Source organism: Pseudomonas helmanticensis (genome assembly GCF_900182985.1).
Lineage (GTDB): Bacteria > Pseudomonadota > Gammaproteobacteria > Pseudomonadales > Pseudomonadaceae > Aquipseudomonas > Aquipseudomonas helmanticensis.
In genome coordinates, this window is sequence record NZ_FXUY01000001.1 from 4,126,912 (window position 1) to 4,184,582 (window position 57,671).

Consider the following 57,671-nt stretch of genomic DNA (forward strand, 5'->3'; position numbering starts at 1 on the left):
AAGGCAGGGGTCGTGGGTTCGAATCCCGCCTGGTGCACCATTGATTTAAACGAGAAAGCCCCGGACTGTGATGGTCCGGGGCTTTTTTGTGGGCGATGAACAGACTGCGCAACGACGCTACTCCGTCGTCCAGTCAAACTCATCGTAATCATCGTCGTCCTCTTCTTCCTCAATCTCCTCAAAAACCTCGTCTTCATCAACGACATCTTCTTCCGGCTGATTCAGCAGAAACTCCTTGCGTGCTTCAGTAATCGCGCGCCGTATCTCTTCGCCCTTCTCGGGGCAATTGAGGAGTTGGGCGATGCGGTCAATTTTCGATGCCACGTTGTCCTCCAGTGGATTGGCAATGCCCCGATATTGCGCGCTTTTGCGGGGCAATGCCAAATGGCGGGAGGAGACGCCGGTCATTTTTTCTGCAACTGTTCGAGTCGGGCGTCGAGATCGGCGTCCGGATAGCGTTTGTGCAGGTTGTTGAACAGGCTGTCGGCCGCTTGTGACTGGCCGGATTCGCGCAGGCGCAGAACTTCACGCAGTTGTGCATCGAGACCATTGACCGGGGCGGCAGCGCGTTTGCCGAGTTTGGCTTCATCGGCGCTGATCGCCTGACTTTGCATTGGCGCAGCCATTTCCGCCATTGGCGCGGGAGCGGGCATGCCGCCAGCGGGGGCGCTCAATGCCTCGGGCGCCTGTTTGCGGGCCAGTGGCGCTGCCGGTTTGGCTGCCGGAGCGAAGTCGAATTGTGGTTGCGGCTCAGGCGCGCGCTGCACCAGCGACAACATCAGGGCGACGCCGACGAGACTGGCGAACGCAACTTGCCAGCGCGGTTTGCGGCAGGCGTCGAGCCAGCGTTGCCACAGGCTTGGCTTCGGCGCCGGGATCTCGCGGCGGGCAGCATTGAGAATGAATGCATCGAGGTGCGCTGGCGGTTCAGCGTTGTGCTGTTCGCGCACATGTTTTATCACCGAGTCATCGGGTGTCTGGCGGGCGTCAGTCATGTCAGTACCTCCTCGGCCAGCAGCCGACGCAGTTTTTGCTGGGCGTAGCGCAAGCGGCTTTTCACGGTTTCCAGCGGTGTTTCGGTGAGGCTGGCGATTTGCGCCAGGTCGAGGTCGCCGTGGGCACGCAGCAGGAACACTTCGCGCTGGTCGGCGGGCAGGGTTTGCAGGGCGCTTTCCAGGCGCTGGCTGTCGCGGCTAAGGCTGAGCAGTTGTTCGGGATCGTTCGTGTCATCGCTGACGGCGTGCGCCTGTTCGTCAAAGCTGTCGTGCAGCGGTTGCCGAGCGCCGTGTTTGCGCCAGTGATCGATCAGACGATTGCGTGCAATCTGGAACAACCATGTACGAAAGGTCGCCCGGCCCTGTGGCTGACTGGTGCTGCGGATCAGGCTCAGCCAAGTGTCCTGAAACACTTCGTCGGCCAACTCCGGTTTGCCACTCAAACCGAGCAGAAACCGATACAGGCCCTGGCGGTGGCGCGCGTACAAGATCTCGAACGCCGCGCCGTCGCCCTCGCGATAACGCGCCAGCAGCGCTTCATCGCTGCTGGCGGTTGAGCTGTCTGCCGAAGCAAACAGCTGGCTGATGAACCCCTTCAGACGACTCACTTATTCAATCCGTCGTGGAGTGGCCGGCGCATTCGCTGCGGTCGAGGTGCGCAGGCTCTGCGCCAGTTCCACCAGTTGCACGAACTCGTTGCGCAGGCCGAAGCGATCGTCACCACGCGCGCCACGGGCCAGCGCCTCAGTGTCTTTCAGGCTGAAGTCGCCGGTGTAGCGGCCATCCTTGAGTTGCTGGGAAAACGCGGCGACCGCAGCGGCAAAGCGCAGGTCTTCACTGGCGGGGGCGACCTGATTGGTAATCGGCCGTTCGATCAGCCGACTTTTCCCACCTTCGGGCTGTTGATAACGTACACGCAGCATCGCCAATTCTGCGTTTTTCGCGGAAGTAACCGGCGGCGATTGACCGTAACGCAGCGGCTCCAGCCAGCCCTGCTCACCCGCCGGGACAATTTCATACAGCGCGGTCACTGTGTGTCCTGCGCCGATTTCACCGGCATCGACTTTGTCATTGCTGAAATCCTCACGCTTCAATGCACGGTTTTCGTAGCCGAGCAGACGATATTCGCTGACCTGCGCCGGGTTGAACTCCACCTGCAACTTGACGTTCTTCGCTACCACGGCGAGGGTCGAGCCGAGTTGATCGACCAGCACCTTGCGTGCCTCGCGCAGGTTATCGATATAGGCGTAGTTGCCATCGCCAGCGTCGGCCAGTTGCTCCATCAAGTGTTCATTGTAGTTATCCACACCAAAACCCAAGGTGGTCAGGGATATCCCGCTTTTGCGTTTATCCACAGCCATTTGCTTGAGGCTGTCGAAGTCGCTGACGCCGAAATTGAAGTCGCCATCGGTGGCCAGAAGAATGCGGTTGATGCCGTTGGGGATGAAGGCTTGTTGCGCCATCTGGTAGGCCATTTCGATGCCCGAAGCGCCAGCGGTCGAACCACCTGCAGTCAATTGCTCGATAGCCGTACGAATTTTCGCTTTTTCCCGTCCGGAAGTAGGTTCAAGCACCACTCTGGATTCGCCGGCGTAGACGACCAACGACACGCGATCCTGATCGCGCAATTGATCGACCAGCAGTTTCAAGGTGCTTTTGACCAGCGGCAGGCCCTCGCGACGATCCATGGAACCCGATACGTCGACCAGAAACACCAGATTGGCCGGTGCCAGTTCCGCCACGGCGCGGTCGGAGGCCTTGATGCCGATACGCAGCAACCGCGTGTGCGGGTTCCATGGCGAGGCAGCCAGCTCGGTGGTCACGCCAAAGGGCGAGCCATCGCTGGGCAACGCGTAGTCGTAGGGGAAGTAATTGACCATTTCCTCCAGTCGCACCGCGCCTTCCGGTGGCAGACGTCCTTGATTGAGCAGACGGCGAACATTGGCGTACGCGCCCGTATCGACGTCAGCGCTGAAGGTTGAAACCGGCGTTTCGGCGACGCTGTGGATCGGGTTGTCAGGCAGCATCTGATATTGCTCGCGCTGCTCGTCACGATAGCCCTGTGGATAACTGTCCGCGCTGGGCATCGCGGCAAAACTGGCCAGCGGCGCCGGATGCGCCATGCGCTTGGCCATCGTTCCGCCCGCCATGACCGCTTCCTGTTGAACCACAGCTTGAGGCTGCACAGGCGCTGGCACAGCGGCGGAATCAGGATTGGAAGAGACGCCGCAACCACCGACGGCCAACAACATACCGACCACGACGGGACGCAAAAGAAGATGAGACATGGGGGCTGACCTCGGGATGAAATTGATCATTCATCCAGTGAGACGGGCAGCCCTTTCAGTTCGGGTTAAACGCCGCTAAAAAATTTTCAGCGGTGATAACGCCGCACCGCACTGCTGTTGCGCAGCACATGGCCTTTGATTTTTTCCATCAGTTCAGCGCGGGTCAAGCCGGCCGGCAAGGCGTCCGGAGCAAGATCGAGGGCGTAGATCTGGATGATGTAGTGGTGCGCACTGTCGCCCACTGGCGGGCACGGCCCCATGTAATGCGTGTTGCCCTTGCTGTTGGTGCCGCCGACACCCTCGAAAGCGGACTTGGCACCGACACCGGCCGGAATCTGGCGGGTCGTGGCTTTGATGCCGTAGTGAATCCAGTGATCGACGCCCAGGCCTTTCTGGCCGTCCGGATCGTGCATGACGATCGCGTAGCTCTGGGTCGCGGTGGGGCCAGCGTTCCAGCTCAGCGCCGGCGACTGGTTCTTGCCGCCACAGCCGGCCGCATCGCTGGCCGCTGCTGCGGTGAACAGGCGGTTATCGGAAACACCCGGGATGCTCAGGGTGAAACGCTCCTGGGCCTGCGCCGGAAACTGCACGCAAAGGGCGACGACAACGGCCGCCAGCCATGGGTTGAGAGAGGTCAATCGGGTCATTCCGGGAGCACCTTGTGCAGTTGGGCCTTCGTCGGCCTGCAAACTATAGCTGTACCGTTCGTGCCGTGGCAGTGGCAAATGGCTGAACCTCGCACTACCGCGCAAACTCACAAGAGAAATGCCTGCGAGGAAGCCGGATATGGCCCTGCACCGTGTCGCCCGTATCGCCGATGTCCCACAAGACCGTGGCCTGCCCGTGGAAATCGGCGACTGCAAGATCGTCCTGCTGCGCGCCGGAGATCAACTGCGTGCCTTTCAGGGCGAATGCCCACATGCCGGCGCGCCGTTGGCTGACGGCGCGTTGTGTCACGGACGCCTGATCTGCCCGTGGCATAAAGCCGCATTCCGCGCTGAAGACGGCGCGTTGTGCGAGCCGCCAGCCCTCGACAGCCTTAAACGTTATCCGCTGGAAACACGCGGCGACGAGGTGTGGGTGGATGACCAACCGTTAGCGGATCCGCACACTCCGCCGGCAGACGATTCCCGTACGTTCGTGATTGTCGGCGCAGGGGCGGCAGGCACGGCGTGCGCGGCGGCGCTACGGGAAAAGGGCTTTGGTGGCCGAATCCTGATGATCGACCGTGAAACCGACGCCGGTTACGACCGAACGGTGCTGAGCAAATTCGTCCTCGCCGGAGAAATGCCAGCCGAGGAAATTCCACCCCTGCGCGATGAAGCTTTCTATAAAGAGCAGCGCATTGAACGGCTGCACAGCGAAATCACTTCACTCGACGCTCAGGTCAAGACCCTGCACCTCGCCGATGGCCAAATCCTCAATTACGACGCAGCGGTGCTGGCGACTGGCGGCGCACCCAATCGATTGGAGTTGCCCGGCGCAGACCTGCCGCAGGTGTTCGTCTTGCGTTCAAAAGCCCAGGCTGAACAGATCATGAACACGGCCCAGCCGGATCAGCGCGCGGTGATCATCGGCGACAGCTTCATCGCCCTTGAGTGTGCCTCGGCCCTGCGCCAGCACGGTCTGGACGTTACGGTGCTGGCGCGCCATGCGATTCCCTTCGCCGCGCAATTCGGCGAAACCGTGGGCAAAGCGATTCGCACACTGCATGAAGAAAATGGCGTGAAGTTCATCAACGAGCACCAAGCCACGGAAATCATCGGCGACGGCAAGGTCGAGGCGGTGCTGCTGGACAATGGTTTGCGCCTTTCTGCGGATCTGGTGCTGGCAGGCATTGGCGTCCACCCCGCCACCGAGCCTTTTGCGTCATTGCCCAAGGAAAAAGATCAGTCGCTGCGCGTCGACGCCGGCATGCGCATCACCGCGGGGCTTTGGGCCATTGGCGACATCGCCACCTTCCCGCTGAACGGCCAGCCGCAGCGCATCGAACACTGGCGCCTGGCCCAGCAACACGCACGAATCGCTGCTGCCAACATGCTCGGTGGCGACGAACACTATCTTGATGTGCCGTACTTCTGGACCTGGCACTTCGGCAAGAATTACGACTACCTCGGCCACGCTGAGCATTGGGATGAAGTCGAGTTTCTGGGCGAGCCGGAGCACCCACCGTTTATTGGTCTGTTCGGCCGAAAGGGTGTTCTAGTCGCTGCAGTCGCCTGCGAAAAGGAACGCGCCATGGCCCTGCTGGCCGAACGCATGAAGCAACCCCTGCCCATGGAAGAAGCCTGGACCCTGATCCGCGACTGATAAAAACCCCTGTAGGAGCTGTTGATCGTTCCCACGCTCCTGCGTGGGAATGCAGCCCGTGACGCTCCGCGTCACTGGACGCGGAGCGTCCCAAGAGGCATTCCCACGCAGAGCGTGGGAACGATCAATCAGGGGTTTCGCCATCAGGAGAGACGGTTCACCGGTTCGCGGTTATCGTCGTCTTCGGCATGCAGGAAGATCACCCGTGGATGCTCCAGCGGTGCCAATGGCGGCGGCAATTCTTCCTGCTGCACCGGCCAGAAATGCGTCACCACATGACTGATATCGCCTTCCTGATCGTTGTGAATGGTCATCACCCCGGGCGTGCGCAGTTTCTGCAAACGGTCGTCACACAGTTTGAAGCTCTTGCTCAGCCCCTCATCATCGATCACCGGCGACGGCAACCGGCGCTGGGCGAAGCTGCGGCTCTTACGCTGCTGATAACGCGCCCAACCGATCAGAATCACCGCGTTGACCAGCGCCACCCACAGATATATCTGCAAAGTACCGAGTGCATCGAACGCCGAATTATCGATGCGCGCCCCGCCCGCATGGGGTTCGATCAATGGCCACAGACCACGGATCAGCAAGAACAACAGGCCCACCCACGCCACCACCGTAAGCACCACGTCGACCACGACGAGGAAAGGCCGCTGGCGAGTCCGGATGATTTTCATTTGATGACCTCCTCTTCGTCGTCGCCGATCGGCTTGATGCCCCGATCAGGACTGACCCAGCGCGCACGTTTCTGATGTTGGCCGAACAACACTTTCGGGAAGCTGACCAGCGTGGTCAGCAAACTGACAAACCAGAATGCAATCGGGTACCAGACCACCCAGAACATGGTCTTGCCCAACCCCGGCTCGTAGCGACGGTCGATGATGATGCTGACGGCGAATTGCACGAGGCAGACAAACGCCAGTAACAGCCCGGTGAACGCCGGCGGCATCAGGTGATGCACGGCGATGGCCTCGGGCAGCACCACGAATTTGCCGACGCCCCAGAAAATCACCGACAACAGGAAGGTAAACGCCCAACCGGTCGACAGGCAGTATTCGAACAGCAGCGGCCACAGGTAACGATGGCGGTACTGCCAGATGCCACGGATGTTCTTGAACAGCACTTCGGCGCCACCCTGGGCCCAGCGCAAACGCTGCTTCCACAGGCCGCCGAGGGTTTCCGGCATGAGGATCCAGCACAGCGCGCGCGGCTCGTAAAAGATGCTCCAGTGATCGAGTTGCAGCTTCCAGCTGATGTCGATGTCTTCGGTGATCATGTCCGGGCTCCAGTAACCGACCCGGTTCAGCGCCGAACGGCGGAACGCGACGATGACACCGGAGACGGTGAAGATCCGTCCAAACACGCGCTGCGTACGTTTGATCAACCCGATGATCGACGAGAACTCACCGACCTGAACCCGTCCGACCAAAGTCGAACGCGTGCGAATCCGTGGGTTGCCGGTCACCGCGCCAAGACGTGCGTTATCCAGCATCGGCGCGACCAGATAGGCCGCCGTGTTCGGCGCCAGCAACGCGTCGCCGTCGATGCACACCAGGTATTCACTGCGCGCGGCGATGGCGCCCATGCGCAGGGCGACCGCTTTGCCTTGGTTTTCCGCCAGATGCAGCACGCGCAGTCGCGGATCTTCCTTGGCCAAGGCATCCAGCACTTGCGCGGTGTTGTCCTTGGAGCCGTCGTTGATCGCGATGACTTCGATGTTCGGATAATGCTGGGCCAGTGCCGCATGGATGGTATCGGCGGCGTTGTCACCTTCGTTGTAGCAAGGGATCAGGATCGAGATCAGCGGTTCGCCTTCCAGCGGTGGCGGCAAGGTGTCGTCCTTCCACGGCCAGTGCCGCTCCCAGTGCAGCCAGAAATACAGGCCACCGGCAATCCACAGCCCGGACATGAACAACGGGTAGAAGAACACGAAGTCCATCAGGAACTGCCCGGTGACCAGAAAGATCAGGCCCAGCGGCACGCCGAGGACGAGCGCCAGAACAAGCAGGGCTAACAGTCTATCCAGCATGTTATGGATTCCATTTATTGGAGAGCGCAGGCCTTACGGTTTTCAGGTCCGGCAGGTTGTCGAGGAAGTTGTCCGGGTAGTAACCGAAACTGGTCGCGCCCTGACGCTTCAGACGGCCCATCCAGTCCGCCAGATGCGCACCGTCGATGTCGGCCTGATCCTTTTTCGTCCAGTCGCGCGCCTGCAACTCGAACACCGTGCGATCCAGCGCTCCAGGGCGTTTCTTGACCGTGGCCACCAAGGCTTCGAGCCACGGGCCAGACTCAGCCTGGGTCTGCTTCTCCATCAAGGGCATGGCCATCGGCGCCGTCCAGTCGTAAGTTACGAGGAAGTCGTCGAGGTTCTGCGCGAACCACGCTTCGCTCTCGGGATTGAGCATTGGCTCGGCGAAAATGTTGCGCGCGGTCAGCACCTGCGGGCCACGAATCGCGCGGACTTTGGCGGTCAACTCGTTGGTGAAATCGATGAGGTATTTGCTTTTGAAACGCGTCCAGCGCTGCATCGCTGCCGGATCATCGCGCAGGGCGGCAATCGAGCCGGGCAGACCGTGGGCGGCGTAGGCTTTCAAGGCTTCCGGACTGGCGTCCTCGAAATCCGACAGCACGGCGTCGTCGTGGTAGAGAATGCCGTCGACCGAAGTCAGGCGCGCGACGTCTTCGTAGATTTCACCGATGATTCGCCGCACCTCCGGATCGAACGGCGACAGACGTTTGTACTGGTCCGGATCGACCGACGTGGTGCCGGTTTTCGGATCCCAGCGCGTCACCCGTGGCAGTTTCGAATCGAGGCCGAAACTCAGCACCGGCATCCACGCAAACACTTTGACGTGGGCACGAGTGCGCAGCTGCCAGGCAACGCGGTCGAAGATGTCGGCGCGCACCGGCAAGTGGCGATTGGGGAAGTACAGCGAATGCACCAGACCGTCGCCCTTCGGGTCAGCGAAGGCTTGCAGGAACACCGTGTTGGCGCCCATGTCAGCCATGCGCTGCACCAGCTTGCCGAGGTTGATGTCCTGTTGCGCCGGATCCGGGTCGTAGACGTTGTCCAGATCGACGTGGACCACGCGCATGACGAAATCCGACTGCGCGCCGACGATGCTGTTGGCAAAATGTTCGCCGTCAGGGTCGGAAGCGACGAGGAAGCGTGGGCTGCTCATCAGGTTGTCGAGGGCGTCGAGGCCGTCGTCGAGCGTCAGGGCCATTTCGTAGCCCTCCTCGCCCACCACGGTCAACGAAGTGCCGTCTGCCGTGCCGTACGGCCAGACCCACACGCGTGGTTTCTTGCCGGTGACCTTGCGGATTTTTTCCGAGATGTTGTTCACGTCGGTACGAATCCGCGCCTGGAAGTCGGCCTCGGATTCATAGCGTTTGGTCACTGGATCGTAGCGCCGGGTCGCCGCTGCCGGCTGCATGTTGCCCTGCGGGTTGGCCAGAATCCCTTTGTGGTTGGCGTCGGTGTGCGCGGCAATTTCCACCAGGCCCGATTGCGAGATTTCGCGCACCTGATCCCAGTTCAGGAAGTCGGAACGCGCACGCGGCGCACCGGCGAAATCCACCGGTTGATTGAGCGGCGTGTCGATCCAGCTGCCAACCGGCGCCAGCAATGCGTGCCAGTTATACGCACGCAGCACCGGCAGCACGCGGGTGTAGAAGCTCGAATAGCCGTCGTCGAAGCTAAGCAGAATCGCCTTCGCCGGCAGCTCCGGGCCGCCCTTGCGCGCCGCCATGATCTGGTCGACCGTGACCGGCTTGTAGCCGTTCTCGCGCAGCCAGGCGAGTTGCTCGATCATGCGCTCGGTGCGCACCGCCACCACGGCCTGATCGGGGTCGCGGTCTTCGATATCGTGATAGGCAATGCCAAGCACGTGATTTTTCGGCCACGGTTTTTCACTGGCCGCCAGCGGACGTTCGGATGGCGGCGCGAAGGCCGGGGCTTGCTGGGCGCAGGCGCTGACCAGCAGCACTCCCAGCAGAAGGATGAAACGCGAAATCAAAGGCATCTTCAAACTCTTCTAGAAGCGGTAAGTGAGGTCGACGAGCAGACGCAGATCGGTCTCCCGATCACCGTCGTAGGGCCGGTTGATCACACTGAACAAGCCGCCCACCTCGAACACGTCGTTCCAGGCATAGCGTTGCCCGTAGCCAAGCAGGGCCATGCCGCCCGTGCCGTGATCACGCTGGCTGTACGTCCCCGCGCCAGCCTGGAATTGCTGACTCCAGGAGGTTTCGTATCGGTGGTAGAGCACGTGATTGACGTTGACCAGCGGCATCACGCTGAAGTCGGACTTGGGGTTGAAGTACGGCACGTCATCGGATTTGGAGTTGTGGCTGGTACCGACTTCCAGACCGGCATCGACCTGCACGTTCGGCGCGCTATAGACGCCCTCGCGACCGGTGAGCAAGGCTTCGACGCGGTTGTTGCCGTCGCTGAAGTGCGACGGGCTGACGGCCAGCTTCCACTCGCGGCTTTCGTTGGCGCGCCAGCGGATGAAGCCGCTGCCGCCGTTGGCCTTGATGTCGCTGTTGAGTGCGCGCAACGGCGTCTCGGCCGAGAGGTATTCGAGGCTGCCGCCGTATTGCCAGTTGTCATTGATGTCGCGGGCGATCGCCAGTCGCGCGCCCTGTTTGTCGCCGTAGCCATAGTCGTGATTGGAGACTTCGGCTTCGAGGGTCATGTCGCGGGTCCGCCGCTCCAGGCCGACGCGCTGGAAGCGATGGTTGCCGGTGCCTTCGGCAAAGTCGCCGGTGGCATAACCGACGCCGGCAAAGACGCGCCAGTCTTCATTGATCGGCGGGCTGTAGAGCGTGCTCTGAATACCGAAATCGCGGCTACCGCTGACGGCGCCCGCACCACTGCTGCCGCCACCATTGGCCTTGCCGCCGTAGGCTTCGACGCGCAGTTCGGACATGTCATGGACTTCGCGCTCGCGCGCCAGACGCTGGACCTGACGGTTGTCCGGATAACGCGCGACGACGTCGTCGGTCAGCGCATCCATTTGCCGCCATTCCTGCAATTCCATTGCGGTGTGCGCCTGGCCGATTTCCAGGCCCATGTCGCGCGGCACCATGCTCTCGGTTTCCTTGAGCTGGATTTCTGCGCGGCGCGGCCATTGGCGGGCGAGGTACAGATCGGCCTGGGCCAGACGCAAGCCGACGTTGCCCGGCGCCTGGTCGACCAGGGTCTGCAAGCGTTCCTCGCCATGCGGCAGGTCGGAACCGTAGGTGCCGGCCTGCGCCGCCAGTTGCTGGGCGTCCATCCATTCATCGTTGGGGTTGCCGATCGGCAAGCCCTTGAGTTCGATGCGCGGGCGCTGCGACTTGGCGGCGTCTTCCGCCACTTTACGTGCCTCGTCGGCGCGATCGCTTTCCAGCAACGCGTAATACAGCGCCGTGGTGTCTTCGAGGCGGTCGCCGGCATCGGCGTCCGGAGCGGACAGCACCTGGCGATAGAGATCGGCGGCGATTTCCGGCTCGCGTTGATCCAGATAAGACGCCGCCACCCAGCGCAACGCGTAGGTCGGAATCTTCACGCCTTCGGCTTGCAGCTTCTGGTATTCGCTGATGACGTCGGCGGTGCGTGCACGGGCCTTGAGCGCGCCCATGCGATCAATGCGCCAGCGCACCACGTCGTCGTGCGCCGTGGCGTCCGGTGTCCAGGTGGCGAGCAGTTTGTCGTAGTCGGCGAGCGCCCGGTCGGCGATGACGTAGCGTTCACTCTCACTGCGCGTGGCGTATTCGGCGAGGCGTACGCGCTCGGCGGCGAGATCGCCTTCGAGGCGGCGCAAGGTCACCGGATCGATCAGTCCCGGCCGTTGACTGGCCAAGCGCAGTGCCGGTTCCGGCAGACGCGCCTTTTGCAGGGCGACCACGTATTCGCGCGCGACCTCCGGTTTGCTGCCGGCGCGTTTGAAGGCTTGGTCGTATTCGAAAAGCGCGTCGTATTGCTTGCCGGCGCGGGTCAGGGCGTAGCCCAGCGCGAGGCGGCGCGAAGGATCATCAGACTTTGCCGCCACCAGCGCTTTGGCGCGAGTCACCGCTTCGTCAGGTTTACCGGCGTCAGCCTGAGTCAGGGCAAGGCCCAGTTGCAGATCAGCGTTATCCGGTTCCAGCGCCAAGGCCTTGTTGTAAACCTGAGTTGCCTGATCCCAGCGCTTGAGATTGCGGTAGGCGCGGGCGGTGGCGGTCAGTGCCTGCACCGGCAAGACACGGTCACGGCCCTGGGTTTCATAGACCTGCACCACTTCGGCGTCGAGCCCGGCCCAACTGGCGATTTGCAGGTGATCGCTGATCTGCCCGGTGGTCGACTGACCCGGCGGCACCTGACGCAGCACCGTCAGCGCAGGCGTGGTTTGCCCGGCACGGGCATCACGCACCATCTGATCATAGGGTGTGTCGGCAAACGCCAATGCCGGCCAAAGCAACTGGCTGCACAGCGCGACACGGAACAACGGGCGTAGACCACGATGTAATACGGGAACATCAATACGCGGCATTCGTCAGCATCCTTACATGGCCAGCCGGGTCGCAATGCCCTCCTTGCCCATTCGTAACGGTGGCCGAAACTGACAGCACTCGGCCAAGCTTAGTCAGGCAGTCTTGCACGCAAGCGTAGACCAGAATTCAGAACACAATATTTGTTCAGAATCGAAGCGGCTGCCCGGCCGCGACACCGAAAACCCGAACGCCAGACAGCAAAACGCCCGGCGTCCGTGCGATACGGAGAGCGGGCGTTGCTATTTAGAGCGCAGAATTACTGCACTTGCGTGACGCCTGCGAACTTGCTCATCAGGAAGCCGACGAACTGTTCAACGGTCATCTTCTGGCCGTTGAATTCGACCTGATTGGCGGCGTAATGCAACTTGGTCACGACGTTGGTGCCGTCAACGACCGCCAACTGCGAACCGACCGCCATGCCGGCGAACATGTCAGCCGCTTCCTTGGACTGATCAACAATGGCTTTGGCGTCAGTCTGACCGTCCAGTTGCGCCTGCACGCTGAGCAGATCGACCAGCATCGGCTTGGACACCTGAATGTTCAGATCGAGCAGCGCGACCAATTGTTTGCCCAGTTGATCCGGTGGCAGATCCATCGATTGCGGCTTGGTCAGGTCAATCACCAGATTGGCGCGGCTCTCACCGTTGGCGGTGTTGAACGAGAGGTTTTCCAGGGCAATCTGCGGGCCAGCCGCGAGGAGTTTTTGCAGGTCGGCTTTGACTTGCGCATTTTCCGCGTCGGTCAGGTTCAGCTCTGGCGCTGGCAGACCTTGAGCAGCGGCCTCGGCAGCGGCTTTTTCGTACGGCTGCAACTTGGTCTGGTAGATCTGCATCAGCGACATCGTCGACGGGATGTCGAGGTTCTTCAGGCTCATGGCCATGCTCGCCGAACCGATTTTCTTGTCGTTGAGGCTGACTTCACCAATCTTGTAGTCAGCACGACCGGAGGCGTTGCTGCCACTTTCTTCGGTGAGGTTCTTCATTTCGAAGTTGTTCACGCCGAGCACCGACTGCTTGGGGCCGAAGGTGGTTTTGCTGCTGGTCAGCTCCAGGGTGTTTTCGCCGGTGTAGTAGCCGTAGCTGCTTTTCGCGAGGTTGCTGGCCAGGGTCAGACCATTCAACTCGACCTGCACCGGTGCCTGATCTTCAGCGACGGTGACCAGTTTCAGGTTGTCCATGTAACCGTCAGCCTTGACCTTCTGCGCCTGAGCGCTGGCGGAAATGTTCATGGTCAGGCCGGAGAACTTCAGGCTCGACTGCTCATCCAGCGCGCTTTCGAATGGCACGAGGTCGAGGGTACTGGTGGTGGATTCGTCGTAGCCGATATTGGTCACGCCTTTGAGCGGCGCAGCGCCCTTGGTCGCGGCGAACCACTTCTCGGTGGCGGCATTCTTTTCCAGCTCGTAGTTGCTGGTGGCCATGACTGGCAGCCATTTCAGCGAAAACAGACGCGAGAACGGCAGCGGACCGTGTTCGATGTGGTCGACGAAGAGCAATTCGACCGGCTTGTCGCCGAACATCTCGCCTTCACCCTTGAGGCGATAGTGCGCGGTGCTGGTGAAGGTGTGGCGATCCAGCGACACCAGTTCCAGCGACGCGGTGCCGTTGGAGCCGGCCATGGCGGTCTGCAGCTCTTTATTGGCGTTGCTGACGGCGTTGTTCAACACGCCTTCGATCTTGGTCCCGGTGTACCAGGCCCCGCCAGCGCTGATGGCACCGATGGCAACAACAATTCCGAGAAGCACGCCTGCTGATTTATTCATGAATGACCTGATCGATTTCCGTGGCTGTGAGTGTGGTCGTCTTCCCTGAACCCGTGACCGGGTCGCGGCTCGACTCCGCTGAATTCAGCGGTGGAGATTAGCACCGGGCGCGCAAGGTGGCCCAATGTTTAAAGGTTAAAGAGTGTCTATGGACACTCGGGAAAGCAAAAAGATCGCAGCCTGCGGCAGCTCCTACAGGGAAACACGTTCCAATGTAGGAGCTGCCGCAGGCTGCGATCTTTTGCTGTTCAGGAATACTGAACCTCGATCTCATCCAGCTGATGATCAAAGCTTTTAAGCCGCGCCGTCCAGGTGTACACCAGCACTTCAAAATCCCGATCGATCACCGCCCCGCCCGGCCCGTCGGCGCGCGGGTCGCAGAAATCCAGCTGATAACGCTCACGGGCCATGGCCGTGGCGACATCCGACAATTCACGAGCGTTGTTGAGCCAGTGCCAGCCCTCGCCATCGATTTGCTTATCGAGCTCCAGGCACTGTTTTTTCAGCGCTTCGAGGCTTTTTTCCAGCGGCGTGCCGGTGAGCTCGCCCATGACTTCGGCGAACGTACGCCCCGGTTGCCAGTAGCTGCCCCAGAAATACCGGTCGAACACGGTTTCGACCCGGCGTAGGGCGACTTTGGTATCCCAGATCAGCACCAGGGTCTTGCCCTGTTCAAGCTGCCGTTTCTTGACCCGCTGCACCTGCACCGACGCCCACGCCACCACAACAATTGCCATGACCGCGATCAACGCCGTGGCGCTGTCGAGAAAAATCATGGCCTTGTCGATCTGGTGGGCCAGCATGATGCCGTAGAAATAGGTGGCCGATAGCAGTAGCAGCGCTGCGAGGGCGCACCAGAAGCCGAGAGCGTAAGGGTTTTTCATTATTGGTTTCCCCTAGACCAGCGCTAGCAATGTGCGCTGGAAGGGTGCTTTGCACGGGGCGCCCTTCCAACACTTCAAAGCATAGCAACGGCCTCAGGGTTTGCTGGGGCTTGGAGCGTGCGTTCGTCCGCTTTCCCAACCGCCACCGAGGGCGAGGAACAAATCGATCTGGCTCATCGCGACTTGAGTGTTGGCGGCGGCCAGTTGCGCGGTGACATCGGTGTAGGTGCGGGTCGCTTGCAGATCAGCCAGGAACGACTCGCGGCCGGCCTGAAAGAAGCGGTGGGTCTGGTCGGCGGCCAGTTTCGCCGACTGTTCGGCGTCGGCCAGCGCATCGCGGCGTTGCAGCAGCGCGCTGTACTGAGCGAGGCCAGTCTGGGTTTCGCGAATGGCGTTGAGCACCACACCGTCGAAGTGCGCCAGTGCGCCCTGGGTTGTGGCTTCGGCTTCACGGATTCGCGCGCGAGCGCCGTTGGTCGGCACTTTCCAGCTCAGCGATGGGCCGAAGCCCCAGCGGTTGGTCGACGGATCACCGAGGTCATCAATGATACCGACAGTGCCGATGGTCGCGCCGATGCTGATGTCCGGGTACAGCTCGCCGGTGGCGACACCGATTCCGGCAGTCGCAGCCGCCAGACGTCGTTCAGCCTGACGAATGTCCGGACGACGCTTGAGCAGCGCCGCGCCGTCTCCGACCGGCACCCGTTGAGCGATCTTCGGCAGCTCGGCGCACGTCGCAGTGCCGGCCGGCAATTGATCGACCGGTTTCGCCAACAGCATCGACAGCCGGAACAACCCGGCCTGACGCGCCGCTTCATAGCGCGGCATGTCGGCGCGCAGGGATTTGAATTGGGTCTGCGAACGGGTGACCTGGGTTTCATCGCCGCGCCCGGCATCGCGCAGACGCTGGATGAGCGTGGTGCCTTGCGATTGCAGGTCAAGGGAATGCTGGGCGATTTCGCGTTCTTCGTTGGCCGCGCAGACTTGCGTGTAAGCACGCACCACGTCTGCCACCAAAGTAATGCGCGCGGTATCCGCTGCGGCTTGGGTGGCGTCGGCGTTGGCTTTCGCGCCTTCAATGCCGCGCTGTAAGGTGCCCCACAGATCGAACTGATAAGACGCGCTGATGCCAATATCGCCAACGTTGGCCACTGGCACCTTTTCCGGCAGCAGGTAAGCCTGTCCGGATTCCTGCAAACGCTGGGCACCCATTTTCACCCCAGCGCTCCAGCCGCCAGCGGCCTCGGCCTCATCGACCTGAGCGCGGGCGCGCTGCAAGTTGGCGGCGGCGACGCGCAGATCGGTGTTGGACGCCATGGCCTGCTGCACCAGTTGATCCAGACGCGGGTCTTTATACAGCCGCCACCAGTCTGCCGGCACCGGTGCCGAGACCACAGGTTTACCGTCGACGGCCAATTCGCCCTGAAAATCCTTGCGCTGAACGGCCGAATTTTCAGGCACGTGATAATCCGGCCCGACCATCTGACAAGCCGACAACATCACGCCCAACCCGGCGATCATCAGGGCCCTGCTCATTGCGCGGACTCCTGCTTTTTATCGTCGACTTTTGCGTCTTCGATAATCGACACCGTCGCGGTGCGCCCGGCGATCATGCGGAAATCTTCCGGCACGTCATCAAAGGCAATCCGCACCGGAATCCGCTGCGCCAGCCGCACCCAGCTAAACGCCGGGTTGACGTTCGGTAGCAGGTTGCTGCCGCTGGTACGGTCGCGGTCTTCGATACCGGCGACGATGCTTTCGACGTGCCCGCGCAATTTGGCGCGGTCGCCGATCACACGGATATCCACCGACTGGCCGACATGAATGCCGTCGAGTTTGGTCTCCTCAAAATAACCGTCAATGTGGAACGAGTTGCTGTCGACCACCGACAACACCGGACGCCCGGCAGTGACGAATTCCTGCGGTCGCGGCGCACGGTCGTTGACGTAACCGTCCACCGGGCTGCGGATCACCGAGCGGTCGAGGTTGAGTTGGGCGCTGTCCACGGTGACCATGGCTTCGGCCAGCGCTGATTGCGCGCGGGCGACCTTCGACTGGCTTTCTTCCAGTTGTTCGGCGGGCACCAGGTTGCCGAGGCCACGGTTACGCTTGGCTTCGCGCTGGGCTTGAGCGAGGGTTTCTTCGCGATCAGCGACAGCCGCTTTGGCCTGACGCAGAGCCAGTTTGAAGCGATCCTGATCGATGCTGAACAGCACCTGGCCGCGCTTGATCAACTGGTTGTCTTTCACTTCAACCTGCTGGATCAATCCGGACACGTCCGGAGCGATCTGGATGATGTCGGCGCGAATGTGGCCGTCACGGGTCCACGGCGCGAACATGTAATACATCACCATGCGCCAGACGAGGACAACGGCAAAAGTCACGATCAGCAGGGTCAGTACCACGCGACCGATGGTCAAGAACGGTTTTTTCATGTCATCAGGTATCGACTGAGTGAGTCCACGCCGTACAGCAGTACCGCGTAGAGGGCCACGTTGAACAATGCCCGGTGCCAGACCAGACGGTAAAAGTGCACACGCGTAAGCACGGCATGCACCAGCAAAAACAGCACATAAGTGATGCCCATCAGCACCAGCAGGGTCGGCAGGAAAATGCCGCTGATGTCCAGATCACCGATCATAGGGGCGCTCCATCGGGCAGCGGTTCTTCGGGCTCGGCGCTGGAGACGAATTCGACGCCGGGCAGCAACGCCAGACGCAAACCGCTCAAGGCGTGCAACAGGTTTAGCCGGGTTTCATCATCGCCGTGACCGTTGAGTGCGCGGCGGGCGCGATCCATGGTCATCAGTAAAGGCGCTGGCGCCGGCAAGCGTTCACCAGCCTTGAGGCAGGCGCGGAAATACTCGCCGACCTCGCTGACCACTTGCTGCAACAACGCATTCGGCGCGCCGGTTACGCGTGGGGTGTAGGCGAGCAAGTCGAGCAGGTTGAGGCCGACGCGCACTTCACGCATGGCAATGCCGGTGTCCTGACCGGTGAGAGCGAGACGCGGCAGATGCTGCATCAGCCGATCGAGCAACTGCACACCCAACTGGCGGTGCTCGGCGAGGTTGGCCGGCTCGGTCATGTGGACGATGTCTTTCCAGCTGAAACGAGTCAGGCGCTTGGCCGCCAGCTCAGCGCCGAACGGTCGCGCGACCAGCGTCCAGATGAAGGCAAACAACAGCCCCATCGGCCCCGCCAGGTTGGAGTTCACGAAGGCGAAGAAGTCCGCGTCGTAAGCGCCCTGAATGCTGATGAACGACGAGGTGTTGACCAGCGTCAGTAGCATGCCGAGGTAGAAACGCGGCTGCACGGTCAGGGTGCCGACGCAGATGAACGGGATGGAAAACGCCAGCACCAGCATCGGGAAATCGTGCAAGTTGGGCAGAATCAAAAACAGGTAAAGGCTGGCGAACAGCACCGACATGCCGGTCCAGAAAAAGAACCGGTAGATCTGCGGTGCCGGGTCGTCCATCGAGGCGAAGAAGCTGCACGCCACCGCCGCCAGAATCACCGCGCTGCCGCCGTCCGGCCAGCCGAGCAGAATCCACAGCACCGAGGCGGTGATGATCGCCAGAATCGTCGAGGCCACCGAATACATCATCAGGCCACGGTCAAGAAACGGCTTCAGGCGACCGAGACGCCAATGGCGGTAAACCGCGCGCCAGTTGTCCTGACGCTCGCAAAGAATGGCGTCTTGCAGGCTGCGGCAGTCCTGCCAAAGATCGACGAATTCACCGAGGCGATAAATCGAGTTGGAGAACAGCAGTTGCCGGCGATCTTCCAGTGCGGCAGCGCTCGGTTGCAGGGCTTCGAGCTGATCTTTCAGCGCTTGCCAACGGTCGAGATCGGCGTCCTGATGAGCCAGCCATTCGCGGGTTGCGACCAGCAGCGGTTCGAATTTTTCCACCAGCTCTGGTGTGCGCCGTTCGAGGGCGTAGAGCGAGTCTTCCAGCGCATCGATCACCGGCAGCAGATGAATCATTCGCCCGCGCAGTTCTTTGGTGTTGCGCACGGTTTGCGGTCGCGAGCCTTCGTGGGGCAACTGGCCGATCATCAATTCGAGGCTGTTGAAGTTGGCGACCATGGCCATGCGCAGCGCGGTGACTTCTTCGGGCTGCACGTCGCGGCTGAGAAATTTCAGGCTGTAGGTGGTCGCGTCGGCGAACCACTTGCTCACGGCATCGTTGAACACCGGCGCCAAGCGTCGCGGCCAGAACATCGCACCGACCACGGCAGCGACGGCGATGCCGAGAAAAATTTCCTCTGTACGCGCTTCCGCCACGTCCCACACCGCCAGCGGGTTATCCACCACCGGCAAGGCAATCAGCGGCAAGGTGTAACCGGCGAGCATCAGCGCGTAGCTGTTGGCCGTGCGCAGATGCAGGGACATGAACAGCAAAATCCCCGTCCACAGCGCAATGACCACCACCAGCACATACGGACTCTGGACGAACATCGGCACGAAAAAAACCGCCGCGGCCGCGCCGAGAAAGGTACCGATTGCGCGGTATAACGCCTTGGAACTGGTCGGCCCGAGAAACGGGCTGGAGACGATGTAAACCGTGGCCATCGCCCAATACGGACGCGGCATTTGCATAAGCAAGGCGATGTACAGCGCGATCATCGACGCTGCAAAAGTACGGACCCCGTAAAACCAGTCGCGGGCCGGCGGAATGCCAGAGAAAAAACCGTTCAAGAATTGACCACCACAGGCGGATTGGCCGCCTCAAAAGCTCTGAGTACCCGAAGCGTAGCTTCCAGATCGCTTTGATCGATGCCTTCGAGCACCTCATGACGCAAGCGCACCAGTTCGATCTCGACCGCTTGCACCAGTTCACGCCCGGTATCGGTCAGGCTCAGGCACTTGGCGCGGCGATCGTGGGCATCTTCGGTCCGGCAGACGTAGCCGGAATGACACAACTGATCGAGCAGACGCACCAGCGACGGACTCTCCATCCCGGCCGCCTGCGCCACCTGCACCTGACGCACGCCCTCGCCCAACCGGCCGATCATCAACAACGGCACGGCGCAGGCTTCGGAGATTCCATAGTTGACCAGCGTGGTCTGGCAGATCTTCCGCCAATGCCTGGCGGCCACCACCATGGCACTGCTGATGTTCATCTGGAGAGCGTCGAGTTCGTTCGGCACGGGGAAATGCACACTGTTAGTTTGCTAACTATCAATATTGCATTGGAGGGGAATTTCAGTCAAGTTTTGAAACAAATCTTCCCAGAGTGAAAATATTTAGAGGTCGTCGATCTCGTGAGGAAGGCCAACCTCCTCACGGCGTGAGTGAACGACGGAAGCCAGTTCGAGATCATCCAGCGTGTTCAGTAGATCCTCATACAACGGTGCGGATATCAAATAAGCCACCGTTTGATCATGATTCTGCACAGCAATCGGCCCGAATCGGCTGCTTTGGATGATTGCCTCAAGTTTGTCTGCTAATTGCGCAATATCGATTGTTTCTACAGGCAAAAGCGGGGGCATCGCTTTGCTCTCCTGGTTTTCAGAACCGGAACGCTACTCCGATGTGGGCTGAAATCAGTCGGGCAATCTGTAATAAGTTTTTGCGCCAGCCCTACGCATCCCGCCCCTTGCGCAACATCACATCCAACTGATCCACCACCTCCGCCCAATCGGCGTCATCCAGAATCTCGTCGCGCAAGAACTGCGACTGGCTCTTCGTCCAGAAAAACGCATCGGCCAGATGCAGTTCGGGTTTGAGCGGGGAATGGGTGGCGATGAATTTGTCGATGTTGACCGGATCGTCGGGAAGGCCGAGTTGTTTGAACAGGGATGGCAAGCTGTGCGTTGGGCTTTCCATTGAGCAATTCCTTGATGAATGGGGTGTCTGGAAGATTATTCGCGAGCAGGCTCGCTCCCACAGGGGAATGCGATCAACCTGTGGGAGCGAGCCTGCTCGCGAAGGCGTCAGTGCAGGCGCTGCAAAACCTAATCACTCAACTCCCGCACCTCGGCATGCGGCACCATTTTCAGAAACTCCGGCATGCTCATGTGCAGCAGATAATTGTGGTTGCCCGCCTCCAGATAAATATCTTTCTGCCGCGTCAGCAACGGGTCGATGACCATGTCCAGCCCGTAGGAATCACCCAGCGGCGGCACCGCGCCGCGCTCGCAGTCGTCAAAGATGTGCGCCAGATTGCTTTCGCGAGTCAGTTGCCATTCGCCGCTGTTGCGCACCTTGCTCAGATCCAGATGACGGCTGGCCGGCAATACGGCCATCAGGTAGTGCCCGTGGTGGTCGTCGAGGATGATCGATTTCGCCACCCGCTCGGCGGGTACCCCGGCGACTCGCGCGGTTTCCAGGCTACTGGACGAATGCCGGTGAGCGACCACGTCATATTCGCAATGCGCCCGGGTCAGGCTGCTTTGCACCTTTTTTGCCATTCGCATGATGCACCTCGGTGTCGCGCGGAAGGTTGTTGCGGTGACTTTGAGTCTAGTTCGGCGCGGGATTGGCGAGGGGAAATCCGCTCACTGGACACATCCGTACATTGATCAAAATTCATACAGCGCAACGCTCAACTAGACTGAAAGTACCAGCCCATGACTCTCGCGGAGGGTCACGTGAACAGTCGTTGTTGTACGTATGTCTCGCTCCTGCTGATCAGTGGCGCTGCCCTCGCCGCTGACACCCCGTTGCCGCCGATGAGTCCGCTCGGCCTGTGGTTGATTACCCTCGGCATCGTCTTTCTGATCGCCGAAGCGGCGCTACCCAACTACGGCGTGATCGGTCTGGGCGGGATCATCATGTTTGTCATCGGCGCGCTGATTCTGGGCAACGCCGAATTGCCGATACCGATGATGATCGGCCTCGGTCTGATCAGCGCCCTGCTGTTGCTCGCGCTAGTGATTCGCGCGCTGAAAACCCGCCCGCGCCAAGCGGTCAGTGGCGACGCCGGGCTACTCGGCAGCGTGACCGCAATCACCACCGTGCAGCCGGGCGATGCCCGCAACGGTTGGGTGCAGTTGCAAGGCGAACGCTGGCAAGTACTCAGCGCGACGCCGCTGCAAACCGGGCAATCGGTGCGCGTAGTGGCTCGCAAGGGATTGTTGCTGCAAGTGGCCGCGGCTGACGCGGCGCCGCTCGGAGAGTGATCATGGGTCTGCAAATCGGTTTTGTTGCGCTGTTGTTTTTGGTGATTGCCCTCGCCGGCTCGACATTTCGCATCCTGCGCGAATATGAACGCGGTGTGGTGTTCCAGCTCGGACGCTTCTGGCAAGTCAAAGGCCCCGGGCTGATCCTGCTGATTCCGGTGGTGCAGCAAATGGTTCGGGTCGACTTGCGCACGGTCGTACTCGACGTACCGCCGCAGGATGTGATCACCCGCGACAACGTCTCGGTGAAGGTCAACGCGGTGCTGTACTTCCGCGTACTCGATCCGCAAAAGGCGATCATTCAGGTGGAAGACTTTCTCTCCGCCACCAGCCAATTGGCGCAAACCACCCTGCGTGCCGTACTTGGCAAACACGAACTCGATGAGTTATTGGCCGAGCGCGAGCAGTTGAACATCGATATCCAGCAAGTGCTCGACGCCCAGACCGACGCGTGGGGCATCAAGGTCGCCAACGTCGAAATCAAACACGTCGACCTCAACGAGTCGATGGTTCGCGCCATCGCCAAACAGGCCGAGGCCGAGCGCGAACGACGGGCCAAGGTGATTCATGCCGAAGGTGAATTACAGGCTTCGGAAAAACTCATGCAGGCTGCGGAAATGCTCGGACGCCAGCCGGGGGCAATGCAGTTGCGTTATATGCAGACGTTGAGTTCGATTGCGGGGGACAAGAGTTCGACGATTGTCTTTCCGCTGCCGATCGAGCTGCTCAAGGGCATGGCGGACCTGTCCGGCAAGTCCTGAAGAGCAAAAGATCGCAGCCTGCGGCAGCTCCTACAGGGGATCACATTCAAATGTAGGAGCTGCCGCAGGCTGCGATCTTTTCAGGCTCCACGCAATTTTTCCAAAGCTTCATAAGGCGCACGCGCACACGTCTGCACGCGTGCCTGCAACAATGCCGAAGCCTCACGGCGCTTCTCTTCTCCGTCGGCAATGAACGCACGCGAAGGCTGTTTCGCATGCCGTGTCGCTACCGCAAAAACCCGCTGCTGCTGTTCATCGCTCAAGCGAAAAAACCTCGCCAGCCGCCCCGTCATCGCTGCCGGCAATTCGCTGTAATTCACCAGAAAACCGGCCGCATCACGGCAATGCACCAAGCCCGCTTCGAGCAACCGCCCCACACGCCGCGCGATGAAATCTTCGCGCCCCTCAAACGGCAAGCCGTCCTCCAGCACGCAATCGCCGAGCATGCCCGGGACCATGTGCATGCCCGGTCGGCGCAGGTGGGAAACCGCAATCTCCAACGGGTCGCGATAGAGAAACAACCACGGCGTATCGGCAAAACAGGCTTGCAGCAGCGGCCATTCGCCGATGTTCCAGGCATCGAGTTTGATCACCAGATGCTTTTCCACACCGCGCCGGCGCTGGCCATACGCCGAAAGCAAACCGGCAATCGCGGCCTGACGTTCGGCGTCCGGTAAATCGCTGCGCAACAAGGCATCCAGCGGTGGTGGTTCGGACACCACGATGTGATCGTCGAGCTGCGCGAGCATCTGGCTGATCAACGTCGAACCGCAGCGCGAGGCATGCAGAACGAATGCGCTCGGGGCGATTCCCGGGCTTTGCGCTTGCCAAGCGGTCAACGCCGCCAATGGCGTCTGGCGCCGGAATGCCTGGTTGAACGGCAGCCGCAGCGCATCTTCGACCGCATCGCGAAAGAATGGCTGATGCAACGGCGTGTCGCCGAACCAGCACCAATCCACTTGCCATTGCCCGGCGACCGGCCAGATCCGAATGGGCAACCAGCCGTCGAAATTCAGTGGCTCCATTGTTCATTCCATTGCCGGCGACCATTGCGCATGGCCGCGCGCAATTCTTCGCGAGAAAACTCCAGACCCTGTTCAGCGGCCAGCGCCAGTGTGCGGCTGATGAATATTTGCGGATCCTGCAGCGCCTGCAACTCGGCAGACAACGCGGCATCCTCCGCCAGCCGACGCTGAAAACGTTGCAGCGCGCTATCAGACAACTCCGGCGCGGGCGTGTCCGGCAGACCTTGAGCAATCATCTGCGCCAGCCAGGCACTGGGCCGACAATCGAGGACCAGATGCACCCGCGCCGAGGTGTCACGGTTAGCCACCCGATGCGCACGTGCGAGGTCGAGAAACCAGCACTCGCCGGCCTGCATTGGCACACGCTGGCCGTCGAGCCAGAAATCGACATCGGGTGGACTGAGCAACGGAATGTGCAAGCGCAGATCGGCGTCCGGGCCATCAAGATCGTAGTCACGATGCTCATGAATCCGCCCGCCCGGCCCCAGCCGCAGGAGTCGGGCACTGACGATGTCGAGCGGCAAATCCTGCAGCGCGCGCGACCAGCGCTGATCATGCTGCCAGGCTGCGCGGTGCACCGGTTCACCACGACCGGGAGACAACTCGGTGCGCGCGTCGAGCGCTGAAATCAGCGCCACACCGCTCCACTCGCCGGAAAAATAATCCGCATTGAAATGGCTGCGCCAAGCGTCTTCGTCAATGGCCGCCAAGGCTTGCAACAGCCGCGGCAAATCCAGCGTCACCGGCAAGCGCGCGAAGGCCGGTCGGCTCATGTCCGAGGCAACACCGAACATTCGCCCAGCCAGGTCAGCAGGCGATCGAGGCAGGCGTCCACCGACTGCGCGCCGCTATCGAGCACCAGCGACGCCTGCACCGGTGGCTCGTAGGGCGCCGAGATGCCCGTAAACCCGGGCAGCTCACCGCGCCGGGCGCGCGCGTAATGGCCCTTCGGGTCACGTTGCTCACAGACTGCCAATGAAGCGCTGCACCAGACCTCGCGATAGTCGTCGCCCAAGCGACTGGCGAACACTTCACGCAATTCGGCCAGCGGTGCAATCATCGCCAGAATCACGATCTGACCGTTTTCCACCAGCAACGCAGCGAGTTCGCTGGCGCGGCGGATGTTCTCCAGCCGGTCAGCATCGCTAAAACCGAGGTCGCGATTAAGCCCGACACGCAAGCCGTCGCCATCCAGCACCACACTGTGCAAACCCCGTGCGAACAACTCGGCGTGCAACGCCTGGGCAAGTGTCGACTTGCCCGCCGCCGGCAGACCGGTCAGTAGAATCGCCGCCCCGCGATGACCGTTGCGGGTCTCGCGTTGAGTGCGACTGACACTGGCGCGCGGCGCCAGCACATCACTGCGCGGGGGCATGCGCCACCACGGGCACGGAAATATCGCCCGCCGCCCACGCCGATTCGCGATTGGCCAGCGCGGTGGCGATCGATTGCACTTCGGTCGATTGCACCTGATCCGGCAGCGGATCGAGGCCGGCACTGGCGAAGATCTGGCCGTAGGCATTGCGCAGATCGGCGTACGACAGGTCGCGCCGCAGGTCCGCTTGCAGGTTGTTCAATTCGCCCTGAATCAGCTCCAGTTCACCAATGCCCGCCGCCTGATGGCGGTTGCGCAACTGACCGACGATTTGCCCATCGATGTCCGACAGCTGTTGGTTGGTCTTGAACTGGCGCTTGGCTTCCTGATAGTTGGCGTTGGCCACATAGAGTTGGGCCAGCACGGCGATCGACATCGCCTGACGCCGGGCACTGGCGACTTCTTCGCCGGCCTTGGCGACGTTGATGGCGGCCGGTGCGGAAATCACGTTGAACAAGTTCCAGGTGACTTTGACGCCATAGTCGGCCCAGCCCTGTTCGACGAGGAACGAGTTGCTGTCGTAATGCCCCCCAGCGGAAAACTCCAGACCGGGCAGCAAGCGCAACATGGCTTTGCGCGTTTCGGCGGCGCTGATGCGCGTCTGGTAATCCTGCTCACGCAGTTCCGGGCGACTGGTCAGTGCTTCCTGCTCAAGCTTGGCCAGATCGACCTTGAGTTCAGGCACCTGATAACCGTCATCGGTGGCCAGGGTCAGGTTGGTGCCCAACGGCAGGTTGATCAGCGTCGCCAGTTCGGTTTTCGCCAACGACAGGGCGCGCCGCTGTTCTTCCAGTTGGCGCGTGGCTTCGATCAGCGAACGTTGATAACCGAGCGCTTGCACCGGGTCGCCGATACGCTGGCTGCTCATGCTTTCGCTATCACGCCGGGCGGTCTCGACCCGCGCCATCAGGCTGTCGATCTGTTTGAGCAGACGTTCGGCCGCCATCGCCCGCCAATAAGCCGAGCGCACGTCCTGGACGATGGTGTTGATGACCTTGCGTCGACGCTCCTGAACAATCAGACGCTGGTCGCCCTGCTGTTTGGCGCTGATGTAACTGACGCCGAAGTCGAGGACGTTCCAGACCATGGTCAGGTCAGCGACGTCGCGGTCGCGGTCCTGCGAGGTCGACGGCTCCAGAGACTGGGTGCCGGTGCGCACGCTCTGGCTGCTGGAAGCGTTGACGTTGTTACGCCCGACGTAACCGGCGTCCAGTGCCATGCGCGGCAGCATGTCGAAACTGGCGAGGTCGAGCTGCCGCTTGGCCAACGCTTCCTCCATGATCTTCAAACGCCCTTCGAGGTTGTATTTCACCGCGCGGGCCATGGCTTGATGCAGGGTCAACGGGCCGCGCAGCGGCTCCTGATCCTTGTACATGTTTTGCAGGTCGCTTTTGGCCCGCTGTTCACTGACGCTGCGTTCAATCGGTTCACTGGTCACTGCACATCCGCTGACCGCCAGCGCCAGCAAGCTGGCGCCGAACAACTTCTGAGTTCTTTTCATCCCTGGATCGCCCCTAGGTCCTGCACAGTGTTGAGTAGTTGTGTATTCAGGCCGAAATTTCGCTGATGCCGACCTGTTGCAGAGCCGCCGCCAGGCTGTCGACCCGGTGCTGCTCGCTGTCTTTGAGCTGTTGCAGTTGCTGCACCAGTGACGGCGCGCTGAACACGCCGCGCAGTCCTTGGGAAATATCGCCGGCCTTGAGTGAGTGGCTGCCGAATGCGTTTACCGCATCACGGTCGGCATCGCTGTTCTGGTTGAACAGGCTCGACAGCGTGCTGCTGCCGAAGACCCCGCCATCGCCACCGCCGAAACCGAGAAAACCGTGACCGCTGCCGTCACCGTAGGTGCTGTCGCTGAACACCTGGGCAATGAAGCTTGGGCTCAGCGCGCCGTGGTTGATGAAAATGTCACCGAGCGGGCGCAGGCCACTGCCGATGTCGCGTTGTTCGAACAACGGCGCGAAGGTCAGCGGCGAGCCGAGATCGCCGGTCGGTGGCGAGAAAATGATCGGTTGCAGCGGCACATTCGCTGGCAGTGGCGGCACCACCGGATCGCTGCTGCGGATCAGCGGATCCGGGATCACCACGCTAGTGGTTGGCAACGTCGGCGGCGTTGGCGGCGTTGGCGGCGTCACCAGCGGCAGCGTGTTGATCGCGTAATTATTGGAGCTGCTGACTCCGGCCCCGCTGTTGCCGGACGCATCGCTGACCCCGGCGCTGTTGACGCTGATCGCATTGCTGGCGCTGTTGACGTTGGCGTTCGGCGTCAGGGTTGCGGTCCAGGTCTTGCCGCCGTCGCTGCTGCTCAGATTGGACAGCGTGCCGTTGCCGACATTGATGTCCGACAGATCAAAGCCGCTGACCGCCTCATTGAAAGTAATGGTCACCGCCGACGTCTGACCGAGGCCGATGTTCGGGTTGGCGATCACCACCGTCGCACTCGGCCGCTCGCTGTCGAGCGCGTAATTGTTCGACACCGCGACGCTGCTGCCGACGTTGCCGGCCAGGTCGCTGACGTTGCTGGTGTCGAGCGCAATGAAGTTGCTCGGATCGGTGACATTGGCCGTCGGTGTGAACGTCGCGGTCCAGGTCTTGCCGCCATCGCTGCTGCTCAGATTGCTCAGGTCGCCATTGGTCACGCTCAGGTCGGACAGGTCGAAGTTGCTCACCGCCTCGCTGAAGGTGAAGGTCACCGTGGTGGTCTGGCCGATGCCCAGATGCGGGTTGGCGACCACAATGTTCACCGTCGGCCGGGTCGCATCGAGCAGGTAATTGTTGGAAATCGCGATGCTCGCGCCAAGGTTGCCAGCCAGGTCCTGCACCCCGGCAGTGTCGACGATGATCAGGTTGGTCGTGTCGTTGACGTTGGCCGTCGGCGTCAGCGTAGCGGTCCAGGTGATGCCGCCATCGCTGCTGGTCAGGTTCGCCAGCGTGCCGTTGGCGACGCTGATGTCCGACAGGTCAAAACCGCTGACCGCTTCGCTGAAAGTGATGGTCACTGTGGTGGTTTCACCGATGCCCAAGCGGTTGTCGGCGACCACGATGGTCGCGGTCGGCAACGCCGTATCGATGGCGAAATTGGTCGAGTCGGTGGTGCCGACGCCGCTGTTGCCGGAGGCGTTGGCCACGCCACTGTTGTCGAGGGTAATCAGGTTGGTCGTGTCGATGATGTTGGCGGTCGGGGTGAATGTCGCCGTCCAGGTGATGCCGCCATCACTGGAAGCGACGTTGCTCAGGGTGCCATTGGCGATGGTCAGATCTGCATTGGTGAAACCTGTGACCGCTTCGCTGAAGGTGATGGTCACCGTCGAGGTTTCGCCGGCCTTGAGCGCGGTATCCGCGACGACGATGGTCGCGGTCGGCACTTCGGTCTGCACCGCATAGTTGGCCGAGTTGGTGATGCCGATGCCGGCATTGCCCGCCAGATCACTGATGCCAGCGTTGTTCAGCACGATCAGGTTGGTGGCATCGCTGACGCCAATGGTCGGCGTGAAGGTGGCTGTCCAGGTGATGCCGCCGTCGCTCGACGAGACATTGCTCAGCGTGCCACTGGCGACGCTCAGGTCGCTGTTGTCGAAGCCGCTGACCGCCTCGCTGAAGGTAATCGTGACCAGCGCGGTTTCGCCCGGACGCAGATCGGTATCACTGATGACGATGGTGGCGGTCGGGCGCTGACTGTCGATCACGTAGTTGGCGGAATCGGTGGTGCCGCTGCCGGTGTTGCCCGCGATGTCAGTGATGCCGGTGTTGTCCAGGGTGATGATGTTGCTGGTGTCGGTGATGCCCGCCGATGGCGTAAACGTCGCCGTGTAAGTGATGTTGTCCGCCGTGCTCAGCCCGGAGAGTGTGCCGTTGGCCACGGTCAGGTCGGCGAGGGTCAAACCGCTGACGGCCTCGCTGAAGGTGATGGTCACGGTGGTGGTCTGGCCGACGCCCAGCGCCGAGTCGGCAAGCACCACGGTGGCGGTCGGGCGCTGGGTGTCGATGGCGTAATTGTTGGAGTTGGTGGTGCCATTGCCGGCATTGCCGACGGCGTTTTGCACACCGCTGTTGTCGAGGCTGATCAGGTTGCTCGCGTCGGTGATGTTGCTGGTCGGGGTGAAGGTCGCCGTCCAGGTGATCCCGCCGTCGCTGCTGCTCACCGCCGTCAGCGTGCCGTTGGCAATCGTCAGGTCGGCGTTGTTGAAACCGGTCACGGCTTCGCTGAAGGTAATGGTCACCAGCGACGTTTCGCCGATGGTCAGGCTGTTGTCCGCGACGACGATGGTCGCGGTGGGCGCCACGGTGTTGATGGTGAAGTTGCCGGAGTTGGTCGTGCCCGTGCCGGCGTTCCCGGCCAGGTCAGCGATACCGGTGTTGGCCAGGGTAATGATGTTGCTGGTGTCGTTGACTCCGACGGTCGGGGTGAAAGTCGCCGTCCAGGTGATGCCGCCATCGGCGCTGTTGACCGCCGTGAGCGTGCCGTTGGGAACGGTCAGGTCGGCGTTGCTGAAACCGCTGACCGCTTCGCTGAAGGTGATGGTCACGAGCGAGGTTTCGCCGGCGCTCAGGCTCGGATCGGCGATCACGATGGTTGCGGTTGGACGCTGGGTGTCGATGCTGTAGTTGTTCGAATCAGTGGTGCCGCTGCCGGCGTTGCCCGCCAGGTCGGCAACGCCGGTGTTGTCCAGCGTCACCAGATTGGTGGCATCGGTGACGTTCGCGCTCGGTGTAAACGTTGCCGTCCAGGTGATGCCGCCGTCCGCGCTGCTGACCGCCGTCAGGGTGCCGTTGGCGATGGTCAGGTCGGCGTTGGTGAAACCGCTGACCGCTTCACTGAAGGTGATGGTCACCAGTGATGTGTCGCCGATCTTCAAGGTGCTTTGCGTGAACACCACGGTGGCGCTCGGCCGCACAGTGTCGACCGCGTAATTGTTGGAATCGGTGGTGCCGACGCCGGTGTTGCCCGCCAGATCCGCGACACCGCTGTTATTGAGGGTGATCAGGTTGGTAGCGTCAGTGATGCTGCTGGTCGGCGTGAACGTCGCCGTCCAGGTGATGCCGCCATCCGCGCTGCTGACTGCGCTCAACGTGCCGTTGGCAATGCTCAGATCGGCGTTGGTGAAACCGCTCACCGCCTCGCTGAAGGTGATGGTCACTAGCGAGGTTTCACCGATTTTCAGTGCGGTGTCGGCGACCACGATGGTCGCGGTCGGCCGTGCGGTGTCGATCGCGTAGTTGTTGGAGTTGGTGCTGCCAGTGCCGGCATTGCCGGACAGGTCATTGACCCCGGTATTGTCCAGAGTGATCAGGTTGGTGGTGTCGGTGACGCTCGTGGTTGGCGTCAGCGTGGCGGTCCAGGTGATGCCGCCGTCGCTGCTGCTCAGTCCGGTCAATGTGCCGTTGGCCACCGTCAGGTCGGCGGCGGTGAAACCGCTCACCGCTTCGCTGAAGGTGATGGTCACCACAGAGGTTTCGCCTGCCGCCAGATTGGTGTCGGCAACGACAATGGTCGCTGTCGGTCGTACGGTGTCGACCACATAATTGGCCGAATCGGTGGTGCCGCTGCCAGCGTTGCCGGCCAGATCCGCCACCCCGGTGTTGTCCAGGGTAATCAGGTTGGTGGCATCGGTGATGCTGCTGGTCGGCGTAAAGGTCGCCGTCCAGGTGATGCCGCCGTCGGCACTGGAAACGTTGGTCAGCGTGCCATTGGCAATCGTCAGGTCGGCGTTGGTGAACCCGGAAACCGCCTCGCTGAAAGTGATGGTCACCAGTGAGGTGTCACCGATTTTCAGCGCCGTATCGCTCATCACGATTGTCGCGGTCGGACGCTGGGTATCGATCGCGTAGTTGTTCGAGTTGGTGGTGCCGACACCGGCGACGCTGTCGGAGACTGCCGTCACCCCGGTGTTGTCGAGGGTGATGAGGTTGGTGGTGTCGGTAAGGTTGTTGGTCGGCGTGAAGGTTGCCGTCCAGGTAATACCGCCGTCGGCGCTGGACACATTGGTCAGCGTGCCGTTGACAATGGTCAGGTCGGCGTTGGTGAAACCGTTTACGGCGCGACTGAAGGTGATGGTTACCAGCGAGGTTTCGCCGATTTTCAACGCGGTGTCGGCGACCACGATGGTGGCAGTCGGCGGTTCCACGTAAGCGGTGTTGAGCGTACCGCCGTTGTTGTAAATGCCCACCAGCGCACTCGGCGTCGTACCCGTCGAACCACCGTTCGACAGCCCGCCACCACCGCTGGCCGCGCCATTGCCGCTGATCGCGGCAAAGTTGCTCGCGGTGATCAGCACCACGCCACCGTTGTTCCAGATCGCCCCGACGCCGCGACCGCCGGCACCGCCATCGGCGCCGTTACTGCCGACCCCACCGCCACCGCCACCGCCGCCACCGGCAGCAATGTTGTTGCTGATGACCGAGTTGCCAATGACTTTCAGGGTGCCACTCGCGGCGTTGTAGATACCACCTGCCGCGTTGGCACCGACGCCGCCGACTTTGTCCCAGCCGGAACCGCCACCGCCGCCACCAATGGACAGCGTGCCGTTGCTGGCCGAACCGCCATTGCCGCCATGACTGTAACCGGCACCGGCGCTGCCGCCATTGCCGCCCACGCCACCGGTGCTGGTGCCGCCGCGGCCGCCCATGTCGGTCGGGCTGTAACCACCGCCATAACCACCGGCATTGGCACCGCCCGCCCCGCCGGCGTAGGTGCCGGTGCCCGGGCCAGAAGTACCGCCATGGCCACCGGTCTGGCCACCGATACCCGCACCGCCGCCACCGCCACCGCCGACATAACCGCCGGTCACACCGCCGCCGCCACCACCGCCGGATGCGGCGTTGGCAGTGACTGTCACGTTGTTCAGGGTAAGAATGCCGGCGTTGAAAATCCCGCCACCCATGGCCCCCGCTGCTGCTGAGCCACCATTGCCGCCATTGCCCGCCACCAGGCCTTTGGTAATCACCAGGCCGTCGAGGGTCACGGTGTTGCCGGAGGCGACTTCCACCACGCGAGTCTTGTATTGACCATCAAGGGTCACGTCGGCGACGCCATCGTTGTTCAGGTCGCCATCGACGGTGATGCTCTTGTTGATCAGCAATTCCGACGTGAGCTGAACGGTCATGCCGGAACTGAACGTGACGATGTCACCGTTCTGCGCCGACGCCAGCGCCGCACGCAACGAGCCGACGCCCGAGTTGAGGTTGTTGGTCGCCGTCCAGGTGGCCAGCCCCCACTGGTATTCGCTCATGGCTTTGCTCGACAGCACGTTGACGCTCTCGATGCTGCCGGTGGCGATTTCCAGATCCCAGTCGCCGCCAACACCGGTGCGGTTGTTCGAAGCGGCCACATCGCGCCCGGTCAACTGCGCCAGCGAATCGACGAAGCTCAAGCCGCGATCACCTTCGGCGGTGTAGCAGCCGTAGATCAGGATGTCGCCGCCAGCGTTCATGTCCTTGCCGATTTCGGCGAGGACTGCGCTGCGCTGAGCGACGTTGTCGGCAGACAGATAACTGTTGCCCAGCCACAGGTCACCGGCGTTGCCGTGGGCAATGATCTGCACCGAACTGACGCCCTGATGTTGATCGAGGTAATCGGCGATCTGCTGCAAGCCATCTCTGCTCGCGTCGAGCTTGACCACCTGCGTGCCGGGCGCGACGCCCTTGAGCAGGCTGTCGGCATCCTTCACCCGTGAATCGACGAACACCACACTCTGCCCCGGCACCGCAACGGGGCTGGCGGCCGGCGTGGCATCGGCCTGGCCGTGAGTATCCTTGCTCGCGACCGGATGATCGGCCGTCGGCGCCTTGGCCGCATCGGCAGCGGTAGGGGCATGACTGTCGGCTTGCGCGGCGGTATCGGCGACTGTCGCGGCCACCGCACCGTCGAACAGCATGCGCGGCTCCAGCGACATGATCAGCGGCGAGGCCAGCGAACGCTGACCGGCGACTGCCCGAGACTTGACCTTGGCCCCACCAAAAAGGCTCCACCACATGTTGCTCACCCGAACTCGAACGAAGGTACGTAAGGCATCAATGAAAAACGCCGCGATCAACTGATCGCGGCGTCGGTCTTCATACGAATGACATTGGCGGCGCTGGCTGAGCCATCGAGCCAAAAGGACAAATCGGCGTATTGCTTGAACAGGTCCGGCGGCAGAATCGTCCGCCGGGACTGCAACGCAACCTTGGGTTTGACCTTGTGCAGGCCGGCCAGGCCAAGGCCTTGGTCGAATTCCGGCGCGTCATAGGCCAGATGCTCGAAATCATGCTCGAACCACGGCTCGCCGATAAAGTCGTACACCAGCCGCAGCACCCGCTCCGGGGCCTGGCTCAGGAGGTCGTAATCGATGATCAGCAAAGAGTCGGCGTGCTCGCCGTAATAGGCTTCCTTGAGCGCCGCCCAGGCAAAACCGACCAGACGGTTGCGCTGAGCGAGGGTCTCGCAGCGACTGTAGACGGTGTTGCGCTCGGCGGCATCGCTAAACAATTTGGTGTTTTCGTAAGGGTTGGCGCGGTACAGCCGTTCGAGGCTGTCCATCACCCACGCCACGTTGCGCACGCAGGCAATTACTTTGGCGTTGGGGAACAGGTCGTTGAGTGCCGGCAGGCGCGAGCTCCACTGCCGGTTGGTGTCAAACACCAGCGGTTTGTCGGCCTTGTCGGCGTAGTAGGAATCGAACAGACCACGCAGCAGGCGGCGGCGCATGTCGGTGTCGATCACCGCCCCGTATTCGCTGCCGGCACTGCATTGCTCGAGGACACTGGAAAACAGCGAACCGACCGGGCTGGTCATGCCGGCGTGAAAGCGCGGGTTCTGCAAAAGAATGGCAGAAAGCAGGGTCGAGCCTGAACGCGGCAAGCCGGAGATAAAGTGGAACTGCTGCAATCCCTTCACCATGATCGGAAGTCCTTTTGTCCGTCAGAGCGTAGTTCAACGACAACCCCTGCGCCTAGTAGTGTTTTGATATCACTCAGAGCAAAAAGGACTAACTGGTTAGCTTTTAATCGCGAATGTAAAGGTGAAACGTTTTAGTCCCGATGAAGCCTGATTGCCGGCAGGCTGCGGCACGAATAATCGCGCCAGCACACCCCCCGCATGGATTTCTGCGCCGACCTTCCACGTCGCTGGCAAGGGCAGGAATTCCGCCGGTTCATCGAGGGCGCCAATCAGCCATACCCGTTCATTGCCGGCCAACTCGCTGAGGCTGTCGAGGTACACGTCAGGGGTGACCAGCGTGCCGAATCCGTATTCGTTCGGACGAGTCGCGCGGCCATCCGCAGCAGGCGGTGTAAACAAGCGCACGTGCGCGCCGCTGCGGTCGTAGTAGACGTAACTCAGGTACCAAAGCATGTCGCTGGTGACGATGCGGTCACCGGGCCGGAAATGTTGGTTGACGTAATTCACCACGCGGTCGAGCTGATCATTGCTGTCGACCGTGGCGTTGTTGTTTACGCCCACCAGTTGCACCCCGACCAGCGACACCAGCACCGCCAGCGCCAACGGCCGCACGCGGCTGTACAAACGGTCGATGGCCAATGCGGCCAACAGCGGCAGGCCCAAGGCATAGGCCGTCAGGTAGCGTTCGATAAACACCGGTGTGATGAACGACACGGCAAACACCAGCAGCAGCGGCAACCCGGTGTACAAGGCCAGCAGCACACTGCCGCGCGAGACGCTGCGATCGCGCATCACCGCCACCGCGGCGAGCATCAGCAATGTCATGGGCAGCGCAGCGAAAACCGGCCATGGCAGATTTTCGCCATCGTCCTGAATCAGCCACGACCAGAGCATCGACGGCAGCGAGCTCAGTGTCACCGGCGGTTCCCAGCCGACATCGCCACCAACCTTGAGCTGTTCCATGTGCTGCATCAGGTCAAACAGATTAGGCAACCAGGGCAGGTACAAGACGAAGATGGCCAGATTCGCCAGCCACCAGCCCGGGCGCTGAATGTGCCGGAATCGATAACCACGTTGCACGCGGATCACGCCGAGGTAGATCCAGTGACACAGCGCCGCCAGCACGGCGAAGTAGTGGGTGTAGAACGCGGCGCTCATCAGCAGCGCATAAAACACCAGGTAGCGGTGACGCTGCGGGCGCCGGATCCAGTAGACCAGCGCCAGCGTCGCGGCGATCAGCAGCAAGCCGAGCAACGAATACATGCGCACTTCCTGGCTGTAGCGCACCGCTGTCGGCAACAGCGCCAGCAACACCCCGGCGATCATCGCCGCGCGGCGCGTGGCGAGGCGGTCCACCAGCCAGATACCCAGTCCAACGGCAGCAACGCCCGCCAATGCGCTGAGGCAGCGGATCGCAAAAATCCCGTCGCCGAACAGTTCAATCCAGCCATGCAGGAGCATGAAGTACAGCGGCGGATGCACATCGAAGGCCGCGTGATGCCAGATCCCGCCCAGCGAATAGCGCGCCAGCAGCAGGCTGGAGCCTTCATCGCCCCAGACGGCAGCGGCCGTCAGATCGTAAAAACGCACGGCGGCGGCCAGCAATATCACCGGCAGCAGCCAGTGCTCTCTGGCCCAGCGAATCAGCCGCAAGTTGCCAAACCACGACCCCGGCGTTGCGTGCGGGTCCTGTGTGTCGCCCACCGGCGTAACTCTGTTGACCGCCATTGCTTCCTCTTGCCGTGCCACGAGACCACGCCTGTATCAGCCAGAACCTGGCAGTCACTCTAGGTCAGCCAGCGCCGAACCGTCGATGCCGATTTGCGCTTTCACGACATCCGGCAACGTTGGCATTCCGGGTCTACGCTCTGGCGTGGCGTGACCTGGCCACGGAGTGCCAAGGCAACAGCAGCCTGAACCCACTAGCGGCCCGCCGACAACCAATCAGAAGGATGAGGATCTTATGGACGTTTACATGGGCACTGTGATGACGTTTGCCTTTAACTTTGCGCCCTCCAACTGGGCCTTGTGCAATGGTCAGATCATGAGCATTTCCCAGTACAACGCGCTGTTCGCGTTGCTGGGTACGGTGTATGGAGGCAACGGCCAGCAGACGTTCGGGTTACCCAATCTGCAGAGTCGCCTGCCAGTCTGCCAAGGCAGCGGCCCGGGCCTCACACCGCGAGTGATGGGCGAAGTCTCCGGCGCCGAGCAAGTCACCGCCACCCTCAACAACCTGCCAAACCACACCCACACCCTGGCTGGCCTCACCGCCACCACCACCGTGCAACTGGCCAACCCGGCCAGCAACGTTGTGGGCACGCCCACGGCGACCAACGCCTACATCGGCGCATCAGGCACCGGCCCGGGGCTGGCGAATATCTACTCCGATGCCCAGGGCGCATCGCCGGTGCCCCTCAAAGGTGCCGCGACCACCATCAGCGGGACGATCACACCCACCGGCAATGGTTTGCCAATGCCGATCATGAACCCGTATCTGGTGCTCAACTTCAGCATCGCGTTGAACGGTATCTTTCCTTCGCGCAACTGACCGACCGCCGGGGGAGGCGATTCCCCCGGCTTCCATCCTTGCGGGAGCGAAACCATGCTGCAATCGGTTCAAAGCCAACATTTCCAGGCGCTGCGGGGACGAGTCGGCACCTTGCACCTGCCGGACGGCAGCGCGATGCAAATCCATATCGGCGAGCTTGAAGAAAAACCCCTGGCGAAAATGCGCTACAGCGAGCGCATGCCGTTCAGCGTCGAGCTGAACAGTCTGGAGCCAACCGAATTTGTCGATGGCCTGTGTGCGCTGGAGTTGCCGGAGCTGGGACGGGTCGACAACATCTTCGTATCCCGGGTACCACCCATGGGCCGCGACCCGGCGCTGGCTTACTTCCACATCACCTTCAACTGACACGAACCCGTGCAGGAGCTGCCGCAGGCTGCGGCAGCTCCTGCACGGGGTTATTGCGGATACCAGACCAGGCGTTCGGCGGCGGGATTGCTTTCTTCGACAGCAAATCCCAATGCCAGGTAATGCCGTCGTGCATGCGGATTGCGGGTCCAGACCACCGTCGCCACCGGGCAGCGAATCTGTTGCGCGGCTTTCTGTACGCCTTGCAGCACAGCGCGGCCATAGCCTTGGCCGCGTGCCTGCGGGATGAACGCCAGGTACAACACGCGAATTTCGTTGGCACCGAAATCCGTGCTCAATGCGCCGATGTGGCTGCCGAGTTTTTCCACCACGTAGTGCATGGCGTTGGGGTAGTTCTCGCCCATGCCCTGTTCCTGCACCTGAAATTGCTGGGCGATGACTTGCTGCACCTGCTCCTGCTCGCCATCGATCCATTGCAGATCCGGCCGCGCCGCCTGATACAGGCTCTGCAAAAACGGCCCGTCGGTTGCCCGCGCTGGCCGCACCACCAATCCCTCTGCTGCCACTGCTGCGTTATCCGTCATCGTGCACGCCCTCAGAAACCGCTTTCCCTGACCCCCAGCGCCGCCAACCGGCGCCACGCCACTCCGAGCAACGACTCGCCGCTACCCTGCAACACCACCACGCCGCGCAACGGTTGCGGCGGCGTCGAGGCATCATCCAGCGCACTGAGCCGAACGCCGTATTGCGCCTGCACCGGCTCCGCGCGCTGTTGTTGATCGCGGCGCACGGCAATCGGCCCATGGTGATCGGAGGTCAACGCCTCCTGATCAACATAGGCCACGCCGTTGGTGTCGATTTCATTCAATTGCACGGCAAGCGCCGGGTGCATCGGATCGTCGGCAATGAACCGGCCATTGGCCCCCGGCTGGATCCGCCACAGTTCGGCTTCGGCCAGATAACCGCGCAGTCGCGCGCCGTCTTCGACTACCCGCGCCAACGCATCGTGGCTCGACAACCAGCGCCCGACGCTCATGTTCGGCAGCAGATCACGCACGCTGCCGGCATGCGGTGCGCGCAGCAGCAAGCGTTCGCGCTGGGCGCTCAGCCCACGGTATTCGGCGACCGCTTCGGCCAGTCGTTGCTCAACGATGCCGGCGTCGGCGGCGGTTTCACTGCGCCCGGCCTGACGCCGCATGAGCAATTGCTGGATCTGGATTTCCCGGCGCACGATCGCCAGCCGCGATTCAAGATCCGGTGACTCCAGTTCGATCAGCACATCGCCCTGCGCGACTTTCTGTCCATCCGTAACTTTCACCGCTTTGACCCGCGCCGCCGTCGGTGCGTGCAGGGCACTGGCGCGCCCGGCTTCAAGCATGGTCGGCAACTCCACCGAACTGCGCCACGGCACACTCACCACCAGCAACAATCCGAGCAGTGCCAGCGCACTGAGCAACACGCGCGGGGCGTGCGCCTGCTCACGGCGACTCCACCACTGGCGCCACTCACGCATGATCGGCAGAAAGATGAACCACACCAGTTCCACCAGCATCAGGAAGATCCCCAACACCTTGAAGAACAGGTGATAGACCGCCAGCGCGATCCCGAAAAACAACGCCGCACGCCATAACCACGAGCCATACCCCCAGATCAGCAAACGCCGTTGCATCTTCGGCGACCAAGGCTCCGGCGCGGGTGCGCCATAGCCGAACAAAAACTCACGCAAGCGCCAGCGACACAAGGCAAACGCGCGGCCCTGCAGATTGTCGACTTCCCAGAAGTCACTGATCAGAAAATAGCCATCAAAGCGCATGAACGGATTGAGATTGATCACCAGCGTGGTGATCCACGTGGCACTGGCGAGCATGAACGCCGCCGTGCGTCCCGGCCCGTCGGGCAACAGCGACCACGCCAGCAGCGCGAGACAGGCCAGCAATAATTCGGCGAGTACGCCACCGGCACCGATCAACAATCGTGCGCGACGATCATTGACCCGCCAGGCATCGCTGACATCGGTATAGAACATCGGTAGCAAGACCATGAACGCCACCCCCATGCTCTGCACGCGACAGCCGGCACGCTTGGCCATGAACGCATGACCGAATTCGTGGCAAAGCTTGGCGAAGAACAGCGCCACACCGAACGCCAGCGCACCGCCGAGGCTGAACAGGTGCGGAAAGGTGCCGATGAACCGCTGCCAGTCCCGCGATACCAGAAACACACCCAGGGCCAACGTTGCCGGCAAACCGTAGCGCAGCAAACGCGGGCCATAACGTTCAAGCCATGGCCAGGCACGATTGAGAAACGCGTCCGGGCGCCACAGCGGAATGCGGAAGAACAGATACTGATGCAGGAGGATCTGCCACAGGCTTTGCTTTTGCGCCAGGGCCTTGAGTCGATAGCTCGCCCGCTGCTGATCGTCGAGTGCACTGATCAAATCGTGACCGCGCAGAAACTCCAGCAACTGCTCAAGCTCGCTGCCGTCCAGCGGCAGGCCCGGTTCGCGGTTGGCGGCACGCAAGACTTGTTCGGCATCGCCCAACGACCAATGACGCAACAGGCGCATTGCCGCCGTACCGAGTTTGAAATAGCGCCCGCGCACCGGATCGGCCAGGGTCCAGCGCGGCGAACCATCCAATGCCGGTGCCGCGGGTGATAATTGCAGGTCGGCACGCAGGCTCGGCAGATTCATCTACAGGCCCACGCTCTGGCGCAGACCGGCCAATGGCCGGCGCAGCAGGTACAGCGCCAGTGGCGCGCGGTCGCCGAAAATTTTCGCCGTGCCGCGCAGGCCGATCCGCGGCGGTGCATCGGCGAAATTGGCGTCGAGGCGGTAGGCCAGTTGCCCGCCCGCCGTGGGTTGCGCTTCGTAGGCCGAGCGTTCCAGCGTCGCGCGATGGCGCTGCAAGGGATCGCTGTCGAGAAACAGGGCGATTTCCGCGCCGGACTCCAGAGCAATCGCATCGCCCACCGCCAGTTCGATGCGCAGTTCGGCCTGATTCGGATCGGCGATTTCCATCAACCGTTCGCCGGTCTGCACCGGTTTGCCGGTCAAGCGCTCGGCGTCGGCGAACACCGCAATGCCGTCGCGTTCGGCGCGAACTTCGCTGCGGTTGAGCAGCTCACGGGCATAGTCGCGCTCGGCACGTTTTTGCTCGGCACGCGCGGCCAGCAAGTCGACACGCGAGCTGGATTCGGCATCGGCAAACGAACGCTGGGAATTGGATTTCAGTTCGGCTTCGGCCACACCCAGCGCACGCTCGGCGACATCGGCCTGCGCCTTCAGCGTGGTGCTTTCGAAACGCACCAGGACATCGCCGGTTTTCACCGTCTGATTGGGTTTGACCAGAAACTCGGTGATCACCCCGTCCAGCGGCGCCGCCACCACGCGCCCGCCCAGCGGCACCACTTCCGCCGGCGCCAGTACCGATTGGCGCACCGGGATGAACAAGCCGAGCAGCAACAGCGCCACCAGCGCCACCTGACGTTTGCGCGTCCAGCGCAGCCGCCACGGTTTGCGCGGTTGCAGCGCCAGCCAGGCGTGGCTGTAGGTGTCGCCCAGTTGCGACAACAGAACCTGTTCGGAGGGGTTCCACGGTACGTCGCGCGCCAGCCACAAACCGCCAAAAACTTGAGCGTCGCGATCTATCAATGGCAGCCAGAACACCTGCGCGGCGGACAAATCGCGCCAGTCCGCCTGAATCGATTCGCTGACCCATTGCGGCGCAATCACCCGTGCCTGCTTCAGCAGATCCTGCTTGAACAACTGCGCCACGGCCTGTTCGACGAAGGCCACGAACGGCGCGTTCGGCTCCACCGCGCTGATCCCGGTCACGGCTTGCACCTTACCGGCGATCAGCAACGCCGCATGGCGAAAACCAAACAGCGCCTGACCGTCATTGACCAGGCTGTAGGCCAGTTGTGCAGTATCGCGGGCGGCGCGGGTCTGCCGTTCAAGATCAAGAAACCTGGCGAACACCTGCTCGGCGCCGCCACTCACCGGGGCGTTCACTTGAGCTCCGGAAAGCGCGCCGTACCGCTCATGCCGGCGAGCAAGCCTTTGGATTCCGGCATCGTCGCGACCAGCAACAAGGTCTGACTGCCCTCATCGATACGCGCACCAAGGCGCTTGACCGTGGCGTCAAGCGGCTGGCCTGTTTCATCGGGAACGAAGCTGAACGTCTGGCCGGGTTTGAGCCTGGCCATCCAGCGCGAGGGCACCAGCAAATGAATTTCCAGGGTGCGGTTATCCACCACATCGAGCAGTGGCGCGCCGGCCGGCACGCTTTCGAAACGTTGCACCTTGCGCTCGACCACTTGCCCGTCGAACGGCGCGATCACGCTGCAACGTTTGACCTGCACCTGATAAACCTGGGATTGCGCCTGGGTTTCGCTGACCTTGGCCTCGGCCCGCGCCACTTCAAAACGCCCGACGGAATTCAGTGCGGCGAGTTGCTTGTTGTGCGACAACTCTTCGCCGGCACCACGGCTGGCGGCCTGCGCGGCGTTGAGTTGCGCCTGATAGGCCGAGCAGTCGAATTTTGCCAGCGTATCGCCCTTCTTGAACGACTCGCCCTCGCTGAACGGCAACTCGACAATCCGCCCGGACAGCTCGCTAGCCAGAACGGCCTGATCGCGAGCGCGAAGCACGCCCCGCGCTTCACTGCTCGAAGCCTGCGCACCCGCCGCGCCTTGATCCAGCAGCGGATCGTCTGGCCCGGGCGTTTGCGCCTGAACTGCACACGTAACCAAGGTCAATCCAATAACCCAACCACGAAAACGCTGCATGACCGCTACTCCCTGACGGATGTGCGGAGTCTACGACAGCGGGGGTTAGCGTCAAGCGAAAGGCCATTACTCCTTGGAAATGTAATGTTTCAAAACAGCTCGCAGGCTTCTATCTGTTTAAAAGCTGTAGGCACGCTCCCTCTTCCTACACGACTTAGAGAACCTGCCGCAGGCTCAAACTGAAAGCGGCGATAGACAGGGCGTCAGTGTCAGTAAATGCGCTGAAATTGACCGTTCCTCGCAACAAACGCTCATACAGAGGCAAGTAAACAACTTGACCCTGAAGGGTATGAGCAACAAAAACTGACTCGCCGGTGCTGGAGAGAAACCAGACGAGTGAGTCTGTAATCATGGGGTGGTTGACCTGCATGACGCACTCAATCTAGGATTGCCTTACTCAACCCCGTACGTAGCGATTCAGTTCGCTGGCAGTTGGGGATGAAAAAACCGGCTTAGGCCGGTTTTTTCGTTTCTGATTATTTTTTTTGTGCGCACCGCTTTTTTCGTCGATGGCTATAACCTGTTTTACGGATTACTCGCTGGCACTCCCTATAAATGGCTGAATTTACGCAGCCTGTTAACGCACATAGCTTTTGTCGAAAATCCTCAGAGTTCAGTCGTCTCGATTGATTACTTCACCTCGCCGATCAAACCCCAACTGGCAACTCGCGGCCGCGTTTCCAAAGAAGCGCAGGATGCATACGTGCGGGCTGTGCGCGCCAGCAACGTCACCGTGCATTTCGGTCGTCATCAATTGGAGCCGGCAAAAGCGCCAAGGTTTGTCGATAAACACACCCAGGCGTCACGTCAGGACAAAGTCGATATCTGGAAGCTGGAAGAAAAGGAAACCGATGTTCACATAGCAATCAGCATGTATCGCGCTGCAAGCCGGCAACTGATGTATGAGGGGGCCGAGCGCCTTGAGCAGATCATTCTGGTATCCAGTGACACCGATATGACCCCTGCCTTGAAGGCGCTTCGAACAGATTTTCCCGGCCTGATCATCGGCGTGATCCTCCCACACAGGTCCGGATCTGTCCGGCCCCTCCCAGGTTCTTTGAAAGACAACTCACATTGGTTGAGACGATTTATTTCTGCTGAAGAACTGCGACTTCATCAGCTCCCAAGCCGAGTTGCCACTCACAAGAAACCAGCGATCAAACCGGATTACTGGTAGGAGCTTTCGCCAGCGGATACACCGACTCCCATCCCCCACCCAACGCCTTGTACAACCCGACCATCGCCAGCGATACGCCGGTCGAGCTTTCCACCCACTGCTCCTGCGTCGCCAGCAGTGCGCCTTGCACCGTCAGCACGTTAACGAAATCGACTACGCCTTCGACGTATTGCTGTTGCGCGGTACGCAGGGCGATCTGGTTCTGGCGCACGGCTTCGGCGAGGCTGTCGCGGCGGCGTTGACTGGCGTTGTAGGCAGTCAATTGATCGTCGATTTCGTGCCAGGCGCGCAGCACGGTTTGCTGGTAGGCGATGGCCGCTTCCTGTTGCTGGGCTTCGCGCAATTGCAGCACGCCGCGCAGGCGGCCGCCGTCGAACAATGGCAGGCTGAATTGCGGGCCGATACCGAAAGCACGCGAGCCCCACGAGCCGAAATCGCTGAGCTGCATGGCTTGCGAACCGAGGTTGCCGGACAGGGTGATGCGCGGATAGAAATCGCCCTTGGCCACGCCAATGTTGGCGGTCGCCGCATGCAGACGAGATTCGGCCTGGCGAATGTCCGGACGCCGCTCGGCCAGTTGCGACGGCAAGCCGATGGCGACCTGCAGTGGCGACTGCGGCACCGCAGCGTCTGTGGATAACTCTTTGGCCAAAGCCTGTGGCGGTTCCCCCATCAACAGACTGATCGCATTGATCAGTTGCGATTGGCGTTGTTCCAGCGCCGGCAGGCGCGACTCGATGGCGGCAACTTGCGCGGCGGCTTCGGCGACGTCCAGATCGGTCGCCACACCGTCGGCCAGACGCAGTTGCGAAAGTTTCAGGCTATGCCGCGCCACGTCGAGGTTCTGCTCGGTGACGGCGCGGGTGTTCTGCACCCCGCGCAATTGAATGTAGTTTTGCGCGGTGTCGGCGAGCACAGCCAGCAGCACACCCCGACGGTCGTTTTCGGCAACCTCGAGATTGGCGTCGGCGGCCTCGGTTTCGCGGCGCACACGGCCCCAGAAATCCAGCTCCCAGGAAGCGGAGAAACCGGCGTCCCAGAGATTGAAGGCGGAATCACCGTCAAATCCGGATGGATCGCTCAGGCCCTTGCCACTGTTGCGTTCGCGGCCATAGCTGCCGGTCGCGGCGGTTTTCGGATAGCGATCGGCGCTGATGACCTGGCGTGAGGCGCGGCTTTGTTGCAAGCGGCTGCTGGCCAGTTGCAGGTCAAGGTTGCTGCGTACCGCGCGCTGGGTCAGCGCCGAGAGTTGCGGGTCGTGGAAGACTTCCCACCAGCGTTCGTTGAGGGGTTCGCTGACGGCTTGGCTCGGGGCGGACTTGGCGGGTTTGGCCCAGTCGGCGATTTGTGTTGGCTGGGGTTTTTGGAAGTCTGGGCCGACGGTGCAGGCGGTGAGACTGGCCATAAGCAACGCACTTAAAGTGAGTTGCTGCAACTGGCCTCTTCGCGAGCAGGCTCGCTCCCACATTTTGGATAGCGTTTTCCCTGTGGGAGCGAGCCTGCTCGCGAAGGCGTCGGTTCGATCAACACGGCTCATCGCTGAGTCACCTCACGCACAGACTTCGCCGAGCTGGCGGTATCAATCCGCGCCTCCACCGACATGCCCACCCGCAACCGCTCAGCCAACGGCTGACCCGGTTCGAGCATGATCTTCACCGGAATGCGCTGCACCACCTTGGTGAAGTTGCCCGTGGCGTTATCCGGTTTTACTGCCGCGAACGTCACGCCAGTAGCCGGGGCGATGCTTTCCACCCGGCCGTTCAAAGCCTCGCCACCGAGGCTGTCGACACGCACTTGCACTTGCTGCCCCGGCTTTACATCAGTCAGTTGCGTCTCCTGAAAATTGGCTACGACGTACGCCTGCTTCAGCGGCACCACCGCCAGCAGCTTGCTGCCCGGTGTGACATAAGCGCCGACGCGCACGGCGCGCTCACCGATCATGCCGTCCTGCGGCGCAGTGATGCGCGTGTAGGAAAGCTCGAAACTGGCGATTTCCAGCGCAGCCTGTGCGTGTTTCAAACTGCCCTCTGCGGCATCCCGCTGGGCCGTAAGGATGTCGACCTGTTTGCGCTCCGCCGCCAGTTTTGCGCTCGCCGTGTCGAGGTGCGCAGTGGCCTGATCGATACGCGTACGTGCCTGCTGCGCGTTCTGCACGGTGCCGGCACCGACGCCGGCCAAATGGTTGTAGCGATTCAATTCCTGCTGGGCGAAGGCCATTTCTGCCTTGGCCGATACCACTGATGCCTGCGCCTGGGCGATCACCGATGTCTGGCGCTCCAGTGTCGCCCTGGCGTTGTGCAATTGTGCCCGCGCGACCAGCGTTTGCGCATCGGCTGCTTCGGCGGATGCACGCAAATCGCGATCATCGATCAGCGCCAGCAACTGCCCGGCCTTCACTTGCTGGTTGTCCTCCACCAGCACTTCCTTGATGAAACCGGCCACGCGCGGCACCACCAAGGTGTAGTCGGCAGAAACGTAGGCATCGTTGGTGCCTTGTTGCGTACGTTTGCCAAACAGGCCGGGCATGGCCAGATACACCAGCACTCCGACAGCCAGCGCGGTCGCTACGGCCACCGCGAGTTTTTGCTTTGCTTGAGTCGTCATAAAAACCTTCTGTTCAGTGCAGCAATCAGGTCGGTGCGCGCGGTGGAAAAATCCGCGTCGGCAGCCAGAAAATCAGCAGGATCAGCGCCACTGCGACGCCGGCCATGCACACATAGAGATCGGAAGAAGTCAGCACCACGGCCTGCTCGTGCAAGCGATGGGCAAGACCGGGATCGCTGCGCTCGGCCAGTGGTGAGTTGCCGAGGTTGTCGATCAGCATGGTCGAGTGAAAATGCACCCGCGCTGTGGTCAGCGCTTCAAGCACCCCGGTGGCAACCACCGCAGCCAGGCCTTTGACGGTGTTGAACCATGCCGAGGCGAACGGCCCGTCCATCGGAGTAATGCTGCCGGTCGAGAGCATCAGCAGCGGCAACACCGCCATCGGCTGACCGAAAATCTGCAGCCATTGCAGCGCGTAGAAATTTTCGCGGTTCCATTCTGCGGTCAGCAGCGAACCGCCCAGACAGGACAGCGCCAACATGCTCAAGCCAATCCCGAGAACCCAGCGGCAATCGACCCAACGCAAATTGCACAGCGCGGCCACCAGCGGCAGCGCGAGCAACTGCGGCAACGCTGCGATCAACATGATTGGCGCGGTCTGAACCGGCCGATAGCCCTGCACTTGCGCCAGATAACTCGACGGAATCAACACCACCGCCTGCAACACCACCAGCACCCCGGCGAGGGTCAGCAACGCAAATGACAGATTGCGAATACCGAGCATCTGCAACTTGAAGAACGGGATCGGCTGCGACCACTCGTTGATCATGAAAGCCACCAGCAGCAGCGTGCCGGCGCCGAGCAGGCCGCAGATCAGGCTCGACTCGAACCAGTCGAGGCGATTGCCCTGCAACAGACCGATGACCAGCATGCAGATCGCCGGAAAGCCCAGCAGCAGTCCTTTCCAGTTGAATGATTTGAGGCGTTCCAGCCGCAGCGGATCCTGCGGAATGCCGTAAGCCACCATCGCCATGGCGATCAGGCACGGCACCACGATTTGCCAGAAGGTCCATTGCCAGCCGACGTATTCGCCCCACATGCCCGCGAGCGGCGTACCCAACCCTGGGCCGAAGGTGGCGGTCAGCGCGTACCCGGCCAGGCCATATAGTTTGAAATTCGGCGGCAGGAAGCGCAGGGCAACGGTCATCAGCATCGGCGGTAAGGCCCCACCGGCCAAGCCTTGCAAGGTGCGCATCAACAGCAGGCTTTCGTAGTTCGGCGCAAACGGGCAGAGCACGCCGAGCAAAGTGAACAGGCTGATTGCGCAGAGCGTGAAACGCCGCAGCGAGAAGGTCACCGAGCACCACGGCGCGAAGGCCATGGCGGCGACCGAAGTTGCCGCGTAACAGGCCACCAACCAGGTGCCCTCATCGTAGCCAATGCCCAGTGCGCCCCGAATATCGGCGAGGGCAACCTTGGTCACCATCTCGTTGAGGCCCGACACCAGCACTGCCAGCAATACGCCGACCAGACCGATGATGATCCGCGCCCCGAACACCGGTGGCGTGATCGCCTGCGCCGGGCTGGCCGCAGCGACAGGCGCCGGGACCGTCAGGGATGTCATGAATACTTACTCCGGAGGGAAAAATACCGGGGCATCTTAGTAGGGCTTACAGCTTACGAAAATTGACTTATTGGCAGGTTATAAGTGCGCCAGACACAACTATTAAACCTGTAGGAGTGAGCCTGCTCGCGATGGCGCCGTATCAGTCGACCTATGCGTTGATTGACACACCGTCATCGCGAGCAGGCTCACTCCTACAGGGGATTTTTGTTGAATTTCGGATCAGGGCTGGGCAGCCAGCCAGGTTTCGTCGCAGCAGGTTTTCAGGGTTTCACGCAGCCAGCGGTGCGCCGGGTCTTTATCGAAACGCGGATGCCAGGCTTGAGTCAGCATCAGCGTCGGCAGCGGGATCGGCAGGTCGAACGAGCGCAGTTTCAAGCCCAATCGGCGCACACTGAGCAGCGCCTCTTTGGGTACGGGCAGGATCAGATCAGAATCCGGCAACGCAAACATTGCCGCATGAAAGCTCGGCGCAATCACCGCCACCCGCCGCTCCAGGCCCAAGGCATTCAGCGCTGCGTCGATGGGGCCGCGAGCAATGCCACGGCGCGACATGCTGATGTGGGAAAACCCGGCATAGCGCTCAGCGGTGATTTCGCCATCGAGCAGCGGATGGTCTTCGCGCACCAGGCCAACGAAGTGTGTGGAAAACAGATTCTGCACCTTCACTTCCGGGCTCAGTGGGCGCGTATTGCTGACGCTCAGGTCGATGCGCCCTTCGCGCAGCGCTTCATCATCGCCATCACCTTCCGGGACGAAGCGCAGCTCGCAGTGCGGCGCCATCTGGTCAAGCGTATCGAATAGTTTGCCGCCATAAACGCCGACGAAAAAGTCATTGGCGCGGATGCTGAAACGCCGGCGCAAAGTGCCGAGGTCCACGGCGTCCGCCGAACGGAACAGCAGCGCGGCCTGCTCGACCACATCGCGTACCTGGTCGCGCAATTCCAGCGCTTTGGGGGTTGGCACCAGTCCACGACCAGCACGCACGAGGATCGGATCGCCGATGGCTTCGCGGATTCGCGTCAGTGTGCGGCTCATCGCGGCCGGACTGAGGTTCATCCGCCGCGCGGCGCCGACCACGCTGCCCTCGTCGAGCAAGGCGTCGAGGGCGACCAGAAGATTCATGTCCGGGAGTTGCATGCTGAGCACTCGTGGCTGACCAGGATTGATCTGCACGCAATGCTAGCAGATCAAAAGATCGCAGCCTTCGGCAGCTCCTGCAGGGCAATGCATTCCAATGTAGGAGCTGCCGAAGGCTGCGATCTTTTCAGGCTCAGCGCTGCATGCCCCAGCGTTTTACGGTCACCCGCTCCAGCGTGTCGAACACCAGGTTCTCCACCAGCAAACCGATCAGGATCACCACCGCCAACCCGGCAAACACCTTGTCGGTGTACAGTTCGTTGCGGTTCTGGAAGATGTACCAGCCCAATCCGCCCTTGCCGCTGGTGGCGCCAAACACCAATTCCGCCGCGATCAGCGTACGCCAGGCAAACGCCCAGCCAATCTTCAGCCCGGCGAGAATCGATGGCAGCGCCGCCGGAATCAGGATGAACAAGACAAAGCGCATGCCCTTCAAGCCATAGTTGCGCCCGGCCATGCGCAGGGTTTCAGACACGCCGAGAAAACCGGCATAGGTGTTCAGCGCCAGCGCCCAGAGCACCGAATGCACCAGTACAAAAATCAGGCTGTTCTGCCCCAGGCCAAACCACAACAAGGCCAAGGGTAGCAGGGCAATCGCCGGCAGCGGGTTGAACATCGACGTCAGTGTGCTCAACAGGTCTCGACCAAACTGCGTCGAGACCGCCAGCGTGGTCAGCGCAAACGCCAGAACGATGCCGATCAGATAGCCCTTGAGCAGCACCACCAGCGATATCCACACCTTGCCGAGCAACTCGCCGCTGAGCAGGCCGTCGTACAGCGCGTGACTGGTCTGCAGAAAACTTGGCAGCAGCAGGTCGTTGTTTTGCACCCGGGCGACGATTTCCCAGAGCACCGCGAGCAATATCAGAATCAGGCTTTTCCGCAGCCAACCCTGCTGCCACAGCCGCGTACCGAGCGACAGTTCGCGCTCGACCGGCACTTCAGTCAACGGCTGCAAGACCGTTTCGAACTCTTCACGCACAGATGATGAATGGCTCATCGGGTTTTCCTCCTAGCCGCTCAATAGGCGATGCGAATGTCGTTAAAGTCGTGCACTTGCTCGGTTTCCGGCGACTGGCCCTCATCGAACAGCAAACGATGAATACGCCGTGCCGACTCCTGAAACGCCACGCCGCCAAGACTCTGCAGATCGTATTGATGACTGTGTACTTCCGCCCTCACCCGCCCTGGATGTGGCGACAGCAACAGGATGCGATTACCGACCACCAGCGCCTCTTCGATCGAGTGCGTGACGAACAGCAGGGTGAAGCGCACCTCCTCCCAGAGCAGCAGCAATTCTTCCTGCATCTTGCGTCGGGTCAGCGCGTCCAGCGCGGCAAACGGCTCGTCCATCAAGAGGATTTTCGGCTGCATCGCCAACGCCCGGGCAATCGCCACCCGCGCTTTCATACCACCTGACAAGGTGTGCGGATAAGCATCGGCGAACGCCGCCAGCCCGACCTTTTCCAGATAGTGCAGCGCACGTTCTTCGGCTTCTTTTTTCTTCAGCGTTCGCGACGCCAGCAGCGGAAACATCACGTTCTGTTTGACGGTTTTCCACGGCGGCAGTTGATCGAATTCCTGAAACACCACGATCCGGTCCGGCCCCGGCGCATCGACGCGCTGGCCTTGCAGACGGATCTCGCCTTCGCACGGCGCGATAAATCCCGCGACAGCTTTTAACAAGGTGGACTTACCGCAGCCGGACGGGCCGAGCAGCACAAAACGATCCTGTCGGTCGACTTCAAAACTGACTTGATGGGTGGCCCGCACCACGCGTTGCGGGGTGCGGTATTCAAGGCTGACATGGTCGACGGCCAGCAGCGCTTCGGCGCTGACAATCGGCTTGCTGGCCGCGTGGCCTGGCAAAGGGGCGTTCATTTCGGTCAGCTCCCTTGCAGCGGTTTGGCGTCCTGGAAGAAGTAATCCTTCCACGATTCAGGTTTGTTCTTGATCGCGCCGACGCGATAGAGGAATTCCGCCAGTGGATAGGTGTTCTTTGGCGTGACGCTGAATTCGAATTGCGGGTTATCGATGATTTTCAGCAGCGCTGCGCGGTCGATTTTCGCCTTGGTCACGCGGATGTAAGTATCGGCCGCTGCGCCCTTGTCGTTCTGCGCGAATTGCGCCGCTTCGGTCAGCGCTTCGACGAAGGCTTTGTAGGTTTTCGGGTTTTCATCGCGGAATTTTTCCGTGGCGAACAACACCGTTGGCGAGTTCGGACCGAGCACGTCATAGGAGTTGAGCACCACGTGCACATTAGGATTTTCCAGCGCCTGATCCTGGAACGGCGGGTTGGAAAAATGCCCGGTCAGCTCGGTGCCGCCAGCGATCAGTGCCGCCGTGGCGTCCGGGTGCGGGACGGCGATGGTGTACTTGTCGAGGCGATTGAATTCCTTGTCGCCCCACTGCTTGGCCGCCGCGTATTGCAGGAAGCGCGACTGCACCGAAACGCCCACCGCCGGCACCGCGATGCGATCTTTCTCGGTGAAGTCGGCAATGGTTTTCACCTTGGGATTGTTGCTCACCAGGTAGTAGGGAAAGTTGCCCAGCGAGGCGACGGCTTTGACATTCTGTTTGCCGTGGGTGCGATCCCAGATGGTCAGCAGCGGGCCGACACCGGCACCGGCGATGTCGATGGAACCGGAGAGCAGCGCATCATTGACTGCCGCGCCTCCCGAGAGCTGCGTCCAGTCGACCTTGATGTCGATGCCTTCCTGCTTGCCGTACTTCTCGATCAGGCCCTGATCGCGCACCACATTGAGCAATAAATAAACGATGCCGAACTGCTCGGCGATGCGGATTTCACCTTCGGCGTGGGCCACGGTCGGCGCGACCAGGCTGCCGGCGACCAGGCTGAAACCCAGGCCGATGGCGGCGGCCAGCGGTGCAAATGGAAGACGTTTGGACATGATCGAATCTCCGGCAAATCAGAAAGGCGCGTCGCCCTGAATGGTCGTGCGATACAGCTTGCGGCGCAGGTGCGCGGGGCAGCCGGCGGCAAGGTGGATCAGCGAGCGGTTGTCCCAGAACACCAGGTCGTGGGGCTGCCACTGATGGCGGTAGATGTTTTGCGCCAACACGCTGTGGGCGTAGAGCTCGCTCAGCAGTTGTTGGCTTTCGTCTTCCGGCAGGCCGACGATGCGCGTGGTGAAACCTTCGCTGACAAACAGCGCCTTGCGGCCGTTTTCCGGGTGCGTGCGCACTACCGGGTGCACCACTTCGGCGACCTGCGCGAGTTGCTCGGGCGTCAGGGTCGGGCGCCAGTTGCCTTCGAATTTGGTTTCGCTGTAACGCGCCGTGTAGGAGTGCGCGGCGCTGCGGCCTTCGACCGCTTTGCGCAGCTCTGCGGGCAGGCTGTCCCAGGCTTTGTGCATGTCGGCGAACAAGGTGTCACCGCCCTCGGAAGGCAGCTCTTGCGCGTGCAGCATCGAGCCGAGACTTGGCAGCTCTTTATAGGAAAGGTCGGAGTGCCAGAATTTACCGGCATCGCCGAGGCCGATGTTCTGGCCGTTTTCGACGATGTTGGAAACGATGAGGATTTCCGGGTGATTGGCCAGCAGGAACTGCTTGAGCACATGGATCTGCAACACGCCGAAGCGACGGCTGAAGTCGATTTGCTGTTGCGGGGTGATTGGCTGATCACGGAACACCACCACGTGGTGATCGAGGTGCGCGCGGTGGATGCGCGCGAAGTCCTGATCATTGATCGGCCGTGTGAGGTCGAGGCCAATGATCTCGGCGCCAACGGCACCGCTGAACGGACGAATTTCGAAGGTTTGCGGCGCTGCGATCGCGGCGCTTGGGGTAGCAGTAGCTGCGGACATCTTTCAATCTCCCACGCACGGCGCGCTCACGGACGCGCTCGTCGATCAGACACTCACGCTGGATTGCGTGTCGGTTCAGGTCGTGCGGCGCGCCGATTGGTCGGCAGGTACGCAGGGGAATGACTTTATAGCTATAAGAATCGTAAATTAAATACCGTTAATGAATAACGATATGGCGAATGGTGAGGAATGGACTGGATGGTGAGTGACGGTTTTTGTCACTTATTCACCCTTCGCGCATTCCCTTGTAGGAGCTGCGGCACGCTGCGATCTTTTGATTCTGCTGTCATAAATCAAAAGATCGCAGCCTCGTTTCACTCGACAGCTCCTACAGGGTTATTAGGGCATTAGCGTTCGTGCAACGCCTCGGCCCGTGCGCGGATGATCGGCTTGAGCAAATAGCTCAACACCGACTTCTTGCCGGTGATGATATCCACCGACGCGACCATCCCCGGGATGATCAGCAAGGGCTTCTCGTCCGTGCCGAGGTGGCTGCGCTCAGTGCGCACCTTGATGATGTAGTAGGTGGTTTTCTTGTCTTCATCGGTGATGGTGTCGGCACCGATCTGCTCAAGCTTGGCTTTCAGCCCACCGTAAATGGTGTAGTCGTACGCGGTGAATTTCACCGTCGCTTCCTGCCCCGGGTGCAGGAACGCGATGTCCTGTGGACGGATCTTCGCTTCGACCAGCAAGGTGTCGTCCAGCGGCACGATTTCCACCAGGTCGCTGCCCGGCTGGATCACACCGCCGATGGTGTTGACCAGCAACTTGTTGACGATGCCGCGCACCGGCGATGTCACCAGCGTACGGCTGACGCGGTCTTCCAGAGCTTTGCCGGTGGCGCTGGCCTTGTTTAGGTCGGTGCGCGCTTCGTTGAGCTGGGTCAGCGCTTCACTGCGGAATTTGCCGCGCGTTTCGTCGATCTTGCGCTGCACTTCCTTGATCGCCGATTCGGCACGCGGAATCGCCAGCGTCGTGGCGTCCAGCTGACCACGGGTTTCCACCTCGGCGCGCTTCAGACGCAAGACTTCCACCGGGGACACCGCGCCCTGCGCCACGAGTGGCTCGGACATGTTGATTTCCTGACGCTGCAAGCCGAGTTGCTGACGATACTGCGCTTGCTTGGAGCCGAATTCGCGCAGCTCTTGCTGACGCTGAATCAGTTGCTCCTGCAAACCACCGATCTCGTCGTGCAGTTGCTGACGGCGGCTGATGTACAGCGATTCTTCACTTTTCGCCTGACCCGGCACGGCTTTGAGCACGTCCTCGGGAAAATTCAGCGGACGGTCATCGACTTCGGCGCTGAGGCGCTCGACCCGCAGCAGCATCGACAGACGATCGGCCTCGGTTTCGCCGACGTTGGAAGCAAATCGTGTGTCGTCGAGGCGAATCAGCGGTGCGCCGGCCTCGACGATCTGGCCTTCCTTGACGAACAGTTCAGAGACGATCCCGCCCTCAAGGTTCTGGATTTTCTGAATCTTCGACGACGGAATCGCCTTGCCGTCGCCCTTGGTCACTTCGTCGATCACGGCGAAGTTGGCCCAGAGCATGAGGAAGACGAAGAAGCCGATGATCGCCCAGATGGTCAGGCGCACGACGCGCGGGGCGTCCTCGATCAGCGCCTTGTTGACCTCCGGCAGCGGCTGGCCCTGCAGCGAAGCAGTGCCTTTGAAGTAGCGACGGATCGAATCCTTGAAGCCCGACTTAAGCAACACTGATCTGCCCCTTCTTCAACGCTTCCATCACGGCGGCTTTCGGGCCATCGGCGAGAATCTGTCCACGGTCGATCACCAGCAAACGATCGACCAGCGACAACAGTGAAGCCCGGTGCGTGACCAGCACCACGGTCTTGTTTTCGATCACGGCGGCGAGGCGTTGCTTGAGGCGTTCTTCACCGGTGTTGTCCATGGCGCTGGTCGGTTCATCCATCAAAAGGATGGGCGGATTGAGCAACAGCGCCCGGGCCAGTGCGACGTTCTGCCGTTGGCCGCCGGAGAGGTTTTGTCCGCGCTCGCCGACTTGCAGCTCATAACCTTGCGGGTGCAGACGGGCGAATTCGTGGACGCCAGCCAGTTCAGCGGCTTGCAGGACAAGTTCGTCTTCGACATAACGCGCGCCGGAAACCAGGTTGTCACGCAGGGTACCGGCCAGCAGTTGGATGTCTTGCGGCACGTAGCCAATGTTGTAGCGCAATTCGCTGACGTCGATCTGGCGGATGTCCACGCCGTCGACCAGCAAGGCGCCGTCGTCCGGCTGATAGAGGCCGACCAGCAATTTGGCGAGGGAGCTTTTACCCGAGCCGCTGCGGCCGATGATGCCGATCTTCTCGCCGGGACGGATTACCAGATTGATGTTCTTCAGCGCCGGGTTCTGTTGTTCCGGATAAGTGAAGTTGAGCTGGCGGCACTCGATGGCGCCCTGCAGAACCTTGCGGCTCAGCGGGCGCTCTTCGAAATTGCGCTCTTGCGGCAGCTCCATCATCTGGTCGACCGACGTCATGGTCACGCGGGCTTGCTGATAACGGGTCAACAGACCGGACAGCGACGCCAGCGGGCTGAGCGCGCGACCGCTGAGCATGTAGCAGGCAATCAGACCGCCCATGCTCAGGTTGCCAGCGATGATCTGGTACACGCCGAAAACGATCATGATCACCCCGGCCAGCTGCTGGATCAGCAGGGTGATGTTCATCGCCAGGCCGGAAAGCATTTTCACCCGCAGTTCGAGGCGGCTGAGGGTGCCGATGGTCTGCTCCCACTGGTACTGACGTTCGCTTTCAGCGTTGTTGACCTTGACCGCATCGAGGCCGGCGAGGGTTTCGATCAGGCTCGACTGGCGCTCGGCACCGAGGGCCATGGTGCGTTCCATGGTTGCCACCAGCGGCTTCTGCAACGCATAGCCGATCAGCAGGGCAATCGGGAACGCCAGCACCGGAATCCACACCAGATGCCCGCCGAGAATGGCGATGACAATGAAGATCAGGATGGTGAACGGCAGATCGATCAGGCTGGTCAGGGTCAGCGAGGCGAGGAAGTCGCGCAGGCTCTGGAACTCATGGATGTTCTGCGCAAAGCTGCCGACCCGCGCCGGGCGGTATTTCATCGACATGCCGACGATGCGTTCGAACAGCGTCGCCGAGATGATCAGGTCGGTTTTCTTCCCGGCCAGATCCAGGCACAGGCTGCGCAGGCTCTTGAGGATCAGGTCGAAGAGGTAGGCGCCGGTAATCCCGAGGGCCAAGACCCACAGGGTCGCTTCGGCCTGGTTCGGCACGACGCGGTCGTAGACGTTCATCACGAACAGCGGCGCGGCCATGGCGATGATGTTGATCAGGAAACTCGCGGCGATCGCATCGGCGTAGAGCCAGCGCGAACGCTTGAGGGTGTCACGGAACCACGAGCGCGCACGCGGAATCAGCGTGCCGTGGTTGACGTCGAATTTGTGTTGCGGCTGGGCGAAGAAGACTTTGCCGGTGTAATCGTCGGCGAGCAGTTCGCGGCTGACAATCGACTCGCCGCCATCGCTTTCGCTGAGCAACACCCGCGCCTCGTTTTCACCTTGCCAGCCGAGCAGGACGGCGCTGCGGCCATCCTTGAGCAGCAGCAGCGCGGGCATGGCGATCGCCGGAATTTCTTCCAGTTTGCGCTGCAGCACCCGCCCTTGCAGGCCGGCGCGAGCCGCCGCGCGGGGCAGCAACTCGACACTCAAACGCTGTTTGGGCAGCGGCAGGCCGGTGGTCAGCATCGCCGCGCTGGCGGGTTTCTGGTGCAGCATGCAAAGGGCGAGCAGACCATCCAGTAACGGATCGTCGTGCAACGCGCGTGGATCATGACTGAGATGAACTCGACTGACTTCTGATTCCACGCTCGACACTCTTAACAGTTGAAAAGGGACAACTCAATTCATCCCAGGCAGCTGGACCTTGGGCTTCACGTCGTTCTGCACAACGGATGCCAACGGTGCGACCACTCCCTGGCTTCTGAGCAGCTCGCCCATGGTCGCCTTGATTCGGTACTGAGTAAATAACTGAATGTTTTTGATTTCAGCCAGACGCCGCGAAGCGGTGAACAACTCGTTTTCGCTGTCGAGCAAATCGAGCAGGGTACGTTCGCCGAGGCTGAACTGACGCTGGTAAGCCGTGCGTACCGCTGTGCTGTGATCAACGTATTGCTGAGCGATCGGCACCTGCGCGTTCGCATTGTTCAAGGCGTTCCAGGCCAGGCCCAGCTCTTCATTCAACTGGCGCAAAGCGTTGTTGCGGATGTCCAGCGCCTGGTTCGACAGGTACGACTTGGATTCCAGATCGGCCTTGTTGCTGCCACCGGAATAGAGGTTGAAGCGCATGCGCAGCATGGCTTGCCACTCGTTGTTGTGGCCATTCTGACCGTCAAGATCGTTGTCGGCAGTGCGACCCAGCTCGGCGTCGAAACGTGGGTAGAAGGTCGATTTGGCGGTTTCGTACTGCTTCTCGGCAGCGGCGATATCCGACTCGGCCGAACGCAGGATCGGGCTGTTTTCCAGCATCTGCGTACGCGCTTCATTGAGGTTGGCCGGCATCATCGCCATGAACGGCGCCGGACGCTCCAGTTGATCGGGCATCTGGCCGACGGCGCTGAGGAAGTTGGTTTCCGAGTCCGCGAGGTTGGTCTGCTCGGTGATCAGGTTGTTGCGGGCCTGAGCCATACGCGCTTCGGCCTGATCAAGGTCGGCACCGCTGCCGACGCCGCGCTGGGTGCGCAACTGGATCTGGTCATAAATGCGCTGGTGGCTCTTGAGGTTTTCCTCGGCCAGACGCACGAATTCGCGGCGGGTCAGCACGTCCAGATACACCTGGGCGACAGTCAGCGCGGTGCGCTCGGAAGTGCCGAGCAACGAATAAGCGCGGGAGTTGACGGTGGCTTGTTGACGCCCGACTTCGCTCGACGTCGCAAAACCGTCGAAGACCATTTGCGAGAGACGTAAACTTGACTCGCCGCGGTTCAGGGTTTCGTAGTGATTGCCACCGGGATTCGCGCGGGTGGTGACGCTGTCGGTGCCTTCACGGCCATAACCGCCGAGCAGATCGACCTTCGGCAGGTATCCACCTTTCGCCGCTCTTAACTGATAATCCGCGGCCAATCGACTATTGACCCCTGCCTGGATTTCCGGATGGACATCCATTGCCTGTTGCATGGCTTCTGGTAAGGATTGTGCTTGTACAAAAGAGGCGGCGAGAGCGAAGGGTACAGCCAGAAACAGGGGCGAACGCATGATAGGAATTTCCCGGAACTACTTGTCTTGAATCACAGCAAAACGTGGCGCTGCGTCGGATGATGGCAACCAGATTGACCGTATGTCGGAAAGTTCAAAACAGGAACTGGATCACACGCTGAAGGACGGGTCGCCGCGGAAATATCAATGTGACATTAGTGGGGCGATTGTTTAGGATGGCACCCATAAGGTCAATAGTTTGGCATAAAGTTAATAGCGAAAGAATATAGCCAAATTATTGACGAATAGATGCGTCAAACTTGTTTCGCAAATTTTTAAAGTACGTCCAGACTGAATCGGCGCCCATGCCCTCAGGTCCATGGAAGTCAACTGAACGTGACACCCCGGAGAGTCTTCAATGAGCAGTGTTGTTGCCATCGTCAAAAGCATTGTTGGTCAGGTATTCGTGGTGTCCCCAGAGGGCGTACGCCGCGTACTCGTTGAAGGCGATCGCCTGTTTGTCGGCGACCAGATCGACACCGGCCTCTCCGGCGCCGTATCGCTTGAATTGGCCGATGG

49 protein-coding genes and 1 tRNA gene (2 of these 50 only partly in view) are annotated in these 57,671 nt (G+C 61.2%); 8 read left to right on the top strand and 42 right to left on the bottom strand.

Going from position 1 to position 57,671, the window contains the following annotated elements; all coding sequences use genetic code 11:
* Nucleotides 1-40, top strand: a tRNA-Arg gene (locus QOL84_RS18425); it begins 37 nt to the left of the window's first position.
* A gap of 77 nt (nucleotides 41-117) precedes the next feature.
* Here the strand turns inward: QOL84_RS18425 and QOL84_RS18430 are convergent.
* The 5 genes from QOL84_RS18430 to QOL84_RS18450 all read right to left on the bottom strand — a co-directional run bounded on the left by QOL84_RS18430 (nucleotide 118) and on the right by QOL84_RS18450 (nucleotide 3,930).
* Entirely contained in the window at nucleotides 118-384 is a 267-nt protein-coding gene (locus tag QOL84_RS18430; protein ID WP_174823956.1) for a hypothetical protein, read from the bottom strand.
* Between the two features lie 20 nt (nucleotides 385-404).
* The gene (locus tag QOL84_RS18435; protein ID WP_283438112.1) at nucleotides 405-995 is read right to left on the bottom strand and encodes a hypothetical protein; all 591 of its coding nucleotides are present in this window, start codon (nucleotides 993-995) and stop codon (nucleotides 405-407) included.
* Complete coding sequence (locus QOL84_RS18440) at nucleotides 992-1,573, bottom strand: RNA polymerase sigma factor (protein ID WP_283438667.1); 582 nt, start codon at nucleotides 1,571-1,573, stop codon at nucleotides 992-994. Before QOL84_RS18440 ends, QOL84_RS18435 begins: the two co-directional genes overlap by 4 nt.
* 30 nt (nucleotides 1,574-1,603) lie before the next feature.
* Nucleotides 1,604-3,283 (bottom strand): vWA domain-containing protein, encoded by a 1,680-nt coding sequence (locus QOL84_RS18445; protein ID WP_283438113.1) that lies wholly within the window; start codon nucleotides 3,281-3,283, stop codon nucleotides 1,604-1,606.
* Nucleotides 3,284-3,369: 86 nt separating this feature from the next.
* Nucleotides 3,370-3,930: a YbhB/YbcL family Raf kinase inhibitor-like protein gene (locus QOL84_RS18450; protein ID WP_283438114.1), complete on the bottom strand. Its 561-nt coding sequence runs from the start codon at nucleotides 3,928-3,930 to the stop codon at nucleotides 3,370-3,372.
* Nucleotides 3,931-4,069: 139 nt separating this feature from the next.
* Between QOL84_RS18450 and QOL84_RS18455 the strand changes: the two genes are divergently transcribed.
* Entirely contained in the window at nucleotides 4,070-5,593 is a 1,524-nt protein-coding gene (locus tag QOL84_RS18455) for an FAD-dependent oxidoreductase (protein ID WP_283438115.1), read from the top strand.
* 143 nt (nucleotides 5,594-5,736) lie between these two features.
* On the opposite strand, the gene pgaD is transcribed toward QOL84_RS18455, so the two are convergent.
* The 14 genes from pgaD to QOL84_RS18525 form a co-directional block, all read right to left on the bottom strand.
* The gene (pgaD, locus tag QOL84_RS18460; protein ID WP_129387388.1) at nucleotides 5,737-6,270 is read right to left on the bottom strand and encodes a poly-beta-1,6-N-acetyl-D-glucosamine biosynthesis protein PgaD; all 534 of its coding nucleotides are present in this window, start codon (nucleotides 6,268-6,270) and stop codon (nucleotides 5,737-5,739) included.
* On the bottom strand, nucleotides 6,267-7,622 hold the full coding sequence (pgaC, locus tag QOL84_RS18465; protein ID WP_129387385.1) for a poly-beta-1,6-N-acetyl-D-glucosamine synthase: 1,356 nt from the start codon (nucleotides 7,620-7,622) through the stop codon (nucleotides 6,267-6,269). Before pgaC ends, pgaD begins: the two co-directional genes overlap by 4 nt.
* Nucleotide 7,623: 1 nt before the next feature.
* Nucleotides 7,624-9,621, bottom strand: a complete 1,998-nt coding sequence (gene pgaB / locus QOL84_RS18470; protein WP_283438116.1) for a poly-beta-1,6-N-acetyl-D-glucosamine N-deacetylase PgaB — start codon at nucleotides 9,619-9,621, stop codon at nucleotides 7,624-7,626.
* Between the two features lie 12 nt (nucleotides 9,622-9,633).
* Complete coding sequence (pgaA, locus tag QOL84_RS18475) at nucleotides 9,634-12,114, bottom strand: poly-beta-1,6 N-acetyl-D-glucosamine export porin PgaA (protein WP_283438117.1); 2,481 nt, start codon at nucleotides 12,112-12,114, stop codon at nucleotides 9,634-9,636.
* A gap of 257 nt (nucleotides 12,115-12,371) precedes the next feature.
* A complete protein-coding gene (locus tag QOL84_RS18480; RefSeq protein ID WP_283438118.1) occupies nucleotides 12,372-13,877 on the bottom strand; it encodes a YdgA family protein in 1,506 nt (501 codons plus the stop codon).
* Nucleotides 13,878-14,125: 248 nt separating this feature from the next.
* On the bottom strand, nucleotides 14,126-14,761 hold the full coding sequence (locus QOL84_RS18485) for an NADH:ubiquinone oxidoreductase subunit N (protein ID WP_129387375.1): 636 nt from the start codon (nucleotides 14,759-14,761) through the stop codon (nucleotides 14,126-14,128).
* Nucleotides 14,762-14,854: 93 nt separating this feature from the next.
* A complete protein-coding gene (locus QOL84_RS18490) occupies nucleotides 14,855-16,297 on the bottom strand; it encodes an efflux transporter outer membrane subunit (protein ID WP_283438119.1) in 1,443 nt (480 codons plus the stop codon).
* Nucleotides 16,294-17,196, bottom strand: a complete 903-nt coding sequence (locus QOL84_RS18495) for an efflux RND transporter periplasmic adaptor subunit (RefSeq protein WP_129387370.1) — start codon at nucleotides 17,194-17,196, stop codon at nucleotides 16,294-16,296. The genes QOL84_RS18490 and QOL84_RS18495 overlap by 4 nt, the downstream gene beginning before the upstream one ends.
* A complete protein-coding gene (locus QOL84_RS18500) occupies nucleotides 17,193-17,402 on the bottom strand; it encodes a DUF1656 domain-containing protein (protein ID WP_007917703.1) in 210 nt (69 codons plus the stop codon). Before QOL84_RS18500 ends, QOL84_RS18495 begins: the two co-directional genes overlap by 4 nt.
* Nucleotides 17,399-19,462: an FUSC family protein gene (locus QOL84_RS18505; protein ID WP_283438120.1), complete on the bottom strand. Its 2,064-nt coding sequence runs from the start codon at nucleotides 19,460-19,462 to the stop codon at nucleotides 17,399-17,401. The genes QOL84_RS18500 and QOL84_RS18505 overlap by 4 nt, the downstream gene beginning before the upstream one ends.
* Nucleotides 19,459-19,887: a MarR family winged helix-turn-helix transcriptional regulator gene (locus QOL84_RS18510; protein WP_129387366.1), complete on the bottom strand. Its 429-nt coding sequence runs from the start codon at nucleotides 19,885-19,887 to the stop codon at nucleotides 19,459-19,461. Before QOL84_RS18510 ends, QOL84_RS18505 begins: the two co-directional genes overlap by 4 nt.
* A 123-nt stretch (nucleotides 19,888-20,010) precedes the next feature.
* Entirely contained in the window at nucleotides 20,011-20,256 is a 246-nt protein-coding gene (locus tag QOL84_RS18515; RefSeq protein WP_283438121.1) for a hypothetical protein, read from the bottom strand.
* A 91-nt stretch (nucleotides 20,257-20,347) separates the two neighbouring features.
* A complete protein-coding gene (locus QOL84_RS18520; protein ID WP_283438122.1) occupies nucleotides 20,348-20,593 on the bottom strand; it encodes a DUF2789 domain-containing protein in 246 nt (81 codons plus the stop codon).
* A 128-nt stretch (nucleotides 20,594-20,721) separates the two neighbouring features.
* The gene (locus QOL84_RS18525; protein WP_283438123.1) at nucleotides 20,722-21,183 is read right to left on the bottom strand and encodes an aminoacyl-tRNA deacylase; all 462 of its coding nucleotides are present in this window, start codon (nucleotides 21,181-21,183) and stop codon (nucleotides 20,722-20,724) included.
* Between the two features lie 153 nt (nucleotides 21,184-21,336).
* Here QOL84_RS18525 and QOL84_RS18530 point away from each other — a divergent pair, with 153 nt between their 5' ends.
* Together QOL84_RS18530 and QOL84_RS18535 are read left to right on the top strand one after the other, a co-directional pair.
* Nucleotides 21,337-21,888, top strand: coding sequence for an NfeD family protein (locus tag QOL84_RS18530; protein ID WP_283438124.1), 552 nt, complete (start codon nucleotides 21,337-21,339; stop codon nucleotides 21,886-21,888).
* Between the two features lie 2 nt (nucleotides 21,889-21,890).
* Nucleotides 21,891-22,649 (top strand): slipin family protein, encoded by a 759-nt coding sequence (locus QOL84_RS18535; RefSeq protein WP_129387349.1) that lies wholly within the window; start codon nucleotides 21,891-21,893, stop codon nucleotides 22,647-22,649.
* A gap of 80 nt (nucleotides 22,650-22,729) precedes the next feature.
* Here QOL84_RS18535 and QOL84_RS18540 read toward each other — a convergent pair whose 3' ends face one another.
* The 7 genes from QOL84_RS18540 to QOL84_RS18570 form a co-directional block, all read right to left on the bottom strand.
* The gene (locus QOL84_RS18540) at nucleotides 22,730-23,674 is read right to left on the bottom strand and encodes a sulfotransferase family protein (protein ID WP_283438125.1); all 945 of its coding nucleotides are present in this window, start codon (nucleotides 23,672-23,674) and stop codon (nucleotides 22,730-22,732) included.
* A complete protein-coding gene (locus QOL84_RS18545) occupies nucleotides 23,662-24,447 on the bottom strand; it encodes an aspartyl/asparaginyl beta-hydroxylase domain-containing protein (RefSeq protein ID WP_283438126.1) in 786 nt (261 codons plus the stop codon). Before QOL84_RS18545 ends, QOL84_RS18540 begins: the two co-directional genes overlap by 13 nt.
* Entirely contained in the window at nucleotides 24,444-25,049 is a 606-nt protein-coding gene (cysC, locus tag QOL84_RS18550; protein ID WP_283438127.1) for an adenylyl-sulfate kinase, read from the bottom strand. Before cysC ends, QOL84_RS18545 begins: the two co-directional genes overlap by 4 nt.
* A complete protein-coding gene (locus QOL84_RS18555) occupies nucleotides 25,033-26,550 on the bottom strand; it encodes a TolC family protein (protein WP_283438128.1) in 1,518 nt (505 codons plus the stop codon). The genes cysC and QOL84_RS18555 overlap by 17 nt, the downstream gene beginning before the upstream one ends.
* Before the next feature lie 46 nt (nucleotides 26,551-26,596).
* On the bottom strand, nucleotides 26,597-33,022 hold the full coding sequence (locus QOL84_RS18560; RefSeq protein ID WP_283438129.1) for an Ig-like domain-containing protein: 6,426 nt from the start codon (nucleotides 33,020-33,022) through the stop codon (nucleotides 26,597-26,599).
* A gap of 56 nt (nucleotides 33,023-33,078) precedes the next feature.
* Nucleotides 33,079-33,924, bottom strand: a complete 846-nt coding sequence (locus tag QOL84_RS18565) for a sulfotransferase family protein (RefSeq protein ID WP_129396077.1) — start codon at nucleotides 33,922-33,924, stop codon at nucleotides 33,079-33,081.
* A gap of 99 nt (nucleotides 33,925-34,023) precedes the next feature.
* Complete coding sequence (locus QOL84_RS18570; RefSeq protein WP_283438130.1) at nucleotides 34,024-35,655, bottom strand: glycosyltransferase family 39 protein; 1,632 nt, start codon at nucleotides 35,653-35,655, stop codon at nucleotides 34,024-34,026.
* 235 nt (nucleotides 35,656-35,890) lie between these two features.
* Between QOL84_RS18570 and QOL84_RS18575 the strand changes: the two genes are divergently transcribed.
* Together QOL84_RS18575 and QOL84_RS18580 are read left to right on the top strand one after the other, a co-directional pair.
* Nucleotides 35,891-36,478, top strand: coding sequence for a phage tail protein (locus tag QOL84_RS18575; protein ID WP_283438131.1), 588 nt, complete (start codon nucleotides 35,891-35,893; stop codon nucleotides 36,476-36,478).
* Nucleotides 36,479-36,532: 54 nt separating this feature from the next.
* Nucleotides 36,533-36,844, top strand: coding sequence for a DUF6916 family protein (locus QOL84_RS18580; protein ID WP_283438132.1), 312 nt, complete (start codon nucleotides 36,533-36,535; stop codon nucleotides 36,842-36,844).
* Nucleotides 36,845-36,894: 50 nt separating this feature from the next.
* Here QOL84_RS18580 and QOL84_RS18585 read toward each other — a convergent pair whose 3' ends face one another.
* The 5 genes from QOL84_RS18585 to QOL84_RS18605 all read right to left on the bottom strand — a co-directional run bounded on the left by QOL84_RS18585 (nucleotide 36,895) and on the right by QOL84_RS18605 (nucleotide 41,963).
* On the bottom strand, nucleotides 36,895-37,389 hold the full coding sequence (locus tag QOL84_RS18585; RefSeq protein WP_283438133.1) for a GNAT family N-acetyltransferase: 495 nt from the start codon (nucleotides 37,387-37,389) through the stop codon (nucleotides 36,895-36,897).
* Nucleotides 37,390-37,400: 11 nt separating this feature from the next.
* On the bottom strand, nucleotides 37,401-39,497 hold the full coding sequence (locus tag QOL84_RS18590; protein ID WP_283438134.1) for a site-2 protease family protein: 2,097 nt from the start codon (nucleotides 39,495-39,497) through the stop codon (nucleotides 37,401-37,403).
* Complete coding sequence (locus tag QOL84_RS18595) at nucleotides 39,498-40,817, bottom strand: efflux RND transporter periplasmic adaptor subunit (RefSeq protein WP_283438135.1); 1,320 nt, start codon at nucleotides 40,815-40,817, stop codon at nucleotides 39,498-39,500.
* The gene (locus QOL84_RS18600; protein WP_283438136.1) at nucleotides 40,814-41,593 is read right to left on the bottom strand and encodes an efflux RND transporter periplasmic adaptor subunit; all 780 of its coding nucleotides are present in this window, start codon (nucleotides 41,591-41,593) and stop codon (nucleotides 40,814-40,816) included. The genes QOL84_RS18595 and QOL84_RS18600 overlap by 4 nt, the downstream gene beginning before the upstream one ends.
* Before the next feature lie 154 nt (nucleotides 41,594-41,747).
* Nucleotides 41,748-41,963 (bottom strand): hypothetical protein, encoded by a 216-nt coding sequence (locus QOL84_RS18605; RefSeq protein WP_283438137.1) that lies wholly within the window; start codon nucleotides 41,961-41,963, stop codon nucleotides 41,748-41,750.
* A 117-nt stretch (nucleotides 41,964-42,080) separates the two neighbouring features.
* On the opposite strand from QOL84_RS18605, the gene QOL84_RS18610 reads away from it, so the two are divergent.
* Complete coding sequence (locus tag QOL84_RS18610) at nucleotides 42,081-42,770, top strand: NYN domain-containing protein (RefSeq protein ID WP_283438138.1); 690 nt, start codon at nucleotides 42,081-42,083, stop codon at nucleotides 42,768-42,770.
* Here the strand turns inward: QOL84_RS18610 and QOL84_RS18615 are convergent.
* The 11 genes from QOL84_RS18615 to QOL84_RS18665 all read right to left on the bottom strand — a co-directional run bounded on the left by QOL84_RS18615 (nucleotide 42,751) and on the right by QOL84_RS18665 (nucleotide 57,152).
* Nucleotides 42,751-44,307 carry an efflux transporter outer membrane subunit gene (locus QOL84_RS18615; RefSeq protein WP_430458724.1) on the bottom strand — a complete coding sequence of 519 codons (1,557 nt, stop codon included), beginning with the start codon at nucleotides 44,305-44,307 and terminating at the stop codon, nucleotides 42,751-42,753. The genes QOL84_RS18610 and QOL84_RS18615 overlap by 20 nt on opposite strands.
* A complete protein-coding gene (locus QOL84_RS18620) occupies nucleotides 44,304-45,374 on the bottom strand; it encodes an HlyD family secretion protein (protein WP_283438140.1) in 1,071 nt (356 codons plus the stop codon). Before QOL84_RS18620 ends, QOL84_RS18615 begins: the two co-directional genes overlap by 4 nt.
* A 25-nt stretch (nucleotides 45,375-45,399) precedes the next feature.
* Entirely contained in the window at nucleotides 45,400-46,938 is a 1,539-nt protein-coding gene (locus QOL84_RS18625; protein ID WP_283438141.1) for an MFS transporter, read from the bottom strand.
* A 222-nt stretch (nucleotides 46,939-47,160) separates the two neighbouring features.
* Entirely contained in the window at nucleotides 47,161-48,078 is a 918-nt protein-coding gene (locus QOL84_RS18630; protein WP_129387301.1) for a LysR family transcriptional regulator, read from the bottom strand.
* 133 nt (nucleotides 48,079-48,211) lie between these two features.
* Nucleotides 48,212-49,078 carry an ABC transporter permease gene (locus tag QOL84_RS18635; protein ID WP_129387298.1) on the bottom strand — a complete coding sequence of 289 codons (867 nt, stop codon included), beginning with the start codon at nucleotides 49,076-49,078 and terminating at the stop codon, nucleotides 48,212-48,214.
* Between the two features lie 20 nt (nucleotides 49,079-49,098).
* Nucleotides 49,099-49,959 (bottom strand): ABC transporter ATP-binding protein, encoded by an 861-nt coding sequence (locus QOL84_RS18640; RefSeq protein WP_283438142.1) that lies wholly within the window; start codon nucleotides 49,957-49,959, stop codon nucleotides 49,099-49,101.
* A gap of 5 nt (nucleotides 49,960-49,964) precedes the next feature.
* Nucleotides 49,965-50,990 (bottom strand): ABC transporter substrate-binding protein, encoded by a 1,026-nt coding sequence (locus QOL84_RS18645; protein ID WP_283438143.1) that lies wholly within the window; start codon nucleotides 50,988-50,990, stop codon nucleotides 49,965-49,967.
* A gap of 18 nt (nucleotides 50,991-51,008) precedes the next feature.
* A complete protein-coding gene (locus tag QOL84_RS18650) occupies nucleotides 51,009-51,905 on the bottom strand; it encodes a TauD/TfdA dioxygenase family protein (protein WP_283438144.1) in 897 nt (298 codons plus the stop codon).
* A 347-nt stretch (nucleotides 51,906-52,252) separates the two neighbouring features.
* On the bottom strand, nucleotides 52,253-53,620 hold the full coding sequence (locus tag QOL84_RS18655; protein ID WP_283438145.1) for an HlyD family type I secretion periplasmic adaptor subunit: 1,368 nt from the start codon (nucleotides 53,618-53,620) through the stop codon (nucleotides 52,253-52,255).
* Nucleotides 53,610-55,766, bottom strand: a complete 2,157-nt coding sequence (locus tag QOL84_RS18660) for a type I secretion system permease/ATPase (RefSeq protein WP_283438146.1) — start codon at nucleotides 55,764-55,766, stop codon at nucleotides 53,610-53,612. The genes QOL84_RS18655 and QOL84_RS18660 overlap by 11 nt, the downstream gene beginning before the upstream one ends.
* A 33-nt stretch (nucleotides 55,767-55,799) precedes the next feature.
* Nucleotides 55,800-57,152 (bottom strand): TolC family outer membrane protein, encoded by a 1,353-nt coding sequence (locus tag QOL84_RS18665; protein WP_283438147.1) that lies wholly within the window; start codon nucleotides 57,150-57,152, stop codon nucleotides 55,800-55,802.
* A 358-nt stretch (nucleotides 57,153-57,510) separates the two neighbouring features.
* Between QOL84_RS18665 and QOL84_RS18670 the strand changes: the two genes are divergently transcribed.
* A protein-coding gene (locus tag QOL84_RS18670; protein WP_283438148.1) for an immunoglobulin-like domain-containing protein crosses the window boundary here: on the top strand, nucleotides 57,511-57,671 show its 5' end (the start). The gene runs 17,875 nt beyond the window's last position; only the first 161 of its 18,036 coding nucleotides appear in the window; its start codon is at nucleotides 57,511-57,513; its stop codon lies beyond the right edge, outside the window.

What these genes read in the sequence shown, in the direction of transcription:
- QOL84_RS18435 (WP_283438112.1), bottom strand. Translation starts at nt 995, where the DNA reads ATGACTGACGCCCGCCAGACACCCGATGACTCGGTGATAAAACATGTG.
- QOL84_RS18445 (WP_283438113.1), bottom strand. Translation starts at nt 3,283, where the DNA reads ATGTCTCATCTTCTTTTGCGTCCCGTCGTGGTCGGTATGTTGTTGGCC.
- QOL84_RS18450 (WP_283438114.1), bottom strand. Translation starts at nt 3,930, where the DNA reads ATGACCCGATTGACCTCTCTCAACCCATGGCTGGCGGCCGTTGTCGTC.
- QOL84_RS18455 (WP_283438115.1), top strand. Translation starts at nt 4,070, where the DNA reads ATGGCCCTGCACCGTGTCGCCCGTATCGCCGATGTCCCACAAGACCGT.
- pgaD (WP_129387388.1), bottom strand. Translation starts at nt 6,270, where the DNA reads ATGAAAATCATCCGGACTCGCCAGCGGCCTTTCCTCGTCGTGGTCGAC.
- pgaC (WP_129387385.1), bottom strand. Translation starts at nt 7,622, where the DNA reads ATGCTGGATAGACTGTTAGCCCTGCTTGTTCTGGCGCTCGTCCTCGGC.
- pgaB (WP_283438116.1), bottom strand. Translation starts at nt 9,621, where the DNA reads ATGCCTTTGATTTCGCGTTTCATCCTTCTGCTGGGAGTGCTGCTGGTC.
- pgaA (WP_283438117.1), bottom strand. Translation starts at nt 12,114, where the DNA reads ATGCCGCGTATTGATGTTCCCGTATTACATCGTGGTCTACGCCCGTTG.
- QOL84_RS18480 (WP_283438118.1), bottom strand. Translation starts at nt 13,877, where the DNA reads ATGAATAAATCAGCAGGCGTGCTTCTCGGAATTGTTGTTGCCATCGGT.
- QOL84_RS18485 (WP_129387375.1), bottom strand. Translation starts at nt 14,761, where the DNA reads ATGAAAAACCCTTACGCTCTCGGCTTCTGGTGCGCCCTCGCAGCGCTG.
- QOL84_RS18490 (WP_283438119.1), bottom strand. Translation starts at nt 16,297, where the DNA reads ATGAGCAGGGCCCTGATGATCGCCGGGTTGGGCGTGATGTTGTCGGCT.
- QOL84_RS18495 (WP_129387370.1), bottom strand. Translation starts at nt 17,196, where the DNA reads ATGAAAAAACCGTTCTTGACCATCGGTCGCGTGGTACTGACCCTGCTG.
- QOL84_RS18500 (WP_007917703.1), bottom strand. Translation starts at nt 17,402, where the DNA reads ATGATCGGTGATCTGGACATCAGCGGCATTTTCCTGCCGACCCTGCTG.
- QOL84_RS18510 (WP_129387366.1), bottom strand. Translation starts at nt 19,887, where the DNA reads ATGAACATCAGCAGTGCCATGGTGGTGGCCGCCAGGCATTGGCGGAAG.
- QOL84_RS18515 (WP_283438121.1), bottom strand. Translation starts at nt 20,256, where the DNA reads ATGCCCCCGCTTTTGCCTGTAGAAACAATCGATATTGCGCAATTAGCA.
- QOL84_RS18520 (WP_283438122.1), bottom strand. Translation starts at nt 20,593, where the DNA reads ATGGAAAGCCCAACGCACAGCTTGCCATCCCTGTTCAAACAACTCGGC.
- QOL84_RS18525 (WP_283438123.1), bottom strand. Translation starts at nt 21,183, where the DNA reads ATGCGAATGGCAAAAAAGGTGCAAAGCAGCCTGACCCGGGCGCATTGC.
- QOL84_RS18530 (WP_283438124.1), top strand. Translation starts at nt 21,337, where the DNA reads ATGACTCTCGCGGAGGGTCACGTGAACAGTCGTTGTTGTACGTATGTC.
- QOL84_RS18535 (WP_129387349.1), top strand. Translation starts at nt 21,891, where the DNA reads ATGGGTCTGCAAATCGGTTTTGTTGCGCTGTTGTTTTTGGTGATTGCC.
- QOL84_RS18540 (WP_283438125.1), bottom strand. Translation starts at nt 23,674, where the DNA reads ATGGAGCCACTGAATTTCGACGGCTGGTTGCCCATTCGGATCTGGCCG.
- QOL84_RS18545 (WP_283438126.1), bottom strand. Translation starts at nt 24,447, where the DNA reads ATGAGCCGACCGGCCTTCGCGCGCTTGCCGGTGACGCTGGATTTGCCG.
- cysC (WP_283438127.1), bottom strand. Translation starts at nt 25,049, where the DNA reads ATGCCCCCGCGCAGTGATGTGCTGGCGCCGCGCGCCAGTGTCAGTCGC.
- QOL84_RS18555 (WP_283438128.1), bottom strand. Translation starts at nt 26,550, where the DNA reads ATGAAAAGAACTCAGAAGTTGTTCGGCGCCAGCTTGCTGGCGCTGGCG.
- QOL84_RS18560 (WP_283438129.1), bottom strand. Translation starts at nt 33,022, where the DNA reads ATGTGGTGGAGCCTTTTTGGTGGGGCCAAGGTCAAGTCTCGGGCAGTC.
- QOL84_RS18570 (WP_283438130.1), bottom strand. Translation starts at nt 35,655, where the DNA reads ATGGCGGTCAACAGAGTTACGCCGGTGGGCGACACACAGGACCCGCAC.
- QOL84_RS18575 (WP_283438131.1), top strand. Translation starts at nt 35,891, where the DNA reads ATGGACGTTTACATGGGCACTGTGATGACGTTTGCCTTTAACTTTGCG.
- QOL84_RS18580 (WP_283438132.1), top strand. Translation starts at nt 36,533, where the DNA reads ATGCTGCAATCGGTTCAAAGCCAACATTTCCAGGCGCTGCGGGGACGA.
- QOL84_RS18585 (WP_283438133.1), bottom strand. Translation starts at nt 37,389, where the DNA reads ATGACGGATAACGCAGCAGTGGCAGCAGAGGGATTGGTGGTGCGGCCA.
- QOL84_RS18590 (WP_283438134.1), bottom strand. Translation starts at nt 39,497, where the DNA reads ATGAATCTGCCGAGCCTGCGTGCCGACCTGCAATTATCACCCGCGGCA.
- QOL84_RS18600 (WP_283438136.1), bottom strand. Translation starts at nt 41,593, where the DNA reads ATGCAGCGTTTTCGTGGTTGGGTTATTGGATTGACCTTGGTTACGTGT.
- QOL84_RS18605 (WP_283438137.1), bottom strand. Translation starts at nt 41,963, where the DNA reads ATGCAGGTCAACCACCCCATGATTACAGACTCACTCGTCTGGTTTCTC.
- QOL84_RS18615 (WP_430458724.1), bottom strand. Translation starts at nt 44,307, where the DNA reads ATGAGCCGTGTTGATCGAACCGACGCCTTCGCGAGCAGGCTCGCTCCC.
- QOL84_RS18620 (WP_283438140.1), bottom strand. Translation starts at nt 45,374, where the DNA reads ATGACGACTCAAGCAAAGCAAAAACTCGCGGTGGCCGTAGCGACCGCG.
- QOL84_RS18625 (WP_283438141.1), bottom strand. Translation starts at nt 46,938, where the DNA reads ATGACATCCCTGACGGTCCCGGCGCCTGTCGCTGCGGCCAGCCCGGCG.
- QOL84_RS18630 (WP_129387301.1), bottom strand. Translation starts at nt 48,078, where the DNA reads ATGCAACTCCCGGACATGAATCTTCTGGTCGCCCTCGACGCCTTGCTC.
- QOL84_RS18635 (WP_129387298.1), bottom strand. Translation starts at nt 49,078, where the DNA reads ATGAGCCATTCATCATCTGTGCGTGAAGAGTTCGAAACGGTCTTGCAG.
- QOL84_RS18640 (WP_283438142.1), bottom strand. Translation starts at nt 49,959, where the DNA reads ATGAACGCCCCTTTGCCAGGCCACGCGGCCAGCAAGCCGATTGTCAGC.
- QOL84_RS18645 (WP_283438143.1), bottom strand. Translation starts at nt 50,990, where the DNA reads ATGTCCAAACGTCTTCCATTTGCACCGCTGGCCGCCGCCATCGGCCTG.
- QOL84_RS18650 (WP_283438144.1), bottom strand. Translation starts at nt 51,905, where the DNA reads ATGTCCGCAGCTACTGCTACCCCAAGCGCCGCGATCGCAGCGCCGCAA.
- QOL84_RS18665 (WP_283438147.1), bottom strand. Translation starts at nt 57,152, where the DNA reads ATGCGTTCGCCCCTGTTTCTGGCTGTACCCTTCGCTCTCGCCGCCTCT.